The sequence below is a fragment of the Thomasclavelia cocleata genome (assembly GCF_900102365.1).
Classification (GTDB): Bacteria; Bacillota_I; Bacilli_A; order Erysipelotrichales; family Coprobacillaceae; genus Thomasclavelia; species Thomasclavelia cocleata.
The window spans coordinates 57672-115342 of record NZ_FOIN01000004.1; the positions used below are offsets into that span (position 1 = coordinate 57672).

Genomic DNA, 57671 nt, shown 5'->3' on the forward strand with positions numbered 1-57671 from the left:
TTACCAATATCGACTGTAAAAAAATGATTGTTAAAAATCCTGAAATCAATCAAAATACTGTTCTTGCTAAAAATATTATTTTAGATATTTGTACTGTTGATGAAACTGGCAGAGTTATTGATATAGAAATGCAGATGGCAGGCAGCTCTAACAGTGAATCAGCAAGATTTCAGTTTTATGGAGCCAGACTCTTAGTAGAACAGTTAGATGCTGGTGAAAAGTATAATATGTTAAGACCAGTATATCAAATCATCTTTATCAATGATGATGACGATTGTTTAATCAGGGATTATGCATATAGAGACAGCAATGGAAGGATGGAGAATGGTAATCTAAACTATCGCTATTTTATTAAGATGAAACATATTGAAAAGATCCTAAAAGAAAAAGAAGTTAAAGAACTAAATGATTTGGAAAGGTTATGTTATCTGTTTATAAAGAATGAATATACTGGTATAATAAAAGAGAAAGAAGAAGACATAATCGGGATGGTGATAAAGATGTATGACAAGTTTAGGAACAATGAGCCAATGTGGTCGATAGCGAATCAGTTAGCATTAGCGAGAATAAGAACAGAATCATTTAAAGATGAGTATCACAGTAAGGGATTAGAAGAAGGTATTGAAATAGGGATAAAACAAGGAAAAAGAGATATTTATATAGAAATGATTAAAGAAAGATATCATCAGGAATGTAGAGAATGGATAGAAGGATTAAGTGAAAAACAGTTAAAGTTAATAAGTAAGTATATATTTGAAGAAGATGAATTTGAAGTATTTAAGGAAAGAATAGATAATAGTAATTAGTAAAGACAATCGAGATGTGATTGTCTTTTAAATTTAATAGTTTTTCAATTGCTGCTATTTGTACACAAATACAAAGCAGGTTTGCAGTTTTAGATAATTCATCAATTGGTGGATAAGAAGGGGTAATTCTAATATTATAAACTTGTAAATTGTTTTCGTATGGGAATGTAGCATCAATATTAGTTAAAACAACACCAGCTTTTTTACATAATTGACCAACTCTTTTGGCACAGCTAGACAAAATATCTAAATTAATAAAATACTTGTTGTGTACTGTTGAGTAATATGATTTTTTTGTTAGAAATGGCAAAATAATTTATAAAATCTGTTTTAATATGATACTTTTTTCATATTTCGTGATATTTTCTTGGTTTTTTAGAGGCTGTAAATAGTAACAAATATATAAGATATTAATTATATAATAAATAAAATAATGATTTTCAAAGATATATTATTTAGTTATAATTATTATAAATATATATAGTCTATTGGGATTATAAAGAATAGAAATATATACTAATTGAAAAGATTAGGAGGATTAAGATGACAACAATGACAGTATATCGTTGCCCTTGTTGTGGTGGTGAAATTAATTTTAATAGTGACAGCCAAAAACTGGTTTGTCCTTATTGTGATACAGCATTTGAGGTAGAAACATTAAAGATGTATGAAGAACAGCTTCAAGAATCACAAGAAGATAAAATGGAATGGGGTAATGATTTTGAACATGATACATTAGATGATGAGGGAATTGTTATGTATTCATGTGAAAATTGTGGGGGAGAGATAATTGGAAATAACGAAACAATTGCTACAAGTTGTCCATACTGTGGAAGTCCAGTAGTTATGAATAAAAATATTTCAGGGCAGTTAAAGCCTAACTATGTGATACCATTTAAATTAGATGCAAAGGACGCAAAGGAACAGTTGTTAAATTTTTTTAAGGATAAACCGTTTTTACCTCATAATTTTAAAAATGATAGTACCCTTGATGAGATAAAGGGGGTTTATGTTCCATTTTGGACATTTGGCTGTCTTGCAGATGTTAAGCAGCAATATAAAGCAACTCAAGTTAGTTATTATAGTGATAATGAATATGATTATACAAAAACTAAATATTATTTAGTAACTCGGGAAGGAACAGTTGAATTTAATAATGTTCCAGTTGATGGTTCTTCTAAAATTGATGATGAATATATGCAGTCAATTGAGCCATTTGATTTTAAAGAAGCTGTAGATTTTAATACTGCTTATTTAGCTGGTTATTTTGCTGATAAGTATGATGAAGATAGTAAGGCTAGTGAACCTAAGGCAAATAAGCGAATTCAAAATTCTACGGAGAGTATTTTCAGATCGACAGTTACAGGATATTCAACTTCTATAATTGAACATTCAAATATTCAATTAAAAGATAGACATGTTGATTACTATTTATTGCCAGTATGGATCTTGAATTTAAAATGGAATGATAAAATTTACACTTTAATGATGAATGGACAAACAGGAAAATTAATTGGTAATTTACCTGCTGATATGAAACTTTTTTGGAAATCGGTTATAGGATATACAGTGATTTTTGCGATAATCATTTATTTTATTTTAGGAGTGGTATAGAAAGATGAAAATAAAAAAGATTAAATATATATTATTAGTATTACTTCTTATTTTTACTACTATTGCTCCTATTCATGCTGAAAATAAATATGTTTATGATAACGCTAATAGATTCAGATATTTATCTGAATCTTTAGAACAATTATCTCAAAATTTTTATGAGCAATATAATATTAATATAGTAATTGTTTCAGTTGAAAATAATCAAAGTGATTTTAATTTAGGTGAATATGCAAATCAGTTATATCAGGAAAATTTTGGTGAAACAGATGGTGTGGTTTTTGCAATAAACTTTAGTAATGGAAGCGATTATGGCAAATATATGAATGCTTTTGGTAATGCAGGACAGTATTTAAATAATTGTAATAATATGGATGCTTTAATTACGGGGCATGATAAGGTTGAAAATATAGTATATAAGATTCAGTTAATTGTTTATCAGATGTCGCTTATAATTGATAATGTTGAGCCTTCACGAAATATAGTGGATATGGCAAATATATTAAATTCTGAACAAACTAGTCAATTGGAACAAAAAATTACCCAAGTTATTAATAATTGTCAAATGGATGTTGTTATTTTAACGACTTGTTTAAATAATGGTAAAAGTATGGTGGATTTTGCAGATGATTATTATGATGAAAACGATTATGGAATTGATCTTAGAAAAAGTGGATTAATTTTAGTATTAAGTTTACAGGATAATGAGTGGTATATTTCAACATCTGGTGCAGCTATAGATACTTTTAGTGATTGGGGGATTGAATATCTTGGAAAAGTTATGAAACCTAGTCTTGTCGATAGAAATTTTTATCAGGCTTTTGAAGATTTTGTTAGTTACACAGAAAAATTTAATGTTCAAGCAGTAACTGATAAACCATATGATCGTTATAATCAAGGAGATTTACCAAATTTAGATGTGGATGAAGAAGTTGTATTTGATAATCAGGATAACAGTGAGCCAAAAACAAAAATGGATTCAAATAAAAGAATACTTATATCACTTGGGGCTGGATTGATAATTGGATTTATTATTTCATTTATTAGAATGGGGAAATTAAATACTAAAAAATCTGTTAAAAATGCCAATGAATATGTCAAAGAAAACAGTTTTAAATTAACTAAATCTAATGATTTATATTTATATCAAACTGTTACTAAAAGAGCTAGACCTAAATATGAAGATAATAATCATAGTACATCTAGTTATCATAAAACGACTAGTTCAACTCATCGAAGTTCATCAGGAAGAACACATGGTGGCGGTGGCGGTAAATTTTAAAACTACATGCTGTTGATGAAGATATTCATATAGGATTAAAAGGTATCTAAAATCTAGTAGATTTTGATACTTTTTTTGTACAAAACAATTTGTTTTATAGGATATTTTTAAAATAATATATTCTATAAAAAATATATAAGATCATTAGCAAAATATACGACTATTAATAATTTTAGAATTTTGATTATCAAGGTATATAAATAAAAAACAATTAGATTTTTTGTAATTGTTATCTAAGATTAATTTAATAAGGTGTTAAATGAATTTTATTATATTAAAAAAAAATACGTAAGTCATTTTTTCATGCAGTTGAATTAAAAACTACAAATGTTCATATCTTCATGTGATTAGGGCATAAGTTAAAATAATTAGTAATAAGTGAGAAGTAGATAGATAAAAACCTGATTAATTTTATTGTTAATCAGGTTATATATTATAGTCAATCATATCAGAATAGTTGGTAAATCAAGATGTAGTATCATAATAATTATTAAAATTATGTACAAGTTATAATATAATTTATTAGTTGACAAGATATATTTTATCCATCTAAAATGATTGATTATCTTGATTTGCATAATCTGAAATGTTTTTCATTGAGGTGTTATTATTTTTTTAAAAAATTTTGAATGAATGTTATGATTTGATGAAGATCATCTAATTTCCAAAATTCAAGAAATTCTAATTTGGAATATCCTAATAATAATTGAATAATTCTTGCTGGGTCGTAGGATTCAATTATGAATGTAACTGTTCTTGAGTTTTCATCAAGATATACTTTGATTTGTTCTGATTGTGTATTTTTGATAGCTAAATGAAAATGCTGATTGATCTCTATTGTTTCACAATCTGTTTTTTCAAAATCATGACATACAATGATATGGTGTTTATTGAATAAAGGAATCGATTGTAAACTTGGTTTGCCTAATAAATATTGTATTAACACTTGAAATGCATGTATCTGGTTTTCTTTATTTAAAAAGCTTAAATCATTATAGAGCTTTTTAAAATCAATTAAATTTTTATGGGGAATGATGTTTAATTGATAGAGTTTAAAATAATCTTCAAATGACATATTAATATTGATAAATTCTGTTGGGATATTCTTTTTGAAATAACTTGGTATTTTTTCAGTGAAAAGAATAGCATCTATATGATCCCATTCATCGAAAAAAGGAATTTCATATTTTGACATAACTTTGACTACCTTTAAATAAAAAAATGTTTCGAGTTGGGATAATAAATGTTCTTTTAAATTTTTAGGTGCCCCACATATTAATATGATTTTTTTTACATGTACTTTTTTTCGATAGAACAAATTTGAAAAATATAATTTGATAAAATTAATATCCTGTTTATCAATGTAGATATCATGGATCATATTTTCTTGACAATATTGTGTAATGAGCGATGAGAGTTTTGAATCTAAAGAAGGATAATATTCTTCAAAATATGGTATTTCTAACTTTATATTATTTAATCTGTAGCTTTTTTCTAAATGATAGTAGAGACTATTAAAAAAGATAGGATCTTCTATAAAGTACTGTGAATAATTCTGATGAATAAAATGCATTAATCCATAAATAAATTTTATAATTTTAAGATTTATAGTTTGATTATCCCTTTGGTCATGACACATTAAATTATAATGATTTATAATCTGTTGTTGACTTTCCAGGCTCATTTTTACATCAAATAAGATTTCAATTTCATCAAAAAATGATTGAAAATTAGCATATGATTGTAGATGAATATTTTTATTTTGTACAAGTAAAGGAATGTTATTTTTATCATACCATATATTAAGAAGGATAGTACAAGCAAACCAGTAAATCAAAGAATCAGTTATTATTTGATTATTTGTTTCAAAAAATTGATGTAGAATAGGGAAAATTTCTCTGATTGTAATATTGTTAAAGGTCTCCATGATATACTTGTGCATAAGAATTTCACATTTTTCAAATTCTTCTTTATATAAAGAATATTCAATGAGATATAAAACATCACGTTGAAATTCATATTGATTTTTTGCGTTACCTGTTAAATAAAATATATTATTATAGTTGAGTTCTAAATGATATTGTTTTAGGGATTCTTTAACCAGTTCCAAATCATTTTTTATTGTCATTCTTGAGATGTTCATTTCTTTTGATAATTGAGAAAGATTCATCTTTTTAATGTTAAAAGCACAAATAACTAAAAGAAGATGAAGTCTTTGTTCTTGTGAAAATTTAAAATTATTTTTTTTTGATTTTTTAATAATTTTAAGTTTTTCAACATTATTAACAATAAACAATCCTTTATTATCAGTTTCTAAAACAGGATGAGATAAATCTTTAAAATATTCATTAATGCAAGATACATCATATCTTACTTGTCTTAAAGATATTTTTAAAGTATCAGAAACCTCTTTTATAGTTATGTTTGGTTCTGATAGAATTATTTCTGCAATTTGTTTCATTCTTGAAGTTATTTTTTTTACCATAATTTAATACCATATTTTCTTTCTATACATTGTCAATTCTACTAAAAAAATTAAAAATGTAAAGAAGTTATACTTCAATAAGATATTAAAAGTTAATATTTAAGGATATGTATTTAATTTATGGATATATATGTATAAATAATATTTATTAAAAATGATTTATTAAAATACAATCTAAAAAACGTAAAATAATTTACGTTTTTTAGAAATGTTCATTTTTTTAAAAACTGATAAAATACAAATGTATTATAAAATACAAATAATAAATTTATGATTTGAAAAAGGATCGTGACTATTGAATTAGGCGAGACCACAAGAATATTTTAGTTAATCTATATATTTTTGTGGTCTTTATGATTTGTATAGTCAAAATAAGAAAAGAAGGAGGAAGATATAAAAATTAGTAATGAGGTGTAAATATTGATCTTTATTGTATATTTTTGATGATGTCTTTTGTTTGATTTGTTGTCTATATTTATATAATGAAAGAATAATTATGAGAATATATATTATTTAGAAAGATATTGTTTTAGTATAAAATTTTTATGGAAAGGGGAAACATATTTGAACTGTAAGGTTCAGTAAATATATGTTAAAAAAAAGAATGAAATTAAAAAATTTGGTTGTTTCGTTAACAATAGTAGGAAGTTTTTTGATAAGTTATGCTCCTGCTATTCATGCAGAAAGTAGTAAACTTAATGTTGCAAAGAATTCTAATAATGTTAGATCTGTAACTGCAGATATATATCCAAAGCCTGTTTTTAAAGATATGTTATCTCAAGAGGGAATGAAATTAAATGGTACAGTGAATTTAGTTGTTCATGGCACACAAGATATGGCTACTGTTCGTCATATAAAAAAATTATTAGAGGATAATGATATTTCTTATAAATTATCAGAAAATATTGTTGAAAATGAAGCGAATTTATTAATTACTTCAGATAAAGATCATTGTCAAACATGTAAGAATATTAATGGAGTAGATACTACTGCTTTAGATAAATCAAATGGTTATGTATTATATACTAGTGATAATGAAAACGAAAAGGGAGAAATTATCATTATTGGAGCAGATGAAGATGGTGTTTTTAATGGTGTAATGACATTAAAACAAATCTTTGAACAAGGGACTGATGGAATATTTGCACAAGTAAATATTGCAGATTATCCCAATATAATACAAAGAGGGGTTATTGAGGGATTTTATGGTTATCCATGGTCATTTGAAGCACGTGTTGATATGATACGCAATATGAGTGATTTTAAAATGAATACATATATGTATGCCCCAAAAGATGATCCATATCATAGAGATAAATGGAGAGAATTATATCCAGAAAAGGAAGCAAAAGAGATTCGTGAATTAGTAGAGATAGGTAAAGAGGAAAATGTTGATTTTGTTTGGATGATTCATCCAGGTAATGATTTTCAATATGGTAGTGATCCTGATTATGCAAACTGTGATGATTTTGATAAACTTATTACAAAATTTGAGCAGTTGTATAATCTAGGTATTCGCCAATTTGGTATTTCATATGATGATCTTAGTGATTGGGGAACAAATTTAAATTGTGGAAGTCAGCACGCTGAAGTATTGAAAAGAGTAAAAGATGAATGGATTCCTACAAAGGATGATATTAAACCACTGGTAACAGTAGGAAGTCGTTATAACAATGGATGGGGGCCAAGTTTTGAAACTTATACAGCAAAAATTATGGAAGTAATGGATGCTGATGATATTGTATTGTGGACAGGTCGAGATACAATGTCACCAATTAGCAAAGAAATATTTGAAGTACCTAAAGATACAATCGGGACAGATAAAAACTTTTCAGCATGGTGGAACTATCCGGTAAATGATTATTGGGATGATCGTTTACTTATGCAGGAATTTGGAACAAGTGTCAGTAATGATGTTGATAATCTTAATGCATTTGTATTAAATCCAATGAATCAAGCAGAAGCAAGTAAAGTTGCTATATATAGTGGGGCAGATTATGCTTGGAATACTGCTGAATTTGAAAGTCATTCAAGTTGGCAAAGAGCAATAAAAGAATTAACTCCTGATACAGCAAAATCATTTGAAAGATTTGCAGATAACATAGGAGGAATTAAAGCTCATTCAGGTTATTATGATGAATCAAATTACTTAAGTGATAAAATTGATGAATTAACTAATGAATTGAATTCTAAAACTGTTTCTAACGAAACTGCAACAGTAATGTTAAAAGAATTTGAATTAATTCTTCAAGATGTAAAAATACTTAAAAAGATGAATAATACTGCTTTATTAAATGATTGTAAAGCACATCTTGATGCCTATGAAGCACTTGCAAAAGCGGGAATTAGTGGGATGAAAGCTATATTAGCTTCTAATCAAGAAAATTATATGGAAAGCTTAACTGCTTTAATTGATTTAAGAGAAAGGTTAAATGAAAAAGTAACATATACAATAAAAAGTTTAGAAGCACCAGATTCAATTCATAATGAGCAATGGGAAAGAGATAATGTTGTGAATGTTGGAAGTAATAAACTTGTTCCATTGTTAAAACAAGTACAAGAACATTATGAACAAATAGTATTAAATAAATTTAAAACAGGTTCTTTAGAGTTTGTTACAAATATTGAAGATTTAACAGCTGAAATTACTTCTACTGAAGATTCATATACAACATCACCAATAACTACACAATTAGATTCAGATCAATGGGTAGGAATGAAATTTTCAGAAGTAACACGTATTAGTAAAATTCAAGTAGATGGTATAAACTTAAAAGATATAAAGCTTCAATATTCATTCAATGGTATTGAATGGAAAGAACTTAAAACTAAAAAATTAGATGATTCAAATATATTTGAAGACTTGATTGATGTTGCATATATTCGTCTTATTAATGTAACTTCAAATATCATTAATCTTGATGCAGTAAGTATATCTGCAAATATATATCATGATACAAGAATTACTAACCCAAGTATTAGTGCTACAATGTCTTTTTCTACTAGTGCTAAATTTGAAAATATAATGGATGGAGATTACCAAACTGGTGCAACTTTCCAAAGAGGTGAAGTTGGACAATACCTGCAAATTGATTTAGGTAAAATACTTCCAATACATGATATCAAGATATATAACCAGCAATGGAGAAATCTAGCTAAGTTTGATTTAGAAATTTCAAATGATGGAGACAAATGGAGAAAAATAGGAGATACGATAGAAGTTAAGTCACAACAACGAGAAAATATCACTATTACTGTTGCTGGAATAATTCAACAAAATCTTTATTCAACGACTTTAGATGCAAAAGGTGAAGTTGGACGATATATTCGCTTTACTAACCAAGAAGTTTTTAGTCAACCAAGTGTTAAATCTATTCATGAAATTGAGGTTAATAAATCAGTAAATCATGATAATGAAGCTAATGAATGGGCTGATGTTATCGAAACAACTTTAGATACAAATAATGTAAAAAATACATACGATTTAAATTTATCTACTTATTTAACAGCTGAAAAAGTAAATAATGGTGATACTTTGATTTATAAGACAAATACATTGACAAAAGTTGGACAAGTTATGATTTCTCAAGCTTTTGATCACATTACAAATGCTAAAGTTGAAGTTCAGGATACAAAAGGAAATTGGATAGATGTAGGAATTCTTTCTAAGGAAAGTAATACACTAGAGGTAAATAAAATTATTTTAGGTATTCGCTTAACTTTTGATGGAAGTGTAATACCTAAAATAAGTGAAATTATTGTTACAGAGGCAACAGCAAAAGCAGATTATTCTAAAGTAGATGAAGCTATTGAAAAGGCTAATAAACTTAATAAAAATGATTATAAAGATTTTAGTTTGGTAGAAAAAGCAATAAATGCTGTTGTAAGAGATAAAAATATTACTGAACAAGAAGAAGTAGATTTAATGGCTGAGGCTATTGAAGATGCAATTTCTAAACTTGAAAAGAAAGATAATACAACGAATAAACCAAGTGAAGGAGATAATGGTAATATAGATGTTAAGCCAAATCCAGTTCCAGATGGTTCAAATAATGAAAATCTATCAGATAGTGAATCAGTCAATACAGGTGATCAAAGTGTCATAGAATCATATGTTGGAATTGGGATGCTGTCATTATTGGGAATTTCATTGCTTATTTTAAGAAAGAGAAAATAAATGCGATAACTGAATATTATTGATCATCGTTGCTTAGAAAAGAAATAAGTGTAATTTAAAGCAGTGCAGTTTTTTAGATTTGTACTATAAAATAGTTTGTATTCCAAAATTTATGAAGATAATATTGGAGGGAAGAAAATCCTCAATGTCATTATGTTAATAGTTTAATAATTTTCGGAAGAGCACATGAAAAAATATTGTTCAATGGTTTTACTATGGTATGCTTTCAAACCACGTCAAAACTATTATGAGTGAAATGAAGAAATAGCCAAGTGATAAACTGGTAGCTGATGATTGTCATTCTATTTATGGCTATAGATCATTGCAGTGAAAACTTATTGTTCAAAACGTTGATATTTTATATCAGGAATATCAGCGTTCCTGTTATCTGTTGTATATTGCAAAAAGAGGTTTTGGTTGTAATCTTTACTCTAGTGGGAACACCATTTTTGCTGAAAACTTATATATTAGTCAAGAAGAACGTATTGAAAGAATAAAAAGCAAACAAACGAAATTAACTTGATGAAGAATTGTCAGAGATAACAACGCAATTAAAAGAACTTTATTCATTAAAAAATCAATATGAAAAACTGCAAAATGGTACATTTCACTTCTTTGAAAAAAGTGAAATAGGTTGATTTTTTTGAGGAAGTCATATACCCTATACTTTATATAGGGGGATTGTGCCATATACTAGTAAGCACTGGATACGGATAGCCTTGTGGCTATCCGTATCCTTTTTCTAGAGATAATTCCTAGTACCCTTTCTTATTTTCATTGCGTTTTTTGGATATATAAGAAATAATTTATTGCGGAAATTAGAGGTTTTTGTCGTTTTGTTATTGCGGAAATTGGATATATACTGCTTGCACAGACAAGCAAATACCCTTGGCTCAATTAAATAGAGTATTTAATTTTGGTTCAAATGGTTTCAGGATCAAATCTTGTTGAGTGCATCACATAGTATATTTTGAGTACTTATTAATTTTTTGGATGTATGTTCTTTGATTTAATTGATAAGTACTTTTTTATTAGAAGCAAAAATACTTGCTAATTGTCTGATTAGCAAAACACCCATTTTCATTAGCAAAAATACTTTAAAAAGGTTCGAGTCATAATAAAAAAGCAATCAACATAAAGTTGACTGCTTTTAAAATGAATAGAGTTTTATCCTAAAAAACTCAAAGTAAAACGTTCATTATGAACAAATTACAATTTAAGAAAACACTCTATTTATCAATGAATTTGGCGTCCTCGAATGGGGTCGAACCATCACTCTGTCGCTTAGGAGGCGACTGCATTATCCATTATGCTACGAGGACATTTAAGATATGAATAATTTTTAAAAACTTCATATCTGACTTTATTTTGTTAAATTGGGTAGTGATAGCTGCTAGTAAATTTTAACATTTATATAAATAAAAATCAAATATAAACATTGTAAGATAAAAAAGTGTTATAATAAAAATACATAAGGAGTTGGAAATATGGAAAAAATTGTTGAAATATGCTGTGGGAGTTATTATGATGCTTTGCAGGCCCAATATGGAGGAGCTAGAAGAATAGAGCTAAACAGTGCTTTGCATATGGGAGGTTTAACACCATCATTAGCTACCTTGTTAAAAGTTAAAGAGAATACTGATTTAGAAGTAATTTGTATGGTTAGACCACGAGGAGCTGGTTTTTATTATTGTGATGAAGATTTTGAGATTATGAAATTGGATGCAGAGATATTACTGGATAATGGAGCAGATGGAATCGCTTTTGGGTGTTTGAATGAAGAAGGAGAAATAAATATTACACAAACTCGGGAAATGTTAAAGATTATCAAATCATATGATAAAACTGCTGTTTTTCATCGGGCAATTGATTGTGTTTATGATATTGATGAGGCAATGAATATTTTAATTACAATGGGAGTTGATCGAGTTTTAACAAGTGGTCTACAAAGTCAGGCACCTAGAGGTAAAGAAATGATTAAATATTTGTATGATGCTTATGGTAATAATATTGAAATATTAGCTGGAAGTGGAATTAATGTTAATAATGTTGAACAATTTTTAGAATATACAGGTATTAGTCAGGTTCATAGTTCTTGTAAAAGATGGATAACTGATCCAACTACAATAAATGATAAAGTAAGTTTTAGTTATAATGATGATAAATATGATGCTGTTGATTATGAATTAGTGGAGATGTTAGTAGATATAGTTGAAAAATAGAGAGGGGGTAAACTATGATATGTAATAAATGTGGGCGACAGGTTATAGAGGGTGCTAATTTTTGTCCTGTTTGTGGAGCTGACTTAAGATATCAACGGAATAATAATTCTGGTTCATCAGGTTATATTAATCCTAATGATGAAACCAATTTTGGATATACATTATTAAGTTTTTTCATGCCATATATAGGATTAGTATTATATATTGTATGGTTGAAAGAATTTCCTAAAAGAGCTAAATCATGTTTGAATGGATTGATTGCTGGAATAATCTGCATTATTATTTTATTTTGTTGTGTTTATTCAGGAAGATCTCATTCAAATTCTTGGCATCGAATTTCTCCTGAGAGTGTTATTTCAGAAAAAACTGGTGTGTGAAATGATTGAAATAATTATAGAAAGAATTTTACATATAGGAGAAATACCTTTATGTAATGGAATACCTTCTAGAGCTTTACATATTGGGAATTTTTGTTTTATTTTATGTTATCGGTGTAGTGGAGTAATTATTGGTTTACTAGGAATTTTATATTATTTAAGAAAGAATAAACCTAAAATAAAGTATGTTTTATTAATTATTCCAATGATAATTGATGGGTATTTACAATTATTAACATCATATTTAAGTAATAATCTATTACGATTAATTACAGGTATATTATTTGGAATTGGTATAGGAGAAGGGATTATTTATTTAAGTAATATGTTTTATGAAGCAGTTTAATAATCTGGTTTTATTTAAATTTTAACATTTTAGTTTTGGTAAAAATAAAAAGCAGTTTCAAAATATTATAATTTTATTAATTAGATAAACAAAATTTAGTAAAGATTTTCTATGAATAAATTTTTATGAAACAAATGAAAGATTATTAGATCATCTTGAAAGTTTTGTGATAATGAAGTTGATATATTGAAAAACAAACTGGTTTTTAAAAATGTAGATGCAGTTAATCTTTTTAGTAGTAAAATCATCAAAATACAGAAAGAAATTTGAAAATCTGTCAAGGTGAAAAATAGAGATTGGTATCTATCCAAATAACTGTCACAAAAAAGAAAAATAGTTGTAGTCATGTTTATTCAATTGAAAATAAAACTTTTAGTTTGTGAAAAAAGAAATAGAGTTAAAGGATATTAGAAAATAAGCTTCGTAAAAAAATAAATGTTTACCTACAAAAAATATAATTAATGATGCAAAAATTGAAACTCAGATTTAACAATAGTTATAATAGTGGATGATATATGCTATAATTATTTAGTATAGAGGTGAATTTATGCGGAATTTATTAGATGAAGATTTAAAAAAACAAGTAAAACCAGGAATAGTTATTTCTGCTTTTACAGTTTTTCTTATTTATTTTTTAATCAATATTGGTAATATATATAGTGTTATAGCTGTAATTATGGGTTCTTTGAAATATTTATTTTATGGCATAATTATTGCATATATTATAAATCAGCCGATGAAATTGATTGAGGGACAAATTGAAAAAAGATGTAAAAAAGAAAGTTTTATTTATGGTAAAAAAAGAGGAATAGCTATAGTTTTAACATTAATTTTAATGTTACTGTTAGTTGCTATTATTGCAAGTATTGTTATTCCTAACTTAGTTAACAGTTTAGTTTCATTGATTAGTAATATTTCATCTTTTTTAATTAATGTATTTGATAATATTGATGAAATATTTATTTATTTTGGCATTGATTTTAGAATGGAAGATATTGGTAGTGTAAAGAATCTGATTAATATGCCTTGGCAGGATATGGTGTCTCAAGCACTGAATTTTCTATCAAAAAGTGCTGGCGGTATTATGGCAAATGCTACTGATTTTCTATCTAAATTTGGTATAGCTTTTACAGGTTTTATTTTTTCATTATATTTATTGGGTAATAAGGAAACGTTTTTACGACAACTAAGAAAAGTAATTGGTGCAATTTGTGGTTATCGTGTTACTAAAATTATTTTTAATTATGCTCATAAAACCAATGAAGTATTTTCTAGTTTTATTAGTGGTCAATTAACAGAAGCATGTATACTATGGGTGTTATATTATATAACTATGCGTTTATTTGGTTTCCCTTATCCAGAATTGATTGCAACAATTATTTCAATATTTTCTTTTGTACCTTTTTTTGGACCAATTGCAGCAATGTTTGTAGGTGCAATTTTGATTTTATCAAAAGATGCTTTATTAGCAATTTGGTTTATGATTTATTTTCAAGTTTTATCACAATTGGAAGATAATTTTATCTATCCAAAAGTAGTAGGAAACTCAGTTGGGTTACCAGGTATCTGGGTATTGCTTTCAATCTTTGTTTTTGGTGATTTTTTTGGTATATTTGGGATGGTAATTGCTGTTCCTAGTGCTGCATGTTTGTATTCAATGGCAAGTGAACTTGTTAATAAGGTATTAAAGAAACGTAAATTAAAAATAACAGAAACAATGATTGAAAAAGTAGAATAGTTAGTTAAAAATGATTATGATTTTTATCATAATTGTTTTTAATTATGGAAAATAATTTATAAAGTAAGATGTAAATCTAATAGTTAAATATATATAGTAATGATTATAAGTTTTGGTATGTTATAATTAGTGGGGTGATTTAATGGAAAGATTAAAAATAAATTCAAGTTGTGATAATTTACCATTAGATGTTATTATTTCAACTTGTGCTGATCCTAAAGGAATTGTTCAAATAGCTCATGGGATGTGTGAGTATAAAGAACGATATTTAGATTTTATTAATAATTTGAATCAAAATGGGTATATCGTAATTATTCATGATCATCGAGGACATGGTAAAAGTGTTTTAAATGAAAATGATTTAGGTTATTTTTATAATGATGGTGCAAGTGCAATTGTTGAAGATATTTATTTGTTAAGTAAATATATAAAAAATAGATTTAATGATTTACCACTATATTTATTAGGACATTCTATGGGATCATTGATTGTTAGAAACTACATACAAAAATATGATTATGAAATTGATGGATTAATTATTTGTGGGAGTCCTAGTTATAATAAATTAACTAAGGTTGGAAAAGTAGTTTGTAAACTTTTTATGGTAGTTAAAGACGAACGATATTGTAGTAAACTAATGCAAAAGATGTTTTTTGGTGCATTTAATAAAAGATTTGACAAACAGAATGAATGGATCTGTAGTGACAGAAATATAGTAGATGCTTATAATCAAGATCCGTTATGTACTTTTATTTTTACAATTAATGGATTTTATAATTTACTTACATTGATGCAGCGAACATATCAATCAATTGATTATAGTATTAATAGTGAATTACCAATTTTATTTATATCTGGTTGTGATGATCCATGTCTTATAAATGAAAAAGCTTTTAAACAGGCAGTCAATCATATAAAAAATAATGGATATCAGGATGTCAATGTAATACTTTTTGACAAAATGCGACATGAAATTTTAAATGAACAAAATAAACAAGAGGTTTATAATAGTATAATTAACTTTTTAGGAGCTAGAGATGGAAGATAAATTAGAATATAAAATTACTTATGGTAAAGAGGATTTTACAGATGCAAGATTGATTAGACAACATGTATTTGTTGAAGAACAGGGTTTTGAAAATGAGTTTGATGAAATTGATGAGTATGCTTATCATCTGGTTATTTATCAAAATGACAAGGCAATTGCAACAGGTCGAATGTATGAAAAAGATCAAGAAACAATGATTTTAGGACGAATAGCGACAATTAAGGAATGTCGAAAAATAGGACTTGGTAGTAAAATAGTATTAAGATTAGAAAATGAAGCTAAGCAATTAGGTTATATAATTACTCAATTGTCAGCACAACAAAGGGCTCAAGGTTTTTATGAAAAATTGGGTTATCAAACACAAGGGGAGGTCTATTATGATGAGTGGTGTCCTCATGTCACAATGGAAAAATTGTTATAATGTTTTGTTTGAATGTTTAAAATGAATTCTTGATTATAATAAAAAAATTTGACTTATTATAAAAGTAAATTATAATAAGCTAAAAGAGGAATTTATATGGATATGAAAAATAAAGAGAATTTGTTTAATATACCAAATTGTTTATGTTATTTTAGAATTTTATTAATCCCAATATTTTTGTATGTATATTTTGGATCTGAATTTGAGTATCATTTTATTATAGCAGCATTTGTATTAGTGTTATCAGGGATTAGTGATTTTTTAGATGGTTTTATTGCTAGAAAATATGATATGGTTACAGATTTTGGTAAATTAATTGATCCAATTGCAGATAAATTAACACAGTTTACAATTGCAATTACATTATTGTTTAATTATCCTCTAGTATGGCTTTTATTAATAATCATTGTATTAAAAGATGGGATGTTAGGAATTGTGGGTCTTTACTTATATGATTATGGTTTAAAGATTCAAGGAGCTTCATGGTGGGGGAAAATTGCGACTGCTTATTTTTATGTTGTTGTAATTCTTTTGATTAGTTTACATATTCCTAATACTATGTTAAGTACTGTATTGATTATTACAAGTAGTGCTTTAATGCTATTATCTTTTGTATTGTATGGTAAAGAATTAAAATATATGGTTAAGGAAAAAGAAAAACTGATAAATGAACAAAAGAGAAATTAAAGAAGAATGCTATTTAGATATGCTTGAAGATGAGATAAATAGTGTTGAAGCAGTTATTAATCATATAAAAAAGATTAGAAATAAAATAGGGATTTTTGATGAAGCAGTATTACAAAAGGATATTATAAGGGCACAGTTTGATTTAGAATTAGCTTTAGCTAGTTTATGTATTTTACTTAGAAAAATGTCTGAAAATATTTTTATTCATATTGATGTAGAAACAAGAAAGGATATTAACAGTATAATTCATTCAAATAAATTTGAATTTAAAGATAATAAGTTATATGTATATTCTCAAAAAGGAAGAGAATTAGTGAATTTAAATAATTTATTGGTCTTTGCACATTCTATCCTTTAATCGACAAATTCAGTTTGTTGCTTTTGTTATAATAATAAGGGTGATAGAAATGGATTTTCGGAAAAATGCGGGAATAGTTCTAGTTTTTTTAGGAATGATCTTAACAATGGATAGAACCAAGGATTTTCAAGGAATTGTATCAACAATTGCTTATTATATTAAGGGGTATTGGCCGTTAATCTTATGTTTTATTGGTATGTATATTATAACGACCCCCAAAAAGAAGAAAAAATAAAATTAGTATCATAAAAAGTACTAATTTTTTTATTTTCAAAGCATTCTTGTTTGATTATTATAGGTAAACAAGTTATAATGGTTCATGAAAATGGAGGATTAAAAATAATGAAAAAAAGACCAATTGTATTATGTATCTTAGATGGATACGGTTTAAGTAACAGAATTGATGGTAATGCAGTAAAACTTGCAAATACACCAAATATAGATGATTTAATGATGATTTATCCAACTACTACGATTAAAGCTTCAGGAATGCCCGTAGGACTACCTGATGGACAGATGGGAAATAGTGAAGTTGGACATTTAAATATAGGTGCTGGTAGAACTGTTTATCAATCTTTAACACTAATTAATAAAGCAGTTGAAGATGGTACTTTCTATAAAAATGAAGAATTTTTAAAAGCGATTAATAACGCTAAAGAAAATAATACTAAATTACATATTTGGGGATTATTATCAAATGGTGGAGTGCATTCATCAAATGAACACATTTATGCACTATTAAAATTAGCTAAAGAAGAAGGTTTAGAAAAAGTATATGTACATGCATTTTTAGATGGACGTGATGTTGCACCTGATAGTGGTGTTGACTTTGTTAAAGAATTAGCTGATAAAATTGAAGAGATTGGTATTGGGCAAATTGCTACAGTATCTGGTAGATATTATGCAATGGATCGTGATAAAAGATTTGACCGTGTTGAATTAGCTTTTGATGCAATTGTTAATCATAAAGGTGAAAGTTTTGATTGTCCTGTTCAATATGTAAAAGACTCTTATGAAAAAGAAACTTTTGATGAATTTGTAATTCCTGGTTATAATAAAAATGTTGATGGACAAGTTACTGATGGTGATTCAGTAATCTTTGCTAACTTTAGACCTGATAGAGCAATTCAATTATCAACTGTAATGACTAATGAAGGTTTCTATGATTATGCGTTCAATAATGTACCTAAGAATTTAACTTTTGTATGTATGATGAAATATGCTGATAGTGTTAATGGAACAATTGCTTTTGAATTGCCTAAGTTAACTAATACATTGGGTGATTATTTATCAGCAAAAGGAATGAAACAATTAAGAATTGCAGAAACTGAAAAATATGCTCATGTTACATTCTTCTTTGATGGTGGTGTTGATAAAGAAATTGAAGGAGCAACACGTGTATTAGTAAATTCACCAAAGGTTGCAACCTATGATCTTCAACCTGAAATGTCAGCTTATGAAGTTAAAGATAAATTAATTGAAGAATTAGATAAAGATATTCATGATGTTGTAATTGTTAATTTTGCAAACTGTGATATGGTTGGACATACAGGAATAATCCCAGCAGCAATTAAAGCTGTAAGTGTGGTTGATGAATGTGTTGGTGCAGTATATGATAAAATTCTTGAATTAGGTGGAACTATGTTGATTACTGCTGATCATGGTAATAGTGAAATGTTATTAGATGAAGATAATAATCCATTTACTGCACATACAACTAATGAAGTACCTTTGATTTTAACAAACTCTCATTTAGAATTAAAAGAAGATGGTAAGTTAGGGGACTTAGCTCCTACTATTTTACAATTATTAGGATTAGAAATTCCTGCAGAAATGGATGGAGAATCTTTAATTAAGTAATGAAAAAATTACTATGTTTAATTTTATGTTTATTTATGATTAGTGGATGCCAGCAAGCATCCACTAATCATATAAAAAAAGATTCATCTCTTTCAGGGATTCATGAAATAACTTATGAACAATTACAAAAGAAGTTAAAAAGTGATGAGTTATTTGCTTTATATATTGGACGTCCTGATTGTGGTGACTGTAGAGAATTTGAACCAATCTTAACATCATATTTAGAAGAAAATGAGGGTATATATATATATTATTTAAATATTAAAACATTTAGAGATGCATCAAAAAAAGAAGACGCAACTCAAGAAGAAAAGGATTTTTATGAAAATATTCGTGAAAAATTAGATTTTAGCTGGACACCAGTTTTAAAATTAATTAATAAAGGTGAAACAATTAGTGAGTATACTTATTTAAGTGAAGAGTATTATGAAATTAAAGATAGTAAGAAAAAAGAACAGGCTAAAGAAAAATATATCAAAGATTTCAAGACTTGGATGTCAAATATTTATGAGTAGGTGGTTAAATGAAACAATGTCCAAATTGTAAAAAAAATATTCCTGATAGTGCTAAAGTATGTCCACATTGTGGCAATCGTTTAGAAAAAGGTTATAAACCAATGAAGAGAACAAATACATTTTCAAATTCTTTTTATATTATTTTAGCATTATTTTTAATTTTTTCACCAATGATATCAACGATGCTGTTTGGAAGTCTTTTAGGTGAAGCTGTGTCAACTGAAAATGTTATCAATACACCTAAGAATGCTATTACATTAGGTTCTTTAAAAAAAGCAGATATAAAGAGTGAACATACTGAATATTATTTTGGATCATTATCTGACTTTAAAAAATTAGTTACTAATAGTGATAAATATGTTGATAAAATTGAAAAGTTTGAAAATGATTTACAAGATATTATTAATAAATATGAAAAGATAGATTTAAAAAAAGAGTATAGCTTTTATGTAACAGATCAAAATAATGTTTATACTGAACTTAGTTATGAGTTAAATACAGATAATAATGAAATAATAATTGATTTATCTTATGATTTATCTGGTAAGACTAATGGTGTGAATATTAGCCAAAGTATTACTGGTTTAAAAGATTTTGAGTCTTTAAAAGTTAAAGAAGACAGTTATCCATTAATTAAAGAAATTATTACTTTAATTAATGATGATAAAGATTTTAAAAGTTTTAACGAAGCTGGTAAAAAATTTAATGATTTAGAAAATAGTTTTAGTGAACGTAGTAATAATTTAGGTAATTATGGTATTGGAGTTAATGCTTCTGCAGATGACTCTAAAACATCTATGCGTGTATTATCAGCAAATGAAGGATATCGCTTTAAGATTGTATATAGAACAAAAGTGAATTTAGATAAATTAGTTTAAAAAGCAGGTGTAATATCTTTATGATATCGCACCTGCTTTTAATCTTCTTTGTTTGCTATAAAGCTAATATAATCATTAATAGAATTATATTTAGTTTGTGATTCTTGGATAGTTTTAGGGAGTATGATAAAAGATTTTTCCTCTTTTAAAATTGTGTCTAAGCAATAGGGTTTATTTGTATAACCAAGTATATAATCAGCTGAAACATTAAAATATTCAACTAATAATCGTAATGTTTTAAGACTTGGTTCTCTGGTTCCTTGTTCATAAGCAACAATTGTTCTTTTGCTGACATTAATAATTTTTGATAATTCATCTCTAGTTAAATCTTTCTCATATCTTAAATATGATATTCTTTCTCCAGTTATTGTCGACACAATACCACCTCTTATGTATTATAGGATAATATTTAATGAAAAATCGAAATATACACTTAAATGGTCTAAAAAATCATAATCATCACTATATGTGTTATGATATAAAAAAAGAAATTATACTTTTTGATTTTAAATCCGTTTTTATGGATGTTAAAAGTGGATTTTGTAAAACATGAATTTTTAAAATATTATAAAATATAAGTTGGTGATAGGATTAATAGGATAAAAGTCACTGGATATGGAGGTGAGTAAGATAATTAATAAAAGGGAGTAAATCTTTCCTTGATTCACCAATTATAATAATAATAGAGAGGACATAAGGATGAATTTAAAAATTACTAATACAGAAGTAAAATTATTTATTTTAATTAAACAAAAAGAGATGTTTCCAAATAATGATTTTGGAGAAATATTGAAAAAGTATTTATATTATTACCAAAATATTTTAGCTGATTTAGAAGAGGATGAATACATATATTTATTAAATCATTTTTCAAATAATATTCAAAAAAAGGAATTGCTGAATAGTTTAAATGTTAGTGAAGATAAGTATTACTCCGATTTAAGAAAAATAATTAAGAAAGTGTGGGGAATTAGCCGTGGGGAATATTAAATTTAATAGAGAAGAGAAAAATGAAATTGAAATTTTGAAGTGTTTATTACAATTATATACTTCTTGGAAAAAAGAATTAGTAATTTTTAGTGATTCAGAAAAAGAAGAAATAATTAGTAGTTGCATACAAGTAGTTGACAAGATTATTGAAGATTCTAAATTAACTGATGAAGAAATAAATATTATTAATGATACATTAATATATAAAAATGATTCTATAGAAAGAGTAGCTAGAAAATACTTTTATAGTGATAGTGGTCTTAGAAATAAGATTAATATAATTTTAAAGAAAATGTTGGATCAAATAAAAAAAGATAGTTAGAAAATATATTAGGCTGTTGATAAAATGAATTTTATCATACAGCCTTTTATCTTACCTATGTTTTTTAATTTCTTTGATAAATAATCATTAGATTAAAATATGATGGGAATTTATAGATATTTATATTTATTGAAATTTTAAATTTAGAAGAATTAATACTTTAATCTTTTCTGTATAAGAGGTTGCGAATCTTTTATGCTTTTTTATTTTACAATATAAATGAAGTTAGGAGATAACTTCAAAAAAAGGGTAAAAGTGTAAAGGAGGTGTTCAATAAATGAGCGATAATGAACAACAGATTTATATGCAGATAAGTAATAAAATCAAAGAGAAATACTTAGATGCACAAATTACTAATCAAAAGTTGTCTATTAATCAAACTAAATATCCAGCTGTTTCAATTGTTTTAACTAATAATTCAGTATTATCTCAATACAGTACATTTGATCAGATAGAGAGTGTTTGTAATGAAGTGTTTGAATTTGAAGTAGCAAATTCACATGAATCAGGAATGAGTGATGTTAAAGCAATTTTAATGATTATTGATGAACAGATGAATGAGTTTGGCTATTTACGAATCCAGCAAGGTTTGATTGAAGACAAAGAAATTAATGATATTAGAAGATTAGCAAAGTATGAAAAATTAATAACAAAATAAGGAGGACATACAAATGTCAGCAATTGCAATGAGTACAGCAGGTGTAACAGTGAATTATGCAGTAGAAGCTACTGCAGGAACAAGACCAACAACAGGATATATTAAAATTCCTAGCATTAAATCAGTACCAGAGATGAATCCATCTCCTGAAACATTAGAAACAACTGATTTAAGTCAAACTGAGTTTAAAACATATGTAGAAGGTTTAAAAGACTTAGGTGGAGCTTTAGCTTTTCTAGCTAACTTTACTACTGAATTAGAAGAAGCATGGACTACTTTAGTTGAAGCTTATAAAACAGCTAAAGCAAGCGGTAAAGCAGTTTGGTTTGAAATCAAACATCCAGGATTAGAAAAATCAGTTTTCTTTACAGGACAACCTAGTGCAATGGGATTACCAGCTATGGCAGTTAATAGTGTATTAGAAACTAACTTATATATCACACCAACAAATGCCCCAACTTGGCAAGCAAAAACAGAATAATTTTTAGGAGGAAATAAACGTGGCTAAGGTAATTAATTTTACATATAAGGATGTAGATTACACCCTTGAATATACAAGAAAAACATTAGAAAAGATGGAAGCAGATGGAATAGTATTGGCTCAATTAGATAAAAAACCAGTAACTATTTTACCTAAATTATTTCAATATGCCTTCTTTGCACACCATAAAAGAATTTCAAAAATATTGGTTGAAGAAATTTTTGAATTATTTACTGATAAAAATGATATGTACAATAAATTAAGTACAATGGCAATGGATACTTTAAATACCCTATTTGAGGATAATACCTCAAAAAACGCCATCAAGTGGAAAGCCAATTTCTAGAAGAAGAACTTTCCACACAAAATAAATCATATACAGAAATATTCAAAGAAGTATTACCCTTTTATATAAGTATTGGAATGAGTATTGATCAGTTTTATAATCAAGATGTTACTTTAGCTACAGTTTATCGAAAAGCTTATGATATAAAAAATGAGCGAGATAATAATCAGTTATGGCTTCAAGGAATGTATATTTATGATGCTATTAGCACATCAATATATAATGCATTCTGTCGTAAAGCTGGTCAACAAGCTGCTTCCTATACCTCAAAACCCTATCCTATCAATCAAAAGCAACTAGAAGAAGATCATGAAAAAACAGTTGAACGTGAACGTGCGAAAGCAAAGGTATGGATGGAAAATTGGGTTAATGCATATAAATAAGTATGAAGGAATGTTTAAAATAACATTCCTTTTATCATGTTTAATATTTAGAAGAGATTACAAATATTTTAAAATATATATTATTAGTAGTTAGATTAAATGTTTGATATAATTAGTATGAAAGGAAGGGAAAAACATGAAAAAGTTTATATTAGGGATGTGCTGTGTTTTATTATTATGTGGATGTGGTAGTAAAAGAGAGGTGAAGAATTATTATGATGTAGTTGATACTTTTGAAGAATTTGGTTTTAAAGAGGAAAAGGTATCATTGCATTTAAATGGTGGAGCATATTATTTTGAATTAAATGGTGAGAGTTTTGATATGTTTTTTCAGTATGATAGGGAAAAAAATAGAGCCACTGCTGACAGATTATGTTATTATTCTGTAGATGAAGAATCAAGTGTAGAGGTATATAAAAATACTGAATTATCAAGTAATAAAGATTTTGAATATGAGGATGTTGATGAAAAAATAAGAGAGCAGTTAGATAAGTCATTAGATGAAATGGATGTAACTTATGAAGAATTTAGTGGCTGGTGTAAAGATATGATTGCTAAAAAAGATTTTTCAAAATATCTAAAAGATAACTTGACAGGTGTAGATTATCTAGATTATGTTTTTGGTTATGATTTAGAAGTTAAAGAAGTTGATAATACAAGTATCATGATAAAAGATAAGAAATATTGTATTTTAGTAAAGAATGATATCGTATATGCAATTCCTAGAACATATGATTTTATTAGTAGTACTGGTTATATGTATTTACCAGAAGCTAATGCAGGTGGTTATAATCAAAAACAATCTAATTCTATTTATAACTTTGAAACAAATGAAGTTATACAAGGAGAAATGACACAAGAAGATATAAAAGCAGTTAAAGAAATTAAAAAATGGTATGATGGAGTATTAGAAAAACATCATATGACTACTAATGATTTAAAGAAATAAAAAAAGTCCTCCATGTAAATTCATGGGGGATTTTTAAGAAAAATAGGATTTATTTTTCTTAAAAATCTTCAGTAATATCATCTCTTACATTTTAAACTGAAGCAAAACTAATATTTAATTCTTATTATATCTTGACTAATTGAAACATCAGCTGAATTATCACCAGCTAAAGAATTATCAGTTAATTTTAAAACTTTTAATCTAACTTTATATGCTTCATCAGATATGCCATTAAGTTAAGAGCTTTCACTACTATCACATCTAGTTATATTAGTGATTCTAAAGCAAAATAATAAACTAAGTAGTTTTTTCATTTATTATTTCTTCCTATAATTATACTTATTGTTTTGATAAATTCACTATAAAACGGGATAATATGTTAAATATAGTTGAAAATAGTAAAGTAATACTAAATTGATTAATAAAATAATTTATTTAACTATAAATAGTTATTTAGATTTTAAGGTCTCTATTAATGTATCAAATTTATCATTTAATTCTTTATTTTGTTCAATTAATGTATTGAATTTGTTTTCTAATTCTTTGTTTTGATTAATTAACATATCAAATTTATTGTTTAATTCTTTATTTTGTTCTACCAAAGTATCAATGCTTTTTCTACTGCTGGATAATTGATTTAAAATATAAAAATCAAGAAATAAAGAAGCAGTAACAGCATAACTGGTTTTAAGTTCACTCGATGGAAGATCAGGGGTATATAATTGCTTACCTAATAATTTTGAAAAGTTTCTTGTTTTTTCTAAAAACTTTATGTCCTCTTCAGAATTGGTAAAATTAATATCTTTATAAAATTCTCTTAATTTTTTTTCTGCTTCTTGTCTTTCTTTTTCTAGCAGTTGCTTCTCTTTATCCTTTTGTAGTATCTCGTTTTCTGAACGAAATAGTTTCATACAAATCCCTCCTCAACTATCATAAGTAGATTATAAACTAAGAAGGTGTAAAAATAAATGCTTATAAATATGTTGTGACTCTTTTAGAAATTTTTATTTTACAATATATAAATAGGATTATTAAATGTTATCAGGAATAAAAAAAGAATGTACAAAAGTGCATTCCTGAATAATTATTATAATCCTAATAACTGTTTCTTTTTAGTATCAAATTCTTCTTGAGTTATTATTCCTATTTGTAATAATTCATGTAATTTCTTTAGTTCTTCTAATGGGATGGAATTATCATCGGGAGCAGTATTATTTTTAGAATTCATACAGCAAATATTTTCAAGAATAGATAAATCTTTTTGGCATTGCTCTACCATCATTTCTGTCAGCTCATCCTTTTTCTCATCATTTTTTTGAATATAACTTATATATATATGAGGTTGTTCAAATGAATTAAGATTAAGTTTAATACGTAAATCTCTAATGGTTGTAGTTTCTAGTCTAGGCGCTCCCATTGCTCCAATAATTGCACCTGTATCACCAAGAATTGCTTTTCCAGCAAGTGCTTCAATATAGCTGCCAGAGATTATTTTAGTTTCATTTTGAATAAGTTCAAAACTGTTAATATTACTAAAGTTTATATTTATTGAATTACTATTATTTTTTGATTTAGGATAAACAGTTAATATTTTATCATCATCATTTACGATTAAACGGTGGGTATATGGGAGTAAAAATTTGTATATATCATGGCAAATTTCATTATGTTTGGGCATAAAAAGAGACGATAAATATTCTTTTTTGTTAATAAATTTAAAAAATAACCAGCCTTTTTTGCTATTTCTGTATTCCCAAAAGGCAACAGATTCAAGTTCTTCAAAAGGAAATTCATGTCTCTCACCTTTGCGAATGTAAATAGTTTTTTCTCTAACCTCTAGTTCACTAAAAGCGCCTAATTTTATTTTGTACATATTAGTATCACTCTCTTTCATTAATATAGTTTATTAAATAATTATAACATGAAGTATTTAAGGTTTCATTAAAAAAAGATGAGGTAAAAAAATGCTTAGCCTTAGATTATTATTCTATATAGCTATTAATATAAGTATTATTAATAAATAAGAATATGAAAGCATCTATCATTCAGCAATCATGGAGCTGTTTTATAGATGCTTTTATATTTTAAAATAATTTGCTTAATTATAAATGGTAGCGAATCTTTTAGAGGTTTCTACTTTACAATAAAGTTGAAGTTAGAAACTAACTTCAATAAAGTAGAACTACTTTTAATAAATAGCTATTTAGATTTTAAGATTTCAATTAATTGATCAAATTTATTATTTAATTCTTTGTTTTGTTCGATTAGTGTATCAAGTTTATCCTCCAATTTAGCATTTAATTCTTTATTTTGTTTTACCAAAGTATCAATGCTTTTTCTACTATTAGATAATTGATCTAAAATATAAAAATCAAGAAATACTGAAGCAGCAACGGCATAATAGGTTCTAAATTCACCTGATGAAAGATCTGGAGTATAAAAATGTTTGCCTGATAATTTTGAAAAATTTCTTGTTTTTTCTAAAAACTCTATTTCCTCTTTAGAATTGATAAAATCAATATCTTTATAAAATTCTCTTAATTTTTTTTCTGCTTCTTGTTTTTCTTTTTCTAGCTGTTGTTTTTCTTTTTCTATTTGTTGTTTTTCTTTATCATCTTGAAGTACCTCGTTTTCTGAACGAAACAATTTCATACAAATCCCTCCTCAATTATTATAAGTAAATTATAAACTAGGAAGGCATAAAAATAAATAAATATTATAAAGGAGGTGTGTTTATGGATGACACATTATATAAAAATCTTATTAATTCAACACAGGAATTAGAAAATATGTGTAAATTATTATCTAATATAGATGGTGAATTAAAAAAAATAAATGAAACATGTAGTGAACAAAGTAAAAATCCAATCAGTAATATTATAGGAGATGTCTCAAATGTAGTATCAGTAATAAAAGATTTGAAAGATATAGGATCAGGATTAAGTGCAATTGCAGAGAGTGGTGGTGCATTAGCCCCAGTACTTATAAATTTAAGTACTATTATATCAAGTATTGCTCCATATTTATCTTTGATTGCAGTAGTAACAGGTGTAGTGACAGTAATAGGATCATTGATTACAGGTACTGATGAAGCAGCTGATAAAACAGATAAGTATGTAGAAAAATTAAATAAAAAAAGGGAAGCATTACGTGAAAATACCGAAGAATTGAAAAAGAATTCACAATCAATGATTGAAAATACAAAATCAATTCAAACTGATTATGGTTTTACTCTTAGACAAGTAGATGAATTAGTTAAATTAACTGGTGAAGGTGGTTATGCTACTAATCTTGAAAAAGCTAAATATTTAGTAGAACAAATAAATGATGTACTACCTAATAGTGTTAGTATTACTGAAGATGGGAAAATTGCATGGAAAGATAATACTAAAAATGTTCAGGAAAATGCTGATGCAATAAAAGCAGGTATTAAAGAATTAGAAAGAAGAGCAATACTTGAATCTTATGAAAAAGATGCTGCAGAAGCATTAAAAAATCGTGTTGAATATCAAGCTAAATTAACAGCTGCAGAAAAAGATTATAACGATGCAGTTGATGCAGTTGCTGCTGCAGAGGAACGTTACCAAAAAGCAAAGAATGGTAATGGTATAAATGCAAGAAAATATGAAGAAGAAGTAGCGAAAGCAAATAAAAAGTTAGAGGAACAAGAAAAAATTCTTTATGATACACAAAGTCAATTTGCTGCAAATGAAAAGATGATTAATATGTGTAGCTATTCTTATGAATCTTTGGATGGTAATATTGATGCAACTGCTAAATTACATGCTGAGCTGTATACAAAAATAGGTGAAAGAGGAACATCCAGTTGGAAAAGTCTTGGTGAAGCTTTAGTTGATTTAGATCGTCAATATGATGAACATTTAAAAAATGGATTAGATGATTCAAGTGAAGAAATTGAATTAAATACTAAAACTACAGATTTGATTAGACAACAATGTTTTGATAAGGCAGCAGCATTTGATAAATCGTTTGATGAAATGATTCAAACATTAGAAAAAAAAGGTGTTACTTTAACTGAGGAGGAACTAGAAGAATGGAAAAAACAGTATAGTAATTATGAGCAAAATATCAAAAATAAGGAAAAATTACAAAAATTAGGTTTTGATAATATGCTTACCCAGTTAGTAGAAAATAGTGATGCATTTAATGAAAAGGAACAAGAAATTTTAAATAAAGAAATACTAAATTGGGTAGGAAATGCAACAACTAAAGAAGAAATTCAAGCTTTAAATACAGAAACTCTTTTAACAAAATTAAAAGAATCAGGAATTGAACTTAATAGTACTCAAGAGGGTATATTAAATGAGCAATGTGAAATTTGGAAAAATAAGGGGATTGAAAAAATACAAATATTTGATGATACGATTTCGACATTAAATAATGAATTATCTGATGGCTACTCTAATATGAATGAGCAAACAAGATCTAGACTAACTGATATGATTACTATTTTAAGGGATAGTGGTATTGAAGGCGGTGTAGAATTATGTCAAAAATTGGCAAAAAGCCTAGATGATAATGATGGAAAAGTCACAGATGAGACAAAGGAAATTATTAATGAAATGGAGGGGCTGGTACTAGGAGCTAAACTAAAATTAGTATTTGGAGCAGAAGGACCTGGAGAAAAAGCTATATTAGATATGATAACTATCGCAAAAGGAAAAGTAGAAAGTTTGAAATTACCTCTTGGAATGAATGCGGTTATAAGTGTGGCGATAAAATCATTAGAAAATAAAGTTAAAAACGGTAAGGAATTTGCTAATGGTGGATTCCCAGATACTGGTGAATTGTTCATAGCTAGGGAAGCTGGTCCAGAGTTAGTAGGACGAATCAATGGTAAGACTGCTGTTGCTAATAATGATCAAATAGTTTCTGGTATTAGTTCTGGTGTTTATAATGCTATGGTTAGTGCTATGTCAAGAAATCATCGTGCTAATACTACAGTTACTGCTGTTTTCCAAGTTGATGGAAAACAAGTGGCTAAACAGGTAATTAATGCTCATAATAGAGAAGTTATGCAAACTGGTAGAAGTCCATTATTAATATAGGAGGAGGTGTATGAAATGGAAATATTAAAAATAGGAAAAGATTTGTCTGTTAATCCAAGTTCATTGGAGTGGCAAGAATCTGATTTGGATAGTAGTGAAGGATCAGGAAGAAATGTATTAGGTGATATGTTTAGGGATCGAATAACGGTAAAGCGTAAGCTTTCCGTTACTTTCCCACCTATGCTTACAAGTGAAATGTCAAGGATATTAAAAGCAATTGAACCAATATTCTTTGATATTACGTATCCTGATCCTAAAGAGGGTAAGAATGTAACAATGAATGTTTATGTTAGTGATCGAACTGTTCCAGTGTACTGCTTTGATAAAGATGCTAATGAGTGGTTATGGCAAGGGCTTGCAATAGAATTTATAGAACGTTAGGGGGAATAGTTTATGTTGAATATAAGCGATGAATATAAAAATGCGATTGTTTCTCCAATGCGGGAGTTTGTAACTAAAGTTATTATTAATGATCAGGAAATTGATAGTAAGTATCTTAAAGGGATTAAGATAGAAGAGATTAGTTGTAGTGGTGAAATGGTTTCAATTGGAGATGTTTGTAGTAATGCATTTGAATTGGAAATGTTTATTCCTGAAGAAATTATTTCTTTTGAACAGGCAAAAGTAGTGATTAAAAGTGGTTTGAAGCTGGGTGATAAAATTGAGTGGATTGATTTAGGAACATATATTGTAAATGAAGTAGTTCGTGAAGAGTATTTGATTAAATTGAATGGTTATGATGCTATGAAGAGGTTTGATGATATATATGAACCAGAAATTGTTTTTAATGATGAAACAGTGTTTACTGAGGTATTATATGATCTTTTAAGGCAATGTAATGTAAAGTTGGCAAAAATTGATTTAGGTGACTATAGATATATAGTTATTGATCATTATTATGAAAATATTTCATGTAAAGAGTTACTTGGATATTTAGCTGGTTTAATGGGATGTAATGCAAGAATTAATCGTTTTAATGAATTAGAGTTTTATTGGTATAAAGATACTAATCTAATGATTAATGAGGGATTAATTTATCAAGGTAGTTATCAGGAAACTTTAGAGAGTGAGTTTATTATTAATTCATTGACTAGTGGTGATGAAGAACATACATACACATGTGGATCTGGTAAAGGAATAAGTTTTGCTAACCCATATATGACTCAGGAATTACTTGATAAAATCTTTTTAAAGATTGAAGGATTTAGCTATCAGCCATGTACTTTTAAATGGCGTGGTAATCCAAGTATTGAAAATAGTGATGTAATTAGATATATAGATAAAAATATTGTAGTAACGAAACAAACATTAATGTTAGATGGTGGTTTTAGTAGTGAAATAGAATGTGTTGGAAAGTTGGAAAATGATGTAGTTATGAATACATCTAGTCCTACAGAAATTAAATTAAATAAGCTTTATAATACACTAACAAATGCTTTTAAACACAGTAGTGAAACTATTTTAGGGATGCATGGTGGTAATTTAATTATTGATGTAAATGATGATGGTAAGCCTAGTGGCTGGACAATCATGAATACTCCTACTTTAGAACAATATACAAAGTTATGGAAATTTACATCAGGTGGTTTAGGTTATAGCGAAAATGGTGGTAAAACATTTAAAAATATTGCTTTTGATATGAATGGTAATTTTAATGCTAATGCTATTACTACTGGGTCATTAGAAGGTGAAATGTTTGAACTTGATTTACGAAGTGGTGTTATTAAGATAGGTAAGAGAGATAGTAGAGGTAATATTAGTAAACCAAGTTTCTATTTAAATGAACAGGGTGAATTAAAAATAACTGCATTTGAGGAATATAAAAATAATAATAATATTTTTATTAGTGATATTGAACCCGAAAATCCTATTGATGATATGAAATGGCTTGATACTTCTAATCATCCTAATATATTAAAAGTCTATGACCAAAATAACTGGATTCCTATAAGTGATTATACAGGTACTATCAATTTCATGAAGGGTGAAATATCAAGTCTAAATACTTCTTTAGATTTAGAATTAGGAAGAATAGATGCTTTAGTAAAAGATTTAACTATTGAGGTTGATGGTGAAGAAGTAAGTTTAAAAGAAACAGTAGAAAATATGGTTCTAGGGTTGGATGGATTAACTAATACTTTAAAAACAACTGGTGGTAATAATCTTATTAGAGATTCAATCGGCTGTTTTAATGATGATTCTTGGGAAGGGGATTTTAATGTTGACTCAACTTCTGAAACTCGTATAAGAAATATGTATGGTTATGCACTTTTATTAAAAAATGGCAGTCTAAAACAGTATATTCAGGTTATCAATGGAACATATACATTGTCATTTATCTATAAAAAACTTATTAATTTGGCTAATATTAAAGTTACTGTTAATGGTGAAGAGATATTATTATCCAACAGTGATTATACAGAATTCAAGCATACGTTTACAGTTACTACTAATTCAGTAGAAATAGAGTTTGTATCAGATACAGATAACTCATGCCCTATAATCAATCTAATGTTAAACAAGGGTGATGAAAAAATGGAATGGACTCTAAACCCGAATGAAACATGGTCTGATACAGTTCAAATTGGACGTGGTATTCGTATATCCAGCAGTGGAACAGATGTAGTGTTTGTTGCAAATGCAGATATTATTGGATTTATGAATAAACAGGGTGAATATATCGCGACATTTGATGATGAGGGACTTGTAGCAAATGCTGCTGTTATTAAAAATAAAGCAACAATAGTAAATTTGCTGATTCAAGATATTAATGATCAGACAGTTATCAACAGAATCAATTCTAATGAAGTGGAGGTAATAGACAATGGCGAATAGCGGAGTATTAGGCGGTGGAGGATATCAGGGACGGTATTTAGAGTTTGCATGGGCTCTGGTAAGTCAGGATATCGCAAGCAATACATCTACTATATACTGGCGTGTTACAGTTGTAGGTGGTTCATCATCATATTATTATCATCATAGAGACTATACAGATGCATTTGGAGAAGTTTTAGTAAACAGTAATAGTAGAACAAAAAGATATAAAGGTGATCTAGCAAATGGATATAAAACCATTCAACATGATGTTAATGGAAATGCTTCTTTTGGGGCACATGTTATAGCAGCAATATATACAAGTTCAGTAAATGAAGATGTGTCGACATCATGGTCACTGCCAACTATCCCAAGACAAGCCCATATTACTAATCTGCCAGCAAGTTTCAATGATGAAGAAAATCCATGGTTTGATTATACTAATCCAGCAAATTGGGAGTTAAAAGCCTGGCTCGAGCCAAATCCAAATGGACCGCATTTATGTGAACGTACTTTTAGACATACTGGAGGAAGATATACATGGGATTTATCTGAGGCAGAGCGTAAACAGTTGCGTCAGGCATGTAAAGGCAACAGCTGTACTATTCGTATTGGGTTATATAGCAACGGGACAACATGGGCGAGCTTCCATGACAGAACTTTTATTATCAAAGATCCAATGCCAATGACAGGCACACCAACATGGCAAAGTACAAATCACCTTGATTTAGTAAATACTGATACAGTTATAAAAGGGTACAGTAGTATAGCAGTAACAGTTCCAAAAGCAACTCCGGTAAAAGAAGCAATGATTAAGCAGTATAAAGTAATCATTGGAGATAAGGTAGTAACAAAACCTGATGAAGGAATATTTGAAATAGAAAATGTAAGTGATAGTATAATTAAGGTTTATGTAGAAGATTCACGTGGAAACACAGTTGAGAAGATATTAAACATAAGTGATTATAGACAGTATACGCTACCAGTAATTACGACATTATCTTTAAGTCGTTTAAAAGGTGGTATTGGTTCTAATGTTACGCTAAGTTACAAAGGAATTTTTTGGAACAATACTTTTGGAAAAGCAAGCAATGGTGTAACTGCACAATATTATTATAAACAACAGGGAGCTAGTACATGGATACAAGGCTTTACAGATATTACTCCAAAGGTTTTTCATTCTGATGAATTTAATGGAGAATATGAAATCAAAGGTGATTTAGAAGCTAGTGGTTTTGATACAAGCAAGAATTATGATTTTAAATTAGTTATTACAGATAAATTAGTTAGTGCAGAAAAAACTACTATTTTATCAAGCGGTATACCTAATATGGCTATACATAGAAATGGTGTAGCATTTGGTGCATTCTATAATCCTGAAGTCGGTGGACCCTTACAGGTGGAAGGAAAAGATATTGCTAAAATCATGAATGATTTATATAAATGGGAGATGATAGGATATGGTAATGCTGGTAAAGATACAACAATAAGAATAGAAAAACCATTTAATGAAATATTACTAACAGTTGGTCCAAATGGTCTTGCATCAGATAATCAGCGTGTTTTAGCAAGTACTGTAATCCCTTCAAGTCATTTGGATTATAATTCATCTGATAGTGATGGATATCATCAGGTTTTTTATAGTACTACGTATCGAGGTGGATTAAATAAAATAGGAGAAAATAGTTATGTTATCAAAAGCTCTGCTGGTGCATTGGTACGAGTATATATAAGATAGGAGGTGTAACGATGATAATTACAAAGATTATCCAAAGTAATCAAGCGATTACTTTAAAGGATGCTGTTATAGGTGCTGTTATTGCGTTTTTTAGTATGATTTTTGGAGAACATTGGATTTTGTTTGCAGTCTTTTTGTTATTTAATATTGTTGATTATATTACTGGCTGGATGAAAGCTAAAATGGCTAATAAAGTAAATTCGACAGCAGGATTAATTGGTGTTTTAAAAAAATTAGGATATTGGATTATGGTTATGGTTTCATTTTTGGCATCAGTTTTGTTTATTGAAATAGGAAATACTTTAGGAATTGATTTAGGGATTACTACTTTATTAGGGTGGTTTGTATTAGCTTCACTAACAATAAACGAACTTAGAAGTATTATAGAAAATTTAGTAGAAACAGGTTATAACATACCTAATATTTTAACAAAAGGGCTAGAAGTGGCAGATAAAATAATTAATGAGGAAAATAAATAAGATGATAATGACAGCAGAACAATTAGTAGAAAAAGTAAAAGAAATAGCTAATAGTGCTACAATATATAAACTAGGAACATTTGGAAATAAAACGATTAATGGTAAAAGACAATGGGATTGTAGTGGTTTGTTAAAAGGAATTTTATGGGGTTATCCTGAAAATGGTAAATATGCATCAAATGGAGTATTAGATCAAAATGCAGATACAATCATTTCAAATTGTTTAGATATAAGCAATGATTTTAGTAATATTATGCCAGGTGAAGTTGTATGGATAAAAGGACATATGGGGATTTATATTGGTGATGGAAAGGTTGTTGAAGCTACACCTAACTGGGATAATGGTGTACAGATCAGTACTTGTGCTAATATTGTTAATGGTGCTAAAAAAAGAAAATGGTTAAAACATGGTAAAAGTCCTTACATTGAATATCTACAAGAAAATATTGTTAATAACTGGATTGCTTGTTTACAGTTAGAATGTAACAAGCAGGGTTTTAGTAATCAAAAGGTTGATGGTATTGCAGGTAAAGTAACATTAGCCAGCTGTCCGCAATTATCAAATAAATCTAAAGGGAAAATTACTGCTTTAGTTCAAGAAAGATTAAATAATTTAGGTTATAATTGTGGAAGTATAGATGGTATAAATGGAGATAACACCCAAAAGGCAATTAAGAAATTTCAACAAGATAATGGATTACAAGTAGATGGTATAGTTGGTAAAAATACTTGGAAGTGTTTGTTGATGATATAGTAAAAAGAATTAGTCTTTAGATAGTTAATAAAGTAGTAACTATACATGTATGGTCACTGCTTTATTTTTTTAATAGGAATGCTAAATCAGTTTACAATAATATTGAAAATTATAAAAAATACGAGTTATGAAATGTATATTCTTTAGTTAAAATCGCTCTATTTTTTATTTGCTTTTTATTAGTAGATGTGGTTTTTTTAATTGATAAATAAAAAATATGTCGCTTGATGGGAAAATTAATGATATAATGTGATTGAGCATAATATATATTTATAGATAGGAGAGAGGTAATATGGCAATGATTAAATGTCCAAAATGTGGGGAAGGTATTTCTGATAAATCTACAACATGTATTCACTGTGGTCATGTTTTAATTGAAGAATCTAAAGTGTTTTGTGAAGAATGTGGTGCAGAAATAGAAAAAAATGAAGAGATTTGTAGTAAATGCGGTTGTCCAGTTAATAAGCAGAGTGAAAATGTTGAACAACAAGAAGTTGAAGGTGCTAAAGCAACATCAGAAAATGGTGTTTCAAAGAAAAAGCTAATAATTGGGATTGTTGCAGTTTTAGCTGTTATTGGAATTATATTTGGAGCAGTATCTATCAATAAACATAATGAAGAACAAAGAGCAAAAGAATTAGCTGAACAAGAAGAACAAAAAGCAAAAGAACTAGCTAAACAGTATGAAAAAAACTTAAATACTATAGTTTATAAAATGTTAAATGGTGCAGCTGATGCAGAGAGTTGCGGAAATAAAATTAAAAAAGTATGGTCTAATACAATATGGGAAGATGATGATCCTGAAACAGATAAATATACTAAAACAAATGGAGTTTTTAATGAAGACTTTAATACTTCATTAACAGCGCTATTCACGGATCCTGATTTTATGAAAACTATTGATGATATTGAGAAGAATCAAAGTGAAGTTAATAAAATTATGAAAGATATGAAAAATCCACCTGAAGAATGGGAAGATGCCTATAATGATTTAAAAGAATACTATGATAATTATCTAATTTTAACTAATTTATGTATAAACCCTAGTGGTAGTTTACAAACATTTTCAACAAACTTTAATGATGCAGATACTGATACAATAAATAGTTTCAACAAAATGAAAACATATTTGGATTATTAAAATTTATTATTTCAACAAAAAGTATAGCCTAGTTTAGGTACTTACTTTAGGGTAAACACTTTAAAAGAGATTTCTTATATTACTGATTAACTCAATGATATTTGAAACTTCTATTTATTATTTATCTATTATTGAGTAAGAGCTTTAACTTAGCTATACTCTTTTTATTTGTTTAAAAAGTTAATTATATGTTATAATCGCTGATATGAAAGTGGTGAGAGAATGAAAAAGAAATATACTAAGATAGATAATATTCCAGCAATTATCTGGGGAGAAGATAGTTCAAAAGTTTTTATTGCAATTCATGGCAACCAATCGAACAAAGAAGATGTTGTAATTGAGATATTAGCCAAGATAGTGGTCAATAAAGGTTATCAGGTAATTAGTTTTGATTTACCAAAACATGGAGATAGAATATTTGATGATACTTTGTGTAAAGTTCAAAATTGTGTTGTTGAATTATTAAAAATATATGATTTTGTAAGTGAAAAATATAATGAAATAAATTTATGGGCTTGTAGTTTAGGAGCATATTTTAGTTTAGTGGCTTATCAGGAAATAAAATTTAAACAATGTTTATTTTTATCTCCAGTAGTTGATATGCAAAGATTAATTGAAAATATGATGAATTGGTTTGATATTAGTGAAGAAAAGTTAAAGGAATTAATGGTTATTGAATTACCAATTGGTGAAACTTTATATTATGATTATTATTGTTATGTTAGAGATCATTCAATTATTAATTGGAATAATCGAACAATGATTTTATATGGTGAAAAAGATTGTTTATGTGAATATGATTATGTGAAAAGATTTACTGATCGATTTAAATGTGATTTAAGGATTATGAAAAATGGGGAACACTTTTTTCATTTAGATGATCAATTAGAATTTTATCAAAAGTGGTTAGAAGAAAAAATTAAGTGAGGGTTAAGTAATGAAAAAAATTGCAGTATTAACATCTGGTGGTGATGCTCCTGGGATGAATGGGGCAATTAGAGCAATTGTTAGAGTTGGAATTAAAAGAGGGTTTGAGGTTTATGGAGTTTATGGGGGATTTCATGGTTTAGTTGAGGGAAAGATTAAAAAATTAGGGTATAGTGATGTATCGGAAATTTTAGCTAAAGGAGGAACAATTTTAGAATCATCAAGATTACCAGAATTTAAATTAGAGGAAGTTCAGGATAAAGCAATTGATAATTTAAAAGGATATGATATAGATAGTCTAATTGTAATTGGTGGGGATGGAAGTTATCGAGGCGCATTATCATTAAGTAAAAAAGGAATTAACTGTATTGGAATTCCAGGTACGATTGATAATGATATTAATGGTACTGATGAAACGATTGGTTTTCATACTGCATTATCTAATATTATTGATGCTGTTAATAAATTAAGAGATACGTCTAGTTCACATCATCGCTGCTTTGTAATTGAGGTAATGGGTAATAATGCTGATAGTCTAGCACTCTATTCTGCTATTTCATGTGGCAGTGAATTAGTAATTACTCATAAAACAGGTTTTGATGAAGATTTTGTAATTGCTGAAATGATAAAGAATGAAACTGTTTATAATAAACGACATGCAATTATTATTGTTAGTGAAAAAATACTTGATGTTGATAATCTAGCAAAACGGATTAGTGAAGAAACAGGTTTTTCTGGACGAGCGATAGTTTTAGGACATATTCAAAGAGGAGGATCGCCAGTTCCAGAAGATCGTATCTTGGCTTCTAGGATGGCAGGTAAGGCAATAGAATTATTGATAAACAATGAGAGTGGAAAATGTGTATGTTTAAAAAATAGTGAGATTGTTGCTATGGGGATAGAAGAAGCATTAAAGGAAACAAATCAAAGTAAAGAGCTGCTTTATCAATTATTTGAAGATTTAGTATAGTTATTATTAAGATTAAATAGTTAGAAATAATATTAGTAATAAGTATGATTTTGTAAAAGAGTTTGATATAATAGCAATACATTAAGGAAAGACTTTAAGGGGGTAAGATTAATGACTTGGCAAGAAAAATTACGTAAGGTAGAGCCGTATGTGGCAGGGGAACAACCTAAAATTGTAAATATGATTAAACTTAATACTAATGAAAATCCTTATGGACCTAGCTTAAAAATACAAGAGGTGATTAAATCAATAGATATTGATAAGTTAAGATTATATCCAAATAGTGATGCTGTTGATTTAAGAAAGGCTTTAGCCAATTATTATCATTTAGAAGATGAGCAGGTATTTATTGGTAATGGTTCAGACGAGGTTTTAGCATTAACATTTTTAACTTTCTTTAATGGAAAAGAACCAGTTCTTTTCCCAGATATTACATATTCTTTCTATCCAGTATATTGTGATTTATATCAGATGGATTATAAAACAGTTAAGCTGGATGATGATTTTAAAATAAATGTTGAAGATTTTATACAGCCTAATAGTGGTATTATTTTCCCTAATCCTAATGCTCCTACAGGTTTATTAGAAGATTTAGATTTTATTGAAACAGTTTTAAAAAATAATCCAAATAGTATTGTAGTAGTTGATGAGGCATATATTGATTTTGGTGGTGAAAGTTGTATACCATTAATTAATAAGTATGATAATTTGGTTGTGATTCAAACATATTCTAAATCACGTTCATTAGCAGGAATTCGTTTAGGAGTTGCTTTGGGTAATAAAGAAGCTATTAGCCATTTATATGATGTTAAAAATTCATTCAACTCTTATCCAATTGATTATATTACTCAACAAATAGCTTTAGCTAGTATTTTAGATGATCAAGATACAAAACAAAAGTGTGCTAAGATAATTAAAACACGTGAAAAGACAAAACAGAAGTTAAAAGAATTAGGATTTGTAGTTCCTGATAGTTATGCTAATTTTGTTTTTGTTAAACATCCAGATGTTGATGGACAGGAATTATTTATGGCATTGCGTAAAGAAGGGATTATAGTTCGTCATTGGAATAAGGAAAGAATTGATCAATATTTACGTATTACTATTGGTACAGATGACCAAATGGATGCATTGTTGGAATTTTTAGAAAAATACTTAAGGAAAAACAGATAACAATTTTTGCTATCTGTTTTTATAATTTTTTATACTGTTTTATAGCATCCCTGATAAATATGTAGTTATCATTAGTAGATAAATTATGATCATAATAATAATCATCAAAAGTAATCTTTTTTAATTCTTCTAATGAGACAATTTTATTTTTAACCATTATATCTAACATTTTTCCACGAGCTTGTTTAATATACATAGAATTACGAACTAGCTTACCAGCTTTATTCTCTACAAAGTCAATATTAATGAGGTTAGGATGATTAATCATTTTTGTAAATTCTTTTGATGCTAGAGAGATAAGATAATCTTCATCTTTGAAATATTTATCAACATCTTTTTGCCAAAAATCATATAAATTTAAATCAAATTTCATTATCATATCTAAACGATATGGAGTAATTCCAGTATTGTATTTTAAAATCCCATAATATGCAGACATAATATTTAAATATTTGTCTAAATAATCAAAATCTTCATTTTGATAAGAACTTAAATTAAGCTGCTTTAAAACAGTTCCTTGATAACAATAAATAGTAGGAGTCGAATCATAACTATCATGATAGTAGTTATAAACAGTTTCTGCCATTTTAAATGATATTTTCATATTGTCATGTAGTTCATTGATAGAATATCTTTTTAAATAGTTATGTAACTGTTTTGTCTTTTTCAAAAATAAAAGTTCTGTTTGTTCAATTTTAGCATATTTAGTTTTCATCACCTTTGCAGGTGCAATAATAATTTTCATTTCAATCACCAAGATTATTATACATTAATTTGTCAAAATATGATATACTTGTCGTGGTGATGAAAGAATGAATAATACAATTATAATTGATAAAATCCTAATCCACATGTTGGATTTAGAACATAGTAAAGTTGTTTACTCTGATACTTTTATAAATTTAACAGAAGGTACAACTGAATATTATGATAAAAAAATAGAGAAGTGTTTAGAAAATTCTGGAATTAAACAGTTAATTACAGGAAGTGAGCATCATTTATTACAAGCAGGTAAAAAAATGATTGAAAGTAATGACAGCTTTAAAGAAGAATCAATTAAAATAACTCAAGATATTTTTAATCTTTGTACAAAGATTGAAGAAATGCCAAATGCTAATCTGATGTTTGTTGAGTGCAAAGTAGATGGTAAAAAGTTTATTTTGATAATTAAGTTGAATTATAAAACAATGCCAATGAGTTTGATTGAAGAAAATGATGGTGTACGTAGTATTCGATTTATTAATCAACAAATCCTGCCTAATAAAACAACCGCTGTTGAAGAAGCAATTATTATTGATATTGAAGAAAATGTTTTATCAATTATCGAAAAAAGATTTATGATTGACGGAAAACCAGGATACTATTTAAATGAACAATATATTAAAGGAGAACCTAAATTAACTGATAAACAAAAAATGAGTATTGTTAATAAGGTGGTAAAAAAAGTAGATAGTGAATATGGAGTAATTGAAGGTGATCCATTACCAGTTGTAAAAAAGGAATTAGCTGAACTTGTAATGGAACATCGGCCTGTAAAACCAATGGAGTTAGCTAAAAAGGTTATGGGTAATGATTATAATGCAACTGAAGAGGTTGAGACAATTATGCGTGATTTAGGAATAGAAGATGATGATGAGATTGTTAATATACCTGTTTCATTGGACAGGATGTCACGCTGTAAATTAGTGTTGGATGATGATCGAATTATTGAATTAAGTGTAGAAGATTACTTGGAAGGTGTCGATATTTCCCGGGAAATGGATGAACGTGGCATGACAAAAATAACTTTAAAAAATATAAAAGATGTTGTTGTAAAATAATAGATACACAGGTTTACTGTGTATCTAAATAGTAATATATTTATTAATATGTAAATAATAAACAATAGCTTTGATATTAGCTTGAGGAAAAACTCGAGCTAATATTTTTTTATAATAATTCATTTGATCTTTGTGTAATGAAACTAATAATTCATCACAGGTAGAACTCTTAATATTATCGGTCTTATAATCAATGATAGTAATATCATTATCATTAATACAAACAACATCAAAAATCCCATGAATGATTTGCCCTTCATCTAACATTGAAAATTCTTTTTCTTTATATACAATTTTGGCATTACACATTAATGAATAAACTTCACTTGATAGAAAGTTTTTAAGATTCAGATAATATTTATCAATTATTTTCCATGCTTCTTGATCATATAGACCATATTTTTTTAATAGAGCTAAATTATCATCTAATCCAAGTTTTAAATCAAAGTTTTCAAGAACACTGTGGATAATAGTACCACGAGTTGCTCCATCAATATTAGAATCATCAAAATCATAACTTACATTATTAAAGGTACGATCTCCATCTTCAATTTTACGTGTAACAGCAATTGCTTTATCTAAATTAGATAAATATGGATATTTAAAATTGTTATAACGATTATAATTAACAAGATCAAGAGTCTTTTCTTTTTGATTGGTAATTAAAATCTGTTGTTCAATTTCTTTATGGGTATAGATTTTAATTGAAAATTTACTGTGTTTAGTATTTTCCTTAGTTAAATTTTTACTTTTATGAATCATGATTGTTTGGAAATTATGTTTAACTTCATTAATTATTTCATCTGAATTATCATTATCTAAAAGTTCCTTATTAATTCCTTGAGCAATAATATCATCATGACTCATTAAAGAAATACCTAACCAGTCTAAATAACTGTTTTGCCTTCTGGCATTATGATAGAGAATTACTTTATCATTACAACGAGGATTTACTATAGAATCTTCATTATTATTAATAACATAATTTTGCCATTTAATAATATCTTGGGGATCTTTAATTAATCCTGTTAAAATTAATTTTTGTGATGCTCTTGTTAAAGCAACATAAAATATTCTCATTTCTTCATTAATAGCTTCGTTTGTTTGATAACTGGCAATAATTTTTCGATATTTATTTTCATATTCACAAATAACATCTTGATAAGGCTCTAACTGTTGCTTTATTCGTGGTTTAATTGCAATACCTAGTTTTTTATCACTAATAATTCTTTCTCTAGCATCTTGCTGATTAAATTTATTTTGAAGATTAGAAACAAAGACAATTGGGAATTCCAATCCTTTTGATTTATGAATAGTCATGAAAGAAACAACATTATCATCATTGCTGGAAACCATGGCAGGAGAGAGATTTACACCATTGATCATCATCTTATTAAATTTTGTCACAATTGTATGTAAAGACTCATCTTTCATTTCATCCATTTTTTGTAATAATAACTCCAGGTTTGCTACTCTTTGTCTACCATTGACTAATGAAGCCAAAAAACTTAAATATTCACTATCTTGATAGAATTTATTTAGACTTTCTTTAACTGAATGAAAATTAAAATATTCACGCATTTGATGATAATAATTAATGAATTTCTCTAATGATTGATAGTTAGGCTGTTTTGTTTCAATATAATTTAAAACATTATCGTAGATAGAAACATTTTCATCTGTTCTGATTTTTGCTAACATATTTTCATCAAAGCAGCTAATAACATAATTCCCTTTTAAGAGGCTAGTAAAAGCAATATCATCTAAATGATTATCAAAGGCTTTTAAGACATTTATAATACTAATTATTTCTGAAGCTTGTAAAAATCCTTGTGATAAAACAATATGACTTGGAATATTGTAACGTGAAAAGATTTTTTTGAAAGCAATAAAACTACGAGTGTTACGCATTAATACTACAATATCTTTATAGTTAGCTTTTCTTTTAGTCTTATCAAAATTATCAAGTTCTAGATGACCAACAATTTCCTGGATTTTTTTAGCTACTATTTTAGCTTCTAATTCAGCATCACTGGAACTTGTTTTTGTCTGATATGATAAAAGAACTTCACTTGTAAAACGTTCTTCTTCTTCAAGGCGTTTAGAGGCTTTTAATGTCACATCTGTTAAATCTTCTAATTCTTTTGCGCCTTCTTTTCTTAAAAAGTCATAATTTAATTTGGCACTATCATCTAAATAATAGTCGAGTCCTCCGATATTAACATCCATGATTTGATTAAATATATAATTGACACAATCTAAAACTATTTTATTAGAACGGTAATTAAATTTTAAATCAATTCTTTTAGTATTAGGAAGATGATTAAAGGTAAGATATTTTTCATTAAATATTTCGGGATCAGCCTCTCTAAAACGATAGATTGACTGTTTCATATCGCCTACCATAAAACGATTAATTTTCGGCTCTTTAAAATCGGCGATTTTATTAATTAATGTTTCTTGGATTTGATTGGTATCTTGATATTCATCAATCATTATTTCTTTTAATTGATTATAAAGCAGGTTTGCAATTCCATATTGTGGCTGTAGTAATTTTAAAGCATTAGCTTCTAAATCATTAAAATCTATAAGATTATGATCTCGTTTATACTGATTATATGCTTGTTTATACTCTTCAAGATATTTAATAAGTTTTTCTAAGGGTTCTATAGAAGTTGATAATACCAATTTAAACTCTTCGATATCTTCATAAACAAGATCTTTAAATTTATCTTTATAAAATTTAATAACATTATTTTTTAAACGATTATATTCAGCTTTATACTCTTCATTATTTTCGTTAAAAAGACCTCTACTATCATAACTTTTTGTTAAAGCAGCATTACTTGTACTAATAATTTTTTCCATATCTTTACTATCAATTGCATTTATAACCTCATGATAATATTTAAGATGGCAATCAAACGGGCTTGGTAAATCTGCTTTTTTTGGTTTACTATTATCAAAAGGATTTTGATAATAAAATGTTAGGTTGTGATCACGAGCAAAATTTGCTAATTCATAAACTTTGTTTAAACCCATTGTAGCTTGAATTTTTAATAATTCGATAATTTTTTGATTAATTGGCCAAGAAGTTAATGATGAGTTATCACCGTTAATGATATGGTTATAGATGGAAATTTTAATTTCATTAAGATAATTATTAAAATCATATATTGTATTACTTAGGTTTTCAAATTTAAAAATAGCATTTTTGAAACTATTAAAATAGTATTCAGGAAAATATGTACTTATAAATTCAACAAATGATGAATCTTTTACCCATGTTTGAATACAGTAATCAAGGATCTGATGTTTAATTATAGTGGGATCAGTACAAATATCAAATTTACTATTAATATTGATAAGATAACCATATTGCTTTAGTAAAGTACTACAAAAGCCATGAAAATTAGTAATATAAGCCTTGGGTAGCAATTGTTGTTGTTTTAATAAGTGTTGTTCTAATTGCTGGTTAATATCTTCTTGCAGGCGCTGTTGTAATGCAACTTGAAGTCGTTGTTTCATTTCTAAAGCAGCAGCATTAGTAAAAGTTAGAACAAGAAGTTGATCAACATTGTAATGTTCTTCTTCAATCAAGGCCATAATGCGGTTAACTAAAATTTTCGTTTTTCCAGAACCGGCAGGTGCAGAAACTAAAATAGAACAATTACGAGTTACAACTGCTTCAAATTGTCCGTCATTCAATGAATTAATCGGCATTATTTACATCCTCCTTAATTAGATATTCAAGATTATTATTATCAACTAGCGTATGTTCGTTATAAAAGACATCATAATTACATAAACTCTGATATTTACAATAAGTACAAGGGTTTATTTTATTATGAGTAGTAGTATCATCACTTCCTTTAGGATTAATACTGATTTTTCCTGACAGAATTTCTTGATATAGCTTTTCAATGTGTTTATTAACATAAGCTAAAAGTCTTTCAAAAGAATAACTACTTAAAATATTTCCTTTATAACAATCGTCCTTTTTGACAAATTTAGCTTTAATAATTGAAGATTCCTTATCTATTTGATTATCAATTTCTTCAATAACTTCTTCATTTACATATCCGTTCATTTTATACAGTTTAAAGAAATTATTTGCACTTTCTGTTTCATTTATTTTCATTGTGCTAGCTAAAATTCTTTTTTTGGTATTAAAATATAATAGGGCTCCTTTTTCTAATTTCATTTGATTTGTTAGGGTATCTAAATATAACAATATTTGAATGTTAAATCCTTGAATAGCTAAAGAAATATCTAGGTCTTTATTGCTGGATTTATAGTCTATGATTTTTAAATACTTATCATATTGATCAACACGATCAACAATTCCACTAAATTTGAAATTAGAATAATCACGTTTAACTTCAACTTCATTTCCAATAATTTTAAAATCTGTAATCTTCATTTGATTAATTAAAACAATTACTGTATTTAAAAGATCTTGTTTAATCATTGTAATAATAAAATTATTAGTTCCATAGTTTAATCGTTCATTTAATTCATTAAGATTAATATATTCATCAACATATTGATCAACGAGTTGATTTATTTGACTGAAATCTACATTCATAGCAGTTTTATTATCACAAAATAATGTTTTAGTTTTTTCTAAAACATAGTGTACAATAGTACCGATTTCATTTGTTTGAAAAGTGGGATCTTTAAATGGATAGATTTTTATGCCATACTGATTAAAATATTTATAGGAACAAGCATTGTAAGTTTCTAATTTACTTGGTGAAAGATGAGATGAAAATAGAGATTGTGTTAGATTATTAGGTTGATTATTTGTCTGTTTATAGTGATTGATCATATTATTTAAGAATTTATAATTAGGATCTTTACCACCTAAAAGATATAGTTTATCTTTTAAACTGTAATGTAAATAATCATTGCTGATATCAATGCTGGTGAAATTAAACATTGTTTTTAATTGATTATATAGAGAAGATTTTAATAATGGCTGTCCATCAATTGTTGCATTACTAAAGCATATTGCAATAAAATTCATATTACTATTTAATACTTTTAAAATACTGTTTTGATTTAAAGCAATCTGGTGATTTAAATCAGGTAAATTTAAGATTCGATAATCATGATCTAATAAGATACCAGTATCTTTAGTTTGAACAGGGACAATTGTTTCATTTACACCAACTAGATATATGTAAGAACATTCAAGGATTCCACTATAACATTGATTATAGTTTAATAGGTATAGATGATCATTATATATTTTTTTATCTTCTTTTAAAATTGGTTTTAATTTTGTGACAAGGTTATAAAATTCTTTAATTGTAAAGAATTGCTCACCACGAAGATTCTTAAAAAAGTTAATTAAAGTAGTCTGATTTTGATTATAAATAATCTCATTATTAATGAAATTTATCATCATATCACTAAATTCTGTTAATATATGACAATTACTTATATCATATTTATCTATAAAAGGATTTTTAATATATCCAGTTTCTATATATCTTTTTTTAATCATATCTAAGTAATTATAATCTATAAAACCATTAATTATTTTAGTATCTAGTAAATCAAGTAAATCATTATCATCATTATTACAACAATATTTAAGCCATAATAAACATGCATCCATTTCCTTAAAAACTAAGGTTTTTTTAATATTATGTGGAATATTAAAATTATTCAATGTTTCAATTAAAAGATCTAGATACTCTTGATTTGGATAGTAAATTGCAAAATCATGATAATGTTTGTTTTTGTCAACAATATTTTGATAAATATTTAAAACTACACTTTCAATTTGAGCTTTTGGAGTAGTTTGAATTAAACTATGTAATGGTGAATTTGATAGATATTTAGGTGATTGAAGTGAAAAAAGATAGGTATTTAAATGCTTAAGAAAAGGATGATTAAAATCAGTATAATAATCATTTTTATGGAATCTTTTAAATGGGGTATTTAAATTTCTTGAATCATCATAATCATTGATCAAGATAGTAATATCATTAAATTTTGCTAATTTATTGATGAATTGAAAACGTAGTTGATAAAATATTTTATCTGTTATAAAGATATAATGATTGTTTGATAAATTTTCATCAATTTGATCAAATAAAATATCTTCATATTGATAGCATTTATGTTGTGGGATATTTTTATTTAGTGATTGATATAAATTTATAATAGCTGTTATTTTTTCTTTTGAGGCAGATGGTAAATTTATTTGTGAATATTCAATTTGCTCTAAATGAAATAAATCAAAAATTTCTATTAATTCATAAATAAGTTCCATTTTATTATCTGTATTAAAAAGATTATTTGAAGATTCAATTAAATTCTTAATAATTAATATTTTTTCTAATCTTGTTAATTCTTCATATTGATACAGATGATAAAAACGTAATATTTTTTTTAATAAATCTTGATAACGAATTATTTGGATATTAAATAAAGTATCAGTATACTTGAAAAAAGCTTCTTCAAAAAATAATGGATCATCAACAATAAAAATATAATTAATAAAAGGGGTTTTCTTAGCTGTTTTAATCGTTTCAGTGATTGTATTTTTAATTTTTAAACTATATTCTAAACCGCAGTATGTTTTCATAAAATAACCTCCATCAGGATACATTCTATCATATATGTAGTAATTATGCTTTAATAAAGCTGGATAGAATTTCTAAAGTTATTTACAAAAAGAAATAAAAGAAGATCAATATTAATACTGCTACTAAAATATTATACTTTAGTAGTTAAATTATTATGATGAGTACAGGTATGAATTGTATTTATAGTTGTTCTATTGAAGAATTTATATTTTGTTGTATAGTATAATCAGTTTAATAGATAAATAAAAATAAGTTTTAGGTAAAAATAAAAAGAAACCCAAGAGGGTTTCTCTAACTCAAAAATTATTTAACTGTAACGTTTTGAGCTTGTGGTCCACGATCAGTTTCATTGATTTCAAAATCAACAACTTGACCTTCTTCTAAAGTTTTGAAACCTTCAGCATTGATAGCTGAGAAATGTACGAAGATATCTTTTCCATCTTCATCATTAGTAATGAATCCAAAACCTTTTTCTTGATTAAACCATTTTACTTTACCTGTACTCATTAAATGGTACCTCCTTGAAAGATGTGCAAAAAGGAAATACTCTATGTAACTCTAAATCACAAATATAGGATTGCGGCGGTACATAAAGGAATACAATCTTCTAATACTTGTGATACTTTGAAAATTATATTGCTACTTTTGCTCTTCTATATTACCATATTTTTTTTAATAAATCAAATTGTTTAGTAAGCGCATTAATAATTTTTTATAATATAATTGTTTTAAGTTTAATAAAATATGAAAAAGTATTTTGAAAATTCAAAAAAAGCTTAAAATGCTTATTTATTATCTTAAAAATTTATCTGGGTTTATTTAATAGACAGACAAAATACAAAAGAATTTTTATATGTCAAATTTATTTATAAATATGTATTGAATAAGGCAGATGTACATAAAATAGTAAAAGGATATATGGTGAGATGTTGGCATAGAAATATACTTAGGTAAAAAGCAAAGAATTTTGGAGTATATAATCAAGCTATATTTAGATGATATATTACTAATAGACAATAATTTTAAGAAAATATCGAAACTTAAAATAATTGGTGTTAACATCATCATAAAAACATGTTAGAATATAATAAACTAATTAAAAGGAGGAAATGAATATGCCGTTCATTTCATTTACAACAAATCACAAATTAACACTTAGACAAGAAAATGAGATTGCAAAAAGAACTGGAGAGCTGATAACTATACTTCCAGGTAAAAAAGAAGAAAACTTAATGCTTCACATGGAAGATAATCAAATTATGTATTTTAGAGGTGAAGATATTCCTTGTATGATGGTAGCTATTAAATTATATAAATCAATAGATTTTGATGCTAAAAAGAAATTTACTGAAGAATTAATAAAAATGATTAAAGAAACTACTAATATTGAGCCTAATGATATTTATGTTTCTTTTGATGAGTATCAAACCTGGGGAAAGCAAGGGACACTTTTTTAATGAAAACTATTAGGATTTAATGAAATATAGTTTAGTTTATTTGGAAATGAGAGTCGATTTTTGACTCTTTTTTTGTTTTTAGTAAAAATATTAGATAATTATTTTTTAATGTACCAAATAATTAATGTATATACTTATTTGAGATTTTACATATTTAAATAGATAAAGTAAAATTAGGGTAATGGAGGAAAATGTATGGGAGATATTAGCAATGGTACAAGAATTTTGTTAACTGAATATCTTTTAAAAAGATTAACTGATGAAAATCATGCTCTTTCTAGAGAAGAACTAATTTCTAAGATTAGTGAATTAGGAACTACTATATCTAGTAATACGATTAAAGCAGATATAGAGTCAATAAAGGCATTTAATGATATTATTAAAGAATATCAAGATACTTTATTATATCCTTATAAAACAAATGTAAGTTGTAGTGTTGATTACACAACTAAACAGAAAAAAGGAGCATTTGTTGAAAAAACATATTATAGTGATATAGAATTAATTATATTGACTAGATTATTAAAAAAATGTTTAAGCTTAGATGATAGCAGTAATTCTAAATTAATTGAAAAGGTTTTATCAGATACTTCTTTACATAAAATAAATCAATATCATTTATTAGATAATTTAAATGATGAAAATGAACAAATACAAATACTATCTTGTTTAGAAAAAATTATTAATGCAATAAATAACTATGCTTGTATTTCATTTAAACGTTTGGATTATGTTGTCAATGATAATGAATTAAAAGAAGCTGTGGCTGGTAAAGTTATTATGATGTATCCAACTAATATTGATATTATTAATAATCAAATTTATGTGGTTGGTTATCATATCAATAATGGAGAGGATCTGGAGTTAGAATATTATCGAATTAATCGTATTACAGAGTTAAGAGTGGTACGTACTCCTAAATATGTACAAAAAAGAATTGCGCCATTTAAAAATCAAGTTTGGCAATCTAATGATCCTCTTGGTGTATCGAAAGATGTTGTAATAAATGTACAAATAAGAGTATATGCAGTTAATAGTAATAAGGTATTTGAGCTTTTACATGATCGTTTTAAGGATAGTGTATTTATAGTGAATCAATTTCATCAATTTATAGATATATCAATTGAAAATGTTATATATGATGATGATCTTGTAAAATGGTTTTTACAGTTAGCAAATTATATTGAAGTATTTAAACCGTTAGAATTAAGAGATAAAATAAAAGAAGAAATACGTCAAATGAACATGATGTATCGTAGTTAGAGCATGAATTTAAAAAGGGCTGTAACGAGTGAATAACTCATTTTAGTTTCAAAAAATGAAAAACACGGGTAACCGTGTTTTTTTGGTAGTGTGTTGGGCATGGATTCAGTTGGAGATAAACTAACTACAGGTAGTTACCGCCAAGTGTAGTGAACCACAAGCCGTTGATAGTGATGTCATGGGTGAAGGAAGTGGTGTAGCAATTCTTTTGAGCGTACGAACAGAAACTTGATGAGGCTAAATAGTGGATTAGGTTGTTACACAAGCCGAAGTCCAAAAGGTAAACGTAAAACCAAGGCAGTAAATCAAGATGTTGTGAAAGAAATAGGACGCATGTCTTGTCGTATAGACGTGGAAGTCTAGTAAACTTTAAAAACAGTGATAGTACCCTTGATGGAAAAAGGTTTACCATAAGAAGTTAGATGAAAGTCATAGTAGGTAGAAATACTGAGGGACAGAAACGTTTATAGAGTGCAAATCACCATAAGCAATGTTTAGATAGTCTGAATACTAGGATGTGGCCTGGAACTATGAAACGCAATCATAGATGGTAAAGGCAGTTGGGATGGTTCCAAGTAGATTTACAAGTAGAGGAAGAGTAGCAATATGGAATTAATGGAAAGGATTTTAAGTAAAGAGAATTTACAAATGGCAATCAAAAAGGTCAAACAGAACAAAGGAGCACCAGGAGTGGATAAGATGACAGTGCAAGAGATTGAATACTGGTTTGAACAATATCAGGAAGAATTAATGAGTTCAATGATAATGGACAAGAAATATCGACCAATGTCCGTTAAAAGAGTCTATATATCTAAACCAAATGGAAAACAAAGACCATTAGGAATTCCAACAGTAGTAGACTGTGTTATTCAATAGGCTATGGCACAAGTTCTAAATACAATCTATGAGCTGATATTTAGTGAGCACAGTCTATGGATTTTAGGGAGAAACTGGTGTGAAATTGAAAATATATATGATAGCAATAGGACAAAACATCAGGAAATATCACCGCAGGAAAATAGAAAATAAGAAAAAGATGGAGAAATTATTGTCATTATTAAAACTAAAGAACCAGTTTTAAAAAAAGGGGAGCATTTTTTTAGTGCGTTAAAAATTCGTAAAAGTTGTTCACAATGAAATAACTCCTATGAATCTTTTTGTATGAAAAGGATTAATAAAAGAAAAAGAGCTGAACGCTCTAAATAATTGATAAAAATTACTTATTCGTTACAGCCTCTTTTATTTTTAAAGTTAAAAATAATAATAGAGGAAATTTAATCTTTTTAAGTATTTATTAATGGAGTATGTTATATATATTAATTAAAATTGTTATATAAATAGTAGAGGTATGCCATTTTTATTTATAAATAAATTGTGAAAAGAATGTATGGAAATATGTATTTTTGTAATTACCAACTGATAGTTTATTTAAAATTTAAATATACAAAAATGCTCTGAAATAAATTTTAATATTTAAAAAGCAGGAAAGAAAAAATCCGATTTTATCAACAGTATGAGTTATTTATAACTTACCTGTTTTTATAAGGAAAATCAGTCTTTGAAAAGTTATAACTTATGTATGCTAATATACAAAGTTTAAGAATTTTTCATCAACTATTTTATTACAGATTAATATGGAAATTATAGTTTTTTCAAATACATTTATATATAGTGTTACAAAGTATATTATTAAATTATGTTAAGATTACTTGATAAAGATATCAAACTTATTAATACATTTACATATTTTAAATTTAAGATTGTCATTATCACAAAAATAATACATTTTTATTAATGTAAAAAAACTCTCACATTGTCAACTTTTATCATTTCTGATATAATAGAATCACAATATTTCTATTTTTCTCATTTCTGGTGACTCAGTAGCATTTGAAAGAGGAAAGTGCAGGTTTGTCCAGGTAACTTGTTAAGATTATTTTTTAATGCTTCAATATGTGGAAGTCAGGAGTAGATAAAATGAAATTTTGTGAATTAAGTGGTGCAACGAGACAGGGGGGCTGTGTAGTACGTTTCGTACACAGAGGTATTAGGTTTTAGATGTACCATTTCTATTTTTGAAAGCTAATTAGATAAAAGACAAGTGATTTTATAAAAATTAGCGGATATTTTTAGGACATTGAAAAGTGAATAAAAGTGTATACTGAATCAATTATTTTTGTAGCTTTTTTAAAACATTGATAAATATTTATCCATACTATTTTAAAAGTCTGTATAGGATTCTTTATTTTTGGATAAAGATTTATCAATAACTCTTAGTTAATTTTCTTATTGTATGACTTTGAACGTATTTGTAAGATTTATCTTGTATATGTTGTTGGTTATAGTATTTATTATAAAGTAGAATTGAATTTACACTGATATAAGGCTTTACGAAAGTAACGAGATTATTGTTTAGATAATGCTGTTGTTGAGGGAGTATTGTATTTTATCGACTAATATGTATTAGGATTCATATCAGCAAAACTAACAATTTTTCTGGAAGAATTAAAGCAATAATATCACCGATTACATTTAAAATGTACATTTTTATGTAAATTCTAATATTAGGATAGAATAGATCGGTGAGGTAAGTTTTTAGCTGATTCTTTTATTTTTTTATCCTCTACTATTAATTATTTATAAGTATTGTTATTTTAAGAGTTATGAAATTATTGTTTTCACTAATTGAGTTTCTAGTAATATTTCTTATATGAGAAGTATCAATATTTATGTTCTTTCTTTATCATCAAAAGAGATGATATTTTTGAGATAGGTTAAATGAGCATTATTTAGTTTTTTTAATAAAGCTATTTAAGACCTGGAATACTTTAATTTGAATAAGAAATTGGATTTTGGAAAAATGATGTCAGTATATTTCTGTAATTGATTTATAAGTCTATTAGTATCTTCTGTTAAAGAAGAATGTTATCAAGTTTATGTTTGGTCATAGTTGTGTAGTCTTTATTTTATATAACTTGAGCAATGATAAATGAAAGATTAGTTGTTTCAAGAGTAACTTGATATTAGAAACTTTTAAAGGATTGATTTTAGAAAAAATTTTGTTAATGAATTCTAAAAAGAGGTTAAGATAGACTTTACTATAAGAATCAGTAAGAGAAATCTAATGATTAAGTTTACCAGTATCAATAGAAATAAGGTTTGTATAAATATGATTGCCACAAGCAGAGTATTAAAGAGTTTGGTGAGAAATATAAATTTAAAGATTTATCTAACTTATCACTATTAAAATACAAAGAAGTGACAATAACTTTTTTAAGGTGATTTAAGCTATAAGAAGTAATCAGATTATACATATTTGCTTTTTACGGTTCTAAATGAAATTTAAAGAAAGGAAAGGTATATCATTTATGATTTATTTAAATCTGTAAATGATATACCAGGGGAAGATGAATTTATGAAAAAAAATTCAATCAAAAAGCTTTTGGTAGGTGGTCTTGCTGTATCAATGGTGTTCAGTATGTCATTTATGGCAAGTTCAGCGTTAGACAATGGAAATGTAGCTAATGCAAGTCTTCTAGACGAGCTTACTAAGGGGAAGGCAATTTCTAACAAACAGTATGACCCAGATGAAGTCGTAACTGTAGTTGTAGAATTGGAAAGAGAAACCACTCTAGATGTGGATGAATTTGTTACTATGTTTAGAAATGATAGCATTGGTTATTCTGCTGATGCATCAGTAGCAGCTTATCGTGAAGATTTAGTAAGCCATCAAGAGGAAATCGAAACTCAAATTTCTGCATTTGCTCCAAATGCGATATTTAAGTATCATTACACTAACTTACTTAATGGTTTTGCTGTTCAAGTTGAGTATAAATATGTAGAACAGATTGAAGCTTTAGATGGAGTAATGTCTGTTTATTTAACACAAAGTTATAAATATGATGATAACTGGGAAGAAAACGAAGAAGATACAGAATATATATCTTTAGAAGATTATTATGATCTTACTGATTGTGATGCTATTGATATAAACAGATCTGTTACTGCTGATTCTGGTTCTGCAAGCCAAATGGGACTTGAAGCAGCTTGGGAAGCTGGTTATACTGGTGCAGGTAAAGTTGTTGGTGTTTTCGATAGTAGTATTCGTTACACTCATAAGTTATTTTCTTATATGGATCCTGAAATAGAAAAAGATGGTGAAGCAGGTTTACTTGAAAATTATAAAACAAGAGAAAATTTGCTTGAGGCTATCGAAGCTAACCAGGATACTTTAAATTTATTCCAATCTGGTTGGGGAAGCTGGTTCCATGAGTATGATGAAACTGGTTTTTCTACAGATGTACAAGAAGCTATTTTAGATGGTGATTTCTATTACAACTCTAAAGTTCCTTTCTCTGTTGATTATGCTTGCGGTGATTTGGATGCATGGGATGGAGATGCTAGCAGTCACGGTACACATGTTAGTGGTATTGTTGCTGGTAATGGTGGTGAAGACTACTATGAAATTTCTGGTGTCAAAGGTTCTGCCTATGATTCTCAAATCATGTTCTTTAAAGTATTTGATGAAAATGATGATTTCGGTCAAGAATCTGACGAAGCAGTATTTGCTGCTTTAGATGATGCTGTTACTTTAGGGGTTAATGCGTTTAACTTATCTCTTGGTATTCCTAATGGATTTACAACTATGAATACTTATGCTCAAGCTGGATATCAACGTGCTTACAACCGTGCTAGTGCTAGTGGTATTTCTATCTGCGTTTCTGCAGGTAATGATGCTCGTGATAGTCATCCAGGTGCTTTGGTTAATGGATCTAGTACTTTGATTCCTAACAGTGCATCTCTTGGTTTCTCTGGTTCTATGTATGGACCTATGACTATTGCCTCAGCTCAAGGTACAGGGTATTCTTATACAAATAAATGGACAGACACTACTGCTACTGCAGTAAATGCTGCAGGTGAAACTGTAAATGCTATTACAGTTAGTGATCTTTATGATCCTTCACTTGGTGAAACATTAACAGGTACTTATGAGTTAGTAGATTGTGGTGATGGTTCATCTATTACACAAGATTTAACTAATAAGATTGCTTTAGTAAAACGTACTTATGGTTATGTTCCTTATGATGAAGAAGGAATTATGGCTGCTCAACAAAATGCTTATGAAGCTGGTGCTGTAGCTGTATATATGAACTTTGGTACTTATGCTGATTATTTTGGTAGCAATGGTTTATGGACTGGTGAAAATGGTGAAAGTATTCCTGTTTTTGGTGGTACTGCTACTAATAACAGTGCTTATAGCGCTTTATCTACTGCTATTGCTAATGGTACTGTAAATGTAAGTTTTTCTTCTACAGAACAATCTCAAGATGTAAATCGTAGTTATAGCGATAATGGTCCATCAAGTTTCACTTCTTGGGGTGTTACTGAATCTATGAATTTGAAACCAGACGTAATGTCTCCAGGTGGTAATATTTGGTCTGCAGGTGGTGGATCTGATACAGCTCTTTCTTCAAAGAGTGGTACTTCTATGGCATCTCCAAATGCAGAAGGTTTATTTATTCTTGCACAACAATATGTAGATGCAAATCTAGATACTTTTGGAGTAACAACTGGAACTCAAGAATATAGTAATTTAATAAATCAATTGGTAGCTTCTAATGCAGTGGCTTATCAACCATTTGTAAGTTCAACAAATTTAACTCGTCAAAATCTATATTTCTCTCCAAGACGTCAAGGTGCTGGTATGGTAAATATTGATAATGTAATTCATAGTTTAGTTACATTACATAATGAAGTACCTTATAACAGTGTTACTGGTGAAGCACCTCGTACTAAAGTAGAATTAGGTGATAAATTAGGAACAAATTTTGATATTACATTTACTATGGACAACTATGATTCTGTAGCAAAAACATTTGATGTACTAGCATGTCTTCAAACTGATAATACTACTGAATCTAATGGACGTACAAATCTTGCATCTGTTAACACTTATGGTTCAGATATTGATGCAATTGAAGACGGTGTAATGAAAGTTACTGCTGTTTCTGGTGGTGCTATTGTTAATGTAACAGATAACATCAATCGTTATGCAGATAGTGCTTCTGCAACAAAGATTTCTGTTCCTGCTAACAGTTCAGCTAGTATTACAGTTAATGTAACTTTAAACGAAGAAACAATGAGAAGTTATGATGCAAAATATCCTAACGGTATGTTCTTAGAAGGTTTCGTTTTCTTTGATAATGTAGATTCTGATTATGAAACTTTAAATATTCCTTATATGGGATTCCGTGGAGACTGGAATGCAGCTCCAATCTTTGATTTGGCTACTGCTTATGATGACATCAGCAATATGAATACTTCTGATGCAAACTATCCTTTCTTCCACACAACTACTTTAAATTCTTTAGTTGATGGATATGATGTAGTATTAGGTGCAAACCAATTTACTGGAGCATCATTACCAGATTATTTTGGTGGAACTTCAACAAGTTATTATAATACAATTCGTAATTATCTAAATAACTTACGTGCTAATGGAGAATTAAATAGTTCTTATG

General features: G+C 27.4%; 49 protein-coding genes and 1 tRNA gene (2 of these 50 cut by a window edge). 39 read left to right on the top strand and 11 right to left on the bottom strand.

Annotation, left to right across the window (positions count from 1 at the left end):
* Positions 1-806, top strand: partial view of a PD-(D/E)XK nuclease family transposase gene (locus BMW96_RS03175; protein ID WP_272481902.1) — the 3' portion only. It extends 112 nt beyond the left edge of the window; the window shows 806 of its 918 coding nt (coding positions 113-918); its start codon lies beyond the left edge, outside the window; it ends in the stop codon at positions 804-806.
* Here the strand turns inward: BMW96_RS03175 and BMW96_RS03180 are convergent.
* Entirely contained in the window at positions 778-1116 is a 339-nt protein-coding gene (locus tag BMW96_RS03180) for a hypothetical protein (RefSeq protein ID WP_180320311.1), read from the bottom strand. The genes BMW96_RS03175 and BMW96_RS03180 overlap by 29 nt on opposite strands.
* Before the next feature lie 233 nt (positions 1117-1349).
* Between BMW96_RS03180 and BMW96_RS03185 the strand changes: the two genes are divergently transcribed.
* The gene (locus BMW96_RS03185) at positions 1350-2420 is read left to right on the top strand and encodes a TFIIB-type zinc ribbon-containing protein (protein ID WP_092352435.1); all 1071 of its coding nucleotides are present in this window, start codon (positions 1350-1352) and stop codon (positions 2418-2420) included.
* 4 nt (positions 2421-2424) lie between these two features.
* Positions 2425-3702, top strand: a complete 1278-nt coding sequence (locus BMW96_RS03190; protein ID WP_092352437.1) for a TPM domain-containing protein — start codon at positions 2425-2427, stop codon at positions 3700-3702.
* A 607-nt stretch (positions 3703-4309) separates the two neighbouring features.
* Here the strand turns inward: BMW96_RS03190 and BMW96_RS03195 are convergent.
* The gene (locus tag BMW96_RS03195) at positions 4310-6187 is read right to left on the bottom strand and encodes a helix-turn-helix domain-containing protein (protein ID WP_092352439.1); all 1878 of its coding nucleotides are present in this window, start codon (positions 6185-6187) and stop codon (positions 4310-4312) included.
* Between the two features lie 589 nt (positions 6188-6776).
* On the opposite strand from BMW96_RS03195, the gene BMW96_RS03200 reads away from it, so the two are divergent.
* Positions 6777-10364, top strand: coding sequence for a beta-N-acetylglucosaminidase domain-containing protein (locus BMW96_RS03200; RefSeq protein ID WP_092352441.1), 3588 nt, complete (start codon positions 6777-6779; stop codon positions 10362-10364).
* A 1246-nt stretch (positions 10365-11610) separates the two neighbouring features.
* On the opposite strand, the gene BMW96_RS03205 is transcribed toward BMW96_RS03200, so the two are convergent.
* Positions 11611-11686 (bottom strand) — tRNA-Arg (locus BMW96_RS03205).
* Positions 11687-11851: 165 nt separating this feature from the next.
* On the opposite strand from BMW96_RS03205, the gene BMW96_RS03210 reads away from it, so the two are divergent.
* The 12 genes from BMW96_RS03210 to BMW96_RS03265 all read left to right on the top strand — a co-directional run bounded on the left by BMW96_RS03210 (position 11852) and on the right by BMW96_RS03265 (position 20814).
* On the top strand, positions 11852-12586 hold the full coding sequence (locus BMW96_RS03210) for a copper homeostasis protein CutC (protein ID WP_092352443.1): 735 nt from the start codon (positions 11852-11854) through the stop codon (positions 12584-12586).
* 14 nt (positions 12587-12600) lie between these two features.
* Entirely contained in the window at positions 12601-12963 is a 363-nt protein-coding gene (locus tag BMW96_RS03215; RefSeq protein WP_092352445.1) for a zinc-ribbon domain-containing protein, read from the top strand.
* Between the two features lies 1 nt (position 12964).
* The gene (locus BMW96_RS03220) at positions 12965-13309 is read left to right on the top strand and encodes a DUF2085 domain-containing protein (RefSeq protein WP_092352447.1); all 345 of its coding nucleotides are present in this window, start codon (positions 12965-12967) and stop codon (positions 13307-13309) included.
* A gap of 547 nt (positions 13310-13856) precedes the next feature.
* Entirely contained in the window at positions 13857-15047 is a 1191-nt protein-coding gene (locus BMW96_RS03225; RefSeq protein ID WP_092352449.1) for an AI-2E family transporter, read from the top strand.
* 142 nt (positions 15048-15189) lie between these two features.
* A complete protein-coding gene (locus BMW96_RS03230; RefSeq protein WP_092352451.1) occupies positions 15190-16095 on the top strand; it encodes an alpha/beta fold hydrolase in 906 nt (301 codons plus the stop codon).
* A complete protein-coding gene (locus BMW96_RS03235; protein ID WP_092352453.1) occupies positions 16085-16516 on the top strand; it encodes a GNAT family N-acetyltransferase in 432 nt (143 codons plus the stop codon). The genes BMW96_RS03230 and BMW96_RS03235 overlap by 11 nt, the downstream gene beginning before the upstream one ends.
* Before the next feature lie 96 nt (positions 16517-16612).
* Positions 16613-17203 carry a CDP-alcohol phosphatidyltransferase family protein gene (locus tag BMW96_RS03240; RefSeq protein WP_092352455.1) on the top strand — a complete coding sequence of 197 codons (591 nt, stop codon included), beginning with the start codon at positions 16613-16615 and terminating at the stop codon, positions 17201-17203.
* Positions 17184-17561 (top strand): hypothetical protein, encoded by a 378-nt coding sequence (locus tag BMW96_RS03245; protein ID WP_092352457.1) that lies wholly within the window; start codon positions 17184-17186, stop codon positions 17559-17561. Before BMW96_RS03240 ends, BMW96_RS03245 begins: the two co-directional genes overlap by 20 nt.
* Before the next feature lie 49 nt (positions 17562-17610).
* The gene (locus BMW96_RS03250) at positions 17611-17796 is read left to right on the top strand and encodes a LiaF transmembrane domain-containing protein (RefSeq protein WP_092352459.1); all 186 of its coding nucleotides are present in this window, start codon (positions 17611-17613) and stop codon (positions 17794-17796) included.
* Positions 17797-17903: 107 nt separating this feature from the next.
* Positions 17904-19421 (top strand): 2,3-bisphosphoglycerate-independent phosphoglycerate mutase, encoded by a 1518-nt coding sequence (gpmI, locus tag BMW96_RS03255; protein WP_092352461.1) that lies wholly within the window; start codon positions 17904-17906, stop codon positions 19419-19421.
* Entirely contained in the window at positions 19421-19936 is a 516-nt protein-coding gene (locus tag BMW96_RS03260; RefSeq protein ID WP_092352463.1) for a DUF6568 family protein, read from the top strand. The genes gpmI and BMW96_RS03260 overlap by 1 nt, the downstream gene beginning before the upstream one ends.
* 8 nt (positions 19937-19944) lie before the next feature.
* Positions 19945-20814 carry a zinc ribbon domain-containing protein gene (locus BMW96_RS03265; protein WP_092352465.1) on the top strand — a complete coding sequence of 290 codons (870 nt, stop codon included), beginning with the start codon at positions 19945-19947 and terminating at the stop codon, positions 20812-20814.
* Positions 20815-20852: 38 nt separating this feature from the next.
* On the opposite strand, the gene BMW96_RS03270 is transcribed toward BMW96_RS03265, so the two are convergent.
* Positions 20853-21191 (bottom strand): helix-turn-helix transcriptional regulator, encoded by a 339-nt coding sequence (locus BMW96_RS03270; RefSeq protein WP_157796028.1) that lies wholly within the window; start codon positions 21189-21191, stop codon positions 20853-20855.
* Between the two features lie 322 nt (positions 21192-21513).
* Here BMW96_RS03270 and BMW96_RS03275 point away from each other — a divergent pair, with 322 nt between their 5' ends.
* From BMW96_RS03275 to BMW96_RS03305, 7 genes are all read left to right on the top strand, one after another.
* Entirely contained in the window at positions 21514-21804 is a 291-nt protein-coding gene (locus tag BMW96_RS03275) for a hypothetical protein (protein ID WP_092352469.1), read from the top strand.
* A complete protein-coding gene (locus BMW96_RS03280) occupies positions 21791-22126 on the top strand; it encodes a hypothetical protein (protein WP_092352471.1) in 336 nt (111 codons plus the stop codon). The genes BMW96_RS03275 and BMW96_RS03280 overlap by 14 nt, the downstream gene beginning before the upstream one ends.
* Positions 22127-22403: 277 nt before the next feature.
* Complete coding sequence (locus tag BMW96_RS03285) at positions 22404-22784, top strand: hypothetical protein (RefSeq protein WP_092352473.1); 381 nt, start codon at positions 22404-22406, stop codon at positions 22782-22784.
* A 13-nt stretch (positions 22785-22797) separates the two neighbouring features.
* A complete protein-coding gene (locus BMW96_RS03290; RefSeq protein ID WP_092352475.1) occupies positions 22798-23265 on the top strand; it encodes a hypothetical protein in 468 nt (155 codons plus the stop codon).
* A 19-nt stretch (positions 23266-23284) separates the two neighbouring features.
* The gene (locus tag BMW96_RS03295) at positions 23285-23611 is read left to right on the top strand and encodes a DUF5055 domain-containing protein (RefSeq protein WP_092352477.1); all 327 of its coding nucleotides are present in this window, start codon (positions 23285-23287) and stop codon (positions 23609-23611) included.
* A complete protein-coding gene (locus BMW96_RS03300; RefSeq protein ID WP_092352479.1) occupies positions 23593-23994 on the top strand; it encodes a hypothetical protein in 402 nt (133 codons plus the stop codon). The genes BMW96_RS03295 and BMW96_RS03300 overlap by 19 nt, the downstream gene beginning before the upstream one ends.
* Before the next feature lie 136 nt (positions 23995-24130).
* Positions 24131-24943 (top strand): hypothetical protein, encoded by an 813-nt coding sequence (locus tag BMW96_RS03305; protein WP_092352481.1) that lies wholly within the window; start codon positions 24131-24133, stop codon positions 24941-24943.
* 449 nt (positions 24944-25392) lie between these two features.
* Here BMW96_RS03305 and BMW96_RS03310 read toward each other — a convergent pair whose 3' ends face one another.
* The 3 genes from BMW96_RS03310 to BMW96_RS03320 all read right to left on the bottom strand — a co-directional run bounded on the left by BMW96_RS03310 (position 25393) and on the right by BMW96_RS03320 (position 27595).
* Complete coding sequence (locus tag BMW96_RS03310; protein WP_092352483.1) at positions 25393-25854, bottom strand: coiled-coil domain-containing protein; 462 nt, start codon at positions 25852-25854, stop codon at positions 25393-25395.
* Positions 25855-26030: 176 nt separating this feature from the next.
* Positions 26031-26816 carry an SHOCT domain-containing protein gene (locus tag BMW96_RS14435; protein WP_157796029.1) on the bottom strand — a complete coding sequence of 262 codons (786 nt, stop codon included), beginning with the start codon at positions 26814-26816 and terminating at the stop codon, positions 26031-26033.
* A 326-nt stretch (positions 26817-27142) separates the two neighbouring features.
* Positions 27143-27595 (bottom strand): hypothetical protein, encoded by a 453-nt coding sequence (locus tag BMW96_RS03320; RefSeq protein ID WP_092352487.1) that lies wholly within the window; start codon positions 27593-27595, stop codon positions 27143-27145.
* A gap of 83 nt (positions 27596-27678) precedes the next feature.
* Here BMW96_RS03320 and BMW96_RS03325 point away from each other — a divergent pair, with 83 nt between their 5' ends.
* From BMW96_RS03325 to hisC, 10 genes are all read left to right on the top strand, one after another.
* Positions 27679-30012 (top strand): hypothetical protein, encoded by a 2334-nt coding sequence (locus BMW96_RS03325; protein WP_092352489.1) that lies wholly within the window; start codon positions 27679-27681, stop codon positions 30010-30012.
* Between the two features lie 15 nt (positions 30013-30027).
* Positions 30028-30393, top strand: coding sequence for a DUF6711 family protein (locus BMW96_RS03330; protein WP_092352491.1), 366 nt, complete (start codon positions 30028-30030; stop codon positions 30391-30393).
* 12 nt (positions 30394-30405) lie between these two features.
* On the top strand, positions 30406-32847 hold the full coding sequence (locus BMW96_RS03335; RefSeq protein WP_092352493.1) for a hypothetical protein: 2442 nt from the start codon (positions 30406-30408) through the stop codon (positions 32845-32847).
* Positions 32837-34564 (top strand): hypothetical protein, encoded by a 1728-nt coding sequence (locus BMW96_RS03340; protein ID WP_092352495.1) that lies wholly within the window; start codon positions 32837-32839, stop codon positions 34562-34564. The genes BMW96_RS03335 and BMW96_RS03340 overlap by 11 nt, the downstream gene beginning before the upstream one ends.
* A gap of 11 nt (positions 34565-34575) precedes the next feature.
* On the top strand, positions 34576-35043 hold the full coding sequence (locus BMW96_RS03345) for a phage holin family protein (protein WP_092352497.1): 468 nt from the start codon (positions 34576-34578) through the stop codon (positions 35041-35043).
* Between the two features lies 1 nt (position 35044).
* Positions 35045-35797 carry a C40 family peptidase gene (locus tag BMW96_RS03350; protein WP_092352499.1) on the top strand — a complete coding sequence of 251 codons (753 nt, stop codon included), beginning with the start codon at positions 35045-35047 and terminating at the stop codon, positions 35795-35797.
* 292 nt (positions 35798-36089) lie between these two features.
* Positions 36090-36938 carry a double zinc ribbon domain-containing protein gene (locus BMW96_RS03355; RefSeq protein WP_092352501.1) on the top strand — a complete coding sequence of 283 codons (849 nt, stop codon included), beginning with the start codon at positions 36090-36092 and terminating at the stop codon, positions 36936-36938.
* 222 nt (positions 36939-37160) lie between these two features.
* Positions 37161-37865: an alpha/beta hydrolase gene (locus BMW96_RS03360; RefSeq protein WP_092352503.1), complete on the top strand. Its 705-nt coding sequence runs from the start codon at positions 37161-37163 to the stop codon at positions 37863-37865.
* 10 nt (positions 37866-37875) lie between these two features.
* The gene (pfkA, locus tag BMW96_RS03365) at positions 37876-38835 is read left to right on the top strand and encodes a 6-phosphofructokinase (RefSeq protein ID WP_092352505.1); all 960 of its coding nucleotides are present in this window, start codon (positions 37876-37878) and stop codon (positions 38833-38835) included.
* 111 nt (positions 38836-38946) lie between these two features.
* A complete protein-coding gene (gene hisC, locus BMW96_RS03370) occupies positions 38947-40008 on the top strand; it encodes a histidinol-phosphate transaminase (protein ID WP_092352507.1) in 1062 nt (353 codons plus the stop codon).
* A gap of 19 nt (positions 40009-40027) precedes the next feature.
* Here hisC and BMW96_RS03375 read toward each other — a convergent pair whose 3' ends face one another.
* Positions 40028-40753, bottom strand: a complete 726-nt coding sequence (locus BMW96_RS03375; RefSeq protein ID WP_092352509.1) for a YaaA family protein — start codon at positions 40751-40753, stop codon at positions 40028-40030.
* 67 nt (positions 40754-40820) lie between these two features.
* Here BMW96_RS03375 and BMW96_RS03380 point away from each other — a divergent pair, with 67 nt between their 5' ends.
* Positions 40821-41828: a nucleoid-associated protein gene (locus tag BMW96_RS03380; RefSeq protein WP_092352511.1), complete on the top strand. Its 1008-nt coding sequence runs from the start codon at positions 40821-40823 to the stop codon at positions 41826-41828.
* 24 nt (positions 41829-41852) lie between these two features.
* Here BMW96_RS03380 and BMW96_RS03385 read toward each other — a convergent pair whose 3' ends face one another.
* From BMW96_RS03385 to BMW96_RS03395, 3 genes are all read right to left on the bottom strand, one after another.
* Positions 41853-45551: a UvrD-helicase domain-containing protein gene (locus BMW96_RS03385; RefSeq protein WP_092352513.1), complete on the bottom strand. Its 3699-nt coding sequence runs from the start codon at positions 45549-45551 to the stop codon at positions 41853-41855.
* Positions 45541-48429, bottom strand: a complete 2889-nt coding sequence (locus BMW96_RS03390) for a PD-(D/E)XK nuclease family protein (RefSeq protein ID WP_092352515.1) — start codon at positions 48427-48429, stop codon at positions 45541-45543. Before BMW96_RS03390 ends, BMW96_RS03385 begins: the two co-directional genes overlap by 11 nt.
* Before the next feature lie 304 nt (positions 48430-48733).
* Positions 48734-48937, bottom strand: a complete 204-nt coding sequence (locus BMW96_RS03395; RefSeq protein ID WP_092352517.1) for a cold-shock protein — start codon at positions 48935-48937, stop codon at positions 48734-48736.
* 602 nt (positions 48938-49539) lie between these two features.
* Here BMW96_RS03395 and BMW96_RS03400 point away from each other — a divergent pair.
* From BMW96_RS03400 to BMW96_RS03415, 5 genes are all read left to right on the top strand, one after another.
* A complete protein-coding gene (locus BMW96_RS03400; protein WP_244881246.1) occupies positions 49540-49887 on the top strand; it encodes a phenylpyruvate tautomerase MIF-related protein in 348 nt (115 codons plus the stop codon).
* A 195-nt stretch (positions 49888-50082) separates the two neighbouring features.
* Positions 50083-51150, top strand: coding sequence for a WCX domain-containing protein (locus BMW96_RS03405; RefSeq protein ID WP_092352521.1), 1068 nt, complete (start codon positions 50083-50085; stop codon positions 51148-51150).
* Between the two features lie 606 nt (positions 51151-51756).
* Complete coding sequence (locus BMW96_RS03410) at positions 51757-52026, top strand: hypothetical protein (protein WP_244881247.1); 270 nt, start codon at positions 51757-51759, stop codon at positions 52024-52026.
* A 79-nt stretch (positions 52027-52105) separates the two neighbouring features.
* Positions 52106-52231, top strand: a complete 126-nt coding sequence (locus tag BMW96_RS14605) for a hypothetical protein (RefSeq protein WP_257606854.1) — start codon at positions 52106-52108, stop codon at positions 52229-52231.
* 2334 nt (positions 52232-54565) lie between these two features.
* Positions 54566-57671 carry the 5' portion of an Fn3-like domain-containing protein gene (locus BMW96_RS03415; protein WP_092352523.1) on the top strand. The gene runs 1457 nt beyond the window's last position, so 3106 of the gene's 4563 nt are visible here — the first part of the coding sequence; its start codon is at positions 54566-54568; its stop codon lies off the right edge, out of view.

What these genes read in the sequence shown, in the direction of transcription:
- BMW96_RS03185 (WP_092352435.1), top strand. Translation starts at nt 1,350, where the DNA reads ATGACAACAATGACAGTATATCGTTGCCCTTGTTGTGGTGGTGAAATT.
- BMW96_RS03190 (WP_092352437.1), top strand. Translation starts at nt 2,425, where the DNA reads ATGAAAATAAAAAAGATTAAATATATATTATTAGTATTACTTCTTATT.
- BMW96_RS03195 (WP_092352439.1), bottom strand. Translation starts at nt 6,187, where the DNA reads ATGGTAAAAAAAATAACTTCAAGAATGAAACAAATTGCAGAAATAATT.
- BMW96_RS03200 (WP_092352441.1), top strand. Translation starts at nt 6,777, where the DNA reads ATGTTAAAAAAAAGAATGAAATTAAAAAATTTGGTTGTTTCGTTAACA.
- BMW96_RS03210 (WP_092352443.1), top strand. Translation starts at nt 11,852, where the DNA reads ATGGAAAAAATTGTTGAAATATGCTGTGGGAGTTATTATGATGCTTTG.
- BMW96_RS03215 (WP_092352445.1), top strand. Translation starts at nt 12,601, where the DNA reads ATGATATGTAATAAATGTGGGCGACAGGTTATAGAGGGTGCTAATTTT.
- BMW96_RS03220 (WP_092352447.1), top strand. Translation starts at nt 12,965, where the DNA reads ATGATTGAAATAATTATAGAAAGAATTTTACATATAGGAGAAATACCT.
- BMW96_RS03225 (WP_092352449.1), top strand. Translation starts at nt 13,857, where the DNA reads ATGCGGAATTTATTAGATGAAGATTTAAAAAAACAAGTAAAACCAGGA.
- BMW96_RS03230 (WP_092352451.1), top strand. Translation starts at nt 15,190, where the DNA reads ATGGAAAGATTAAAAATAAATTCAAGTTGTGATAATTTACCATTAGAT.
- BMW96_RS03235 (WP_092352453.1), top strand. Translation starts at nt 16,085, where the DNA reads ATGGAAGATAAATTAGAATATAAAATTACTTATGGTAAAGAGGATTTT.
- BMW96_RS03240 (WP_092352455.1), top strand. Translation starts at nt 16,613, where the DNA reads ATGGATATGAAAAATAAAGAGAATTTGTTTAATATACCAAATTGTTTA.
- BMW96_RS03245 (WP_092352457.1), top strand. Translation starts at nt 17,184, where the DNA reads ATGAACAAAAGAGAAATTAAAGAAGAATGCTATTTAGATATGCTTGAA.
- BMW96_RS03250 (WP_092352459.1), top strand. Translation starts at nt 17,611, where the DNA reads ATGGATTTTCGGAAAAATGCGGGAATAGTTCTAGTTTTTTTAGGAATG.
- gpmI (WP_092352461.1), top strand. Translation starts at nt 17,904, where the DNA reads ATGAAAAAAAGACCAATTGTATTATGTATCTTAGATGGATACGGTTTA.
- BMW96_RS03260 (WP_092352463.1), top strand. Translation starts at nt 19,421, where the DNA reads ATGAAAAAATTACTATGTTTAATTTTATGTTTATTTATGATTAGTGGA.
- BMW96_RS03265 (WP_092352465.1), top strand. Translation starts at nt 19,945, where the DNA reads ATGAAACAATGTCCAAATTGTAAAAAAAATATTCCTGATAGTGCTAAA.
- BMW96_RS03275 (WP_092352469.1), top strand. Translation starts at nt 21,514, where the DNA reads ATGAATTTAAAAATTACTAATACAGAAGTAAAATTATTTATTTTAATT.
- BMW96_RS03285 (WP_092352473.1), top strand. Translation starts at nt 22,404, where the DNA reads ATGAGCGATAATGAACAACAGATTTATATGCAGATAAGTAATAAAATC.
- BMW96_RS03290 (WP_092352475.1), top strand. Translation starts at nt 22,798, where the DNA reads ATGTCAGCAATTGCAATGAGTACAGCAGGTGTAACAGTGAATTATGCA.
- BMW96_RS03305 (WP_092352481.1), top strand. Translation starts at nt 24,131, where the DNA reads ATGAAAAAGTTTATATTAGGGATGTGCTGTGTTTTATTATTATGTGGA.
- BMW96_RS03310 (WP_092352483.1), bottom strand. Translation starts at nt 25,854, where the DNA reads ATGAAACTATTTCGTTCAGAAAACGAGATACTACAAAAGGATAAAGAG.
- BMW96_RS14435 (WP_157796029.1), bottom strand. Translation starts at nt 26,816, where the DNA reads ATGTACAAAATAAAATTAGGCGCTTTTAGTGAACTAGAGGTTAGAGAA.
- BMW96_RS03320 (WP_092352487.1), bottom strand. Translation starts at nt 27,595, where the DNA reads ATGAAATTGTTTCGTTCAGAAAACGAGGTACTTCAAGATGATAAAGAA.
- BMW96_RS03325 (WP_092352489.1), top strand. Translation starts at nt 27,679, where the DNA reads ATGGATGACACATTATATAAAAATCTTATTAATTCAACACAGGAATTA.
- BMW96_RS03330 (WP_092352491.1), top strand. Translation starts at nt 30,028, where the DNA reads ATGGAAATATTAAAAATAGGAAAAGATTTGTCTGTTAATCCAAGTTCA.
- BMW96_RS03335 (WP_092352493.1), top strand. Translation starts at nt 30,406, where the DNA reads ATGTTGAATATAAGCGATGAATATAAAAATGCGATTGTTTCTCCAATG.
- BMW96_RS03340 (WP_092352495.1), top strand. Translation starts at nt 32,837, where the DNA reads ATGGCGAATAGCGGAGTATTAGGCGGTGGAGGATATCAGGGACGGTAT.
- BMW96_RS03345 (WP_092352497.1), top strand. Translation starts at nt 34,576, where the DNA reads ATGATAATTACAAAGATTATCCAAAGTAATCAAGCGATTACTTTAAAG.
- BMW96_RS03350 (WP_092352499.1), top strand. Translation starts at nt 35,045, where the DNA reads ATGATAATGACAGCAGAACAATTAGTAGAAAAAGTAAAAGAAATAGCT.
- BMW96_RS03355 (WP_092352501.1), top strand. Translation starts at nt 36,090, where the DNA reads ATGGCAATGATTAAATGTCCAAAATGTGGGGAAGGTATTTCTGATAAA.
- BMW96_RS03360 (WP_092352503.1), top strand. Translation starts at nt 37,161, where the DNA reads ATGAAAAAGAAATATACTAAGATAGATAATATTCCAGCAATTATCTGG.
- pfkA (WP_092352505.1), top strand. Translation starts at nt 37,876, where the DNA reads ATGAAAAAAATTGCAGTATTAACATCTGGTGGTGATGCTCCTGGGATG.
- hisC (WP_092352507.1), top strand. Translation starts at nt 38,947, where the DNA reads ATGACTTGGCAAGAAAAATTACGTAAGGTAGAGCCGTATGTGGCAGGG.
- BMW96_RS03375 (WP_092352509.1), bottom strand. Translation starts at nt 40,753, where the DNA reads ATGAAAATTATTATTGCACCTGCAAAGGTGATGAAAACTAAATATGCT.
- BMW96_RS03380 (WP_092352511.1), top strand. Translation starts at nt 40,821, where the DNA reads ATGAATAATACAATTATAATTGATAAAATCCTAATCCACATGTTGGAT.
- BMW96_RS03385 (WP_092352513.1), bottom strand. Translation starts at nt 45,551, where the DNA reads ATGCCGATTAATTCATTGAATGACGGACAATTTGAAGCAGTTGTAACT.
- BMW96_RS03390 (WP_092352515.1), bottom strand. Translation starts at nt 48,429, where the DNA reads ATGAAAACATACTGCGGTTTAGAATATAGTTTAAAAATTAAAAATACA.
- BMW96_RS03395 (WP_092352517.1), bottom strand. Translation starts at nt 48,937, where the DNA reads ATGAGTACAGGTAAAGTAAAATGGTTTAATCAAGAAAAAGGTTTTGGA.
- BMW96_RS03400 (WP_244881246.1), top strand. Translation starts at nt 49,540, where the DNA reads ATGAATATGCCGTTCATTTCATTTACAACAAATCACAAATTAACACTT.
- BMW96_RS03405 (WP_092352521.1), top strand. Translation starts at nt 50,083, where the DNA reads ATGGGAGATATTAGCAATGGTACAAGAATTTTGTTAACTGAATATCTT.
- BMW96_RS03410 (WP_244881247.1), top strand. Translation starts at nt 51,757, where the DNA reads ATGGAATTAATGGAAAGGATTTTAAGTAAAGAGAATTTACAAATGGCA.